Origin of the sequence: Streptomyces sp. AHA2 (genome assembly GCF_036857595.1) — a bacterium.
Classification (GTDB): domain Bacteria; phylum Actinomycetota; class Actinomycetes; order Streptomycetales; family Streptomycetaceae; genus Streptomyces.
In genome coordinates, this window is the sequence record NZ_JAUQWJ010000004.1 from 57,672 (window position 1) to 113,832 (window position 56,161).

Genomic DNA, 56,161 nt, shown 5'->3' on the forward strand with positions numbered 1-56,161 from the left:
GCACCCGAAACACGACCGAGACTCCGCACCGTACGGAGACTTGCCGAAGGGATGATTTCCGATGACCTCCCCCCTCCGCCTCGCCCTCGCCGCCACCACCGGTGCCTGCGCCCTCGCGCTCGGCGCCGCCGCGCCCGCCCTGGCCGCCGACGACTCCGGCAAGGCCATGGTGTCCGTCTTCCACGGCATCCCCGATCTGACGGTGGACGTGTACGCCAACGGCGACGAACTGCTCAGCGACTTCGAGCCCGGCACCGTGACGGACCCGCAGTCCCTCGACGCCGGCACCTACGACATCAAGATCTTCGAAGCGGGCGAGGGGCCGGACGGCACCCCCGCCCTGGAGAAGACGGTGGAGGTGCCCGAGGGCGGCAGCGCCACGGTCGCCGCCCACCTCTCCGCCGACGGCCGGCCCGAGCTGACGGCTTTCACCGACGACGTCTCGCGGGTCGACCCGGGCAAGTCCCGCCTCACGGTCCGCCACGTCGCGGCGGCACCGGCCGTCGACGTCCGGGCCGGCGGGCAGACCGTCTTCAGCGACCTGACCAACCCGAAGGAGGGCACCGCCGGGGTCGACGCGGGCACGATCAACGCCGACGTGGTGCTCGCCGGCACCGACACGGTGGCCATCGGCCCGGCCGACCTGAACCTCGCGGAGGGCACGAGCAACGTCGTCTACGCCTGGGGCAGCGCGGAGGACAAGGACCTGGCGCTGGCGACCCAGACGTTCAGCGGCATGGAGTCCGGCCCGCGCGGTGTTCCCGCCGGCGGGAGCGGGGCCGCCGCGGCCCCGAACTCCACCGACCTGTCGGCCGGCTGGGCCGTCGCGGGCGGGGCGGCCGTCCTGACGGGCGCGCTGGTGGTCCGCCGGATCGCCGGCCGGCGTGGCTGACCACGCGCGCCGGCTGACGGGACCGATCGTGGCGGCTGCCGCCGTGGCAGCCGTCCTCGGCTTTCCGCCGGAGCCGAGCGGTTCCCCGGCGGGTGCCACGGCGGGTCGGGACTTCGGGAAGACCACTCCGCCGGACCCGCACAACCCGGCGGAGGTGAACGGCGACACCCCCGTGAAGGGGAACGACCCGGCGAACCCGCACTCCCCGCCCTCGGCGGCACCGGCTCCCCCGCCCGAACGCGTCCTCGTACCCGGTCTCGGCCTCGACGCCCGGGTCGGCCCGGTGGGAGTGACGGACGAGGGCGACATGGCCGTCCCCGAGGACCCGTCCCAGGCCGGCTGGTACCGCTACGGCCCCGCGCCGGGCAGCGACCGGGGTTCGGCCGTGCTCGTCGGTCACGTCGACGACCACACCGGGGCGATCGGCGAGTTCGCCGCGCTCCGCGACGTGCGTCCCGGGGACCGCGTCGAGGTGCGCCGGGCGACGGCGGAGCCGGTGCGTCACCGCGTCGTCGCGCGCCGGACCGTCCCGAAGGACGAGCTGCCCGCCTCGGTGTTCCGCCGTTCCGGCGCTCCCGTCCTCACCCTCGTCACCTGCGCGCCGCCGTTCGACCCCGGGCGGGGCGGCTACCTGTCCAACCTCGTCGTCACGGCGGAGCCCGTCGGGTCCGGGAGGGCGCAGTGACCCACGTAGACCCCGCTCACCTGGTGGAACTGGCCCTGGGGCACGCCACCGCGGGTGAGGAGGACGCCGGTGCGCTGCGGCACATCCGGCAGTGCGGGCGCTGCCGGGACGAACTGCGGACGATGACCCGCGTGGTGACCGCCGCGCGCACGGCCCAGCTGGTCGACCTCCCGGCCGCGCCCCCGGAACGCGTCTGGCGGCGCATCACCCACGGCCTGTCCCCCGAGCCCCCGGCCCCTCGGGCCCCCGGCGCCCACACGAAGCGGGACAGACTCCTCCTCACGGCCCTCACCGCCACGGCCCTGGCCGCGGCCCTCACGGCCGCCCACCGCGCCGGCCGGCTGCGCAGGAGAACCGGGTAGGGCCGGGACCCCTACCTGCAGCCGAGCCCCGCATGCCGCCCGAGGGGCCGGGCTGCGCTTGTCAGCGGCGCCGCCGGCATCATGATCTCCCGGTCAGGACACCGCGAAAAGGGCCGGCTCGGGACGAGCCGGCCCCTTCTGCGCCGCCGGTCCGCCGGACCTGCGACCTGTGTCACGTCACCCGGTCACACGTTGAAGCGGAACTCCACCACGTCGCCGTCCTGCATGACGTAGTCCTTGCCCTCCATGCGGGCCTTGCCCTTGGCGCGGGCCTCCGCGACCGAGCCGGTCTCCACCAGGTCGTCGAAGGAGATGACCTCCGCCTTGATGAAGCCCTTCTGGAAGTCCGTGTGGATGACGCCGGCCGCCTCGGGGGCCGTGGCGCCCTTCTTGATGGTCCAGGCGCGGGACTCCTTGGGACCGGCCGTGAGGTAGGTCTGCAGGCCGAGCGTGCGGAAGCCGACGTGCGCCAGGGTCGCCAGGCCGGGCTCCTCCTGGCCGACGGACTGCAGCAGCTCCAGCGCCTCGTCCTCGTCGAGCTCGGCGAGGTCCGCCTCCAGCTTGGCGTTGAGGAAGATCGCCTCGGCGGGGGCGACCAGGGCCCGCTGCTCGTTCTTGAAGTCCTCGTCGGTCAGCTCGTCCTCGTCGACGTTGAAGACGTAGAGGAACGGCTTGGTCGTGAGCAGGTGCAGGTCGTGCAGGAGCTCGGCGCGCTCGGTGCCCTGGACGATGCCCCGGGAGAAGAGGGTGTCGCCCTTCTCCAGGATCTCCTTGGCCTCCTCGACGGCCTTGACCTTCGGCGCGACGTCCTTCTTGATCCGCGACTCCTTCTGCAGGCGCGGCAGGACCTTCTCGATGGTCTGCAGGTCCGCGAGGATCAGCTCGGTGTTGATCGTCTCGATGTCGTCCTTGGGCGAGACCTTGCCGTCGACGTGGACGACGTTCTCGTCCTTGAAGGCCCGGATGACCTGGCAGATCGCGTCGGACTCGCGGATGTTCGCGAGGAACTTGTTGCCCAGGCCCTCGCCCTCGCTGGCGCCGCGCACGATGCCCGCGATGTCGACGAAGTCGACGGTCGCCGGGAGCACCCGCTGCGAGTCGAAGATCTCCGCCAGCTTCGTCAGGCGGGGGTCGGGGACGCCGACCACGCCGACGTTGGGCTCGATCGTGGCGAACGGGTAGTTGGCCGCCAGCACGTCGTTCTTGGTCAGGGCGTTGAACAGGGTCGACTTGCCGACATTCGGCAGACCGACGATTCCGATCGTGAGCGACACGTTGCGACTTCCCGTGAGTGGAGAGGGCAGGGGGCCTGAGGAGCGGCCGATCCACCAGTCTACGACGTGCCCACCACGGCCCCGGCGACGTATCGAACGCGTGCCCAGGCCGGGGTCCACGGCGTGTCAGACAGCCTATTCGGCATATAGAACGACCTAAGTTGGTGCGGTGGAGCGATACAGGACGCGACCTGCCCAGTACGGAACGCGACGCGACCGGCCGCGGCCGCCCCTGCCGCCGCAGGTGAAGCGCGGTGCGGACGGCCGTGCCACGCGCCCGGCCCGGCCGCCGGGCCAGCAGCGGCGCCCGGCCCCGGTGCGAAGGCCGGCCCCCGCCCCCGCTCCGGCGGCGCGACGCCTGCCGAACCCCCGGCTGACCGGGCTGGGCAGCGGGCTGTTCTGCGCGGCGGTGATGTTCCTGCTGGGCGCGCTGTGCTCGGCGCTGTTCGGGGCGTCGCTGACGGTGTACGGGGTGCTGTTCCTGCCGGTGTGCGTACTGACCGCGCTGTGGGTGCGGCCCGGGGACCTGATGACGGCGCCCATCGTGGTGCCGATCGCGTTCGCCGTGGGACTGCTGCCGGTGGCCGACGGCGACGGCGGGGTCGGCGGCAGGCTGATGGGCCTGGTGACGGCGCTCGCCACGCAGGCCGGCTGGCTCTACGGCGGGACGCTGGTCGCCGGGGTCATGGTGATCGTCCGCCGGATCCGGCTGGTGCACCGGCGGCGCACGGCAGGGGCCCGTCAGCCTGCCTGACGGGCCCCTGCCCTCATGTACCGCCGTCGGGGTCTGCCTCGCCCGGTGCCCTCGGCGACCCTGCCTAGAGTTCCGCCACTCGCATCGCCGCGCCCACGATCCCCGCGTTGTTCTGCAGCTGCGCCGGGACGATCTCCGCCTTGACGCCCTCGATGTGGGGCAGGAACTTGTGGGCCTTGCGGCTGACGCCGCCGCCGATGATGAACAGCTCCGGCGAGAACAGCATCTCCACGTGCGCGAGGTACTTGCTCACCCGGTGCGCCGCCCAGTGCTCCCACGTCATGTCGTGGTCCTCGCGCACCTTGCTGGAGGCCCGCTTCTCCGCGTCGTGCCCGTCCAGCTCCAGATGCCCCAGCTCGGTGTTGGGCACCAGGGCGCCGTCGACGAAGAGCGCGCTGCCGATGCCCGTGCCGAACGTGAGCAGGATGACCGTGCCCGTACGGCCGCGGCCCGCGCCGAAGTGCATCTCGGCGACGCCCGCCGCGTCCGCGTCGTTCAGCACCGTCACCGGAAGCCCGCCCAGCCGCTCGCCGAGCAGCGCGCGGGCGTCGGTGTCGATCCAGCTGTGGTCGACGTTGGCCGCCGTACGGATGGTCGCCCCGTCGGTGACCACGCCCGGGAACGTGACGCCGACCGGCCCCGACCAGCCGAAGTGGTCGACGACCTGTTTGACGCCGTCGGCCACCGCTTCCGGGGTCGCCGGGTGGGGGGTGAGGACCTTGTGGCGCTCCTGCGCCAGGTCGCCCTTGTCGAGATCCACCGGGGCACCCTTGATCCCGGATCCGCCGATGTCCACACCGAAGATCTGCATGACACCCACGTTACGACGTACGGCTGACGGTCACGGGCCGGACGGGGATCACCGTCCGGCCCTCGACACGATCACTCCCCGGAACGTTCACCGGTCCCGGCGCCGCCCCGCTCGGCGACCAGCGCGGCCGCCTCCTCGCGCAGATCGCGGCGCAGCTCCTTGGGCAGGGAGAAGGTGATGGACTCCTCGGCCGCCTTGACGATCTCGACGTCCTCGAAACCGCGCTGCGCGAGCCACTCCAGGACCTGCTCGACCAGGACCTCCGGCACGGAGGCGCCCGAGGTGACGCCGACGGTGGAGACGCCCTGGAGCCAGGCCTCGTCGATCTCGTCGGCGAAGTCCACGAGGTGGGCGTCGCGGGCGCCGGCGATCTTGGCGACCTCGACCAGGCGCTTGGAGTTTGAGGAGTTGCGCGAGCCGACCACGATGACCAGGTCGGACTCGGCGCCCATCTGCTTCACGGCGAGCTGGCGGTTCTGCGTGGCGTAGCAGATGTCGTCGCTGGGCGGGGAGATGAGCTGCGGGAACTTCTCCTTGAGGGCGTCGACGGTCTCCATGGTCTCGTCGACGGACAGCGTGGTCTGGGAGAGCCAGACGACCTTGGACGGGTCGCGGACCTCGACCTTGGCGACGTCGCCCGGGCCGTCGACGAGCTGGATGTGGTCGGGAGCCTCGCCGGAGGTGCCGATGACCTCCTCGTGGCCCTCGTGGCCGATCAGCAGGATGTCGTAGTCCTCGCCGGCGAACCGGACGGCTTCCTTGTGGACCTTGGTGACCAGGGGGCAGGTGGCGTCGATGGTGGCGAGGCGGCCCTGCTTGGCCTCCTCGTGGACGACGGGGGCCACGCCGTGCGCCGAGAACATCACGATGTTGCCCGGGGGGACCTCCTCCGTGCGCTCGACGAAGATCGCGCCCTTCTTCTCCAGGGTCTGCACGACGTACTTGTTGTGGACGATCTCGTGCCGCACGTAGACCGGAGCGCCGTACTGCTCCAGCGCTTTCTCGACGGCGATCACGGCGCGGTCCACGCCCGCGCAGTAGCCACGGGGGGCGGCGAGCAGGACACGGCGGCCAGGCGAAGCAGACATGCGTCCCATCGTAAGGCCGCGTTCGGCGGGTCAGGGATCGCGGCCGTCCGCAGTCCCCGGGAAGACTGAACGAGCGCACGGGAAGGGCGGTGACTCGAACGGAGGGCGGGCCAGGATGGCGGAGACCGGCACGCAGGCGCCCGTCCCGGGCGGGGAGCACGCGCTGCGGCGCAGCCTGGGCTTCCGGGACCTGGTGGTCTACGGGCTGCTGTTCATCGCGCCGATGGCCCCGGTCGGCGTGTTCGGCACGCTGGACGCCACAAGGCCGTCGGTGCGGCGTTCGCGGCGCTGGCCGGGCAGGCCGCGGCGGGCCGGCTGCTGTTCGCGATGGGGCGCGACGGGCGGCTGCCGCGCGTGCTGTCGCGCACGGACGCCGGTGTGCCGCGCGTGGCGCTGCTGTGCGCGGCGGTGATCACGCTGGTGGCGGCGGTGTGGGCGGCACGCCGCGACGACGGCATGGACCAGCTGGTCTCCGTCGTCGACGTCGGCGCCCTGACGGCGTTCACGTTGCTGCACGCGAGCGTGGTGGGCTGGTTCGCGGTCAGGCGCCGGGGCGGCCCGGTGAGCTGGTGGCGCCATGTACTGGTCCCGGTGGCGGGCGCGGCGATCACCGTCGCGGTCATCGTGGAGGCGTCGGGCACCGCCCAGGCGGTCGGCGCGGTGTGGCTGGCGATCGGCCTGGTGGTGCTCGCGGTGCAGGGCGGCCGGCGGGCGGTGACGCCGCCACCGCCGTGACCGAGGGCCACCGGGCGAACGGCCCGCTACGCGCGGCACACCGCTCCACCGGTGTGCCAGAGGGGCCGACCACCGGCGAGCTCGGAGCGGCCGGACCACCGGCGAGCGCAGAACGGCCGAACGACCGGCGGGCGCGGAGCGGCCGGACCACCGGCGAGCGCGGAACGGCCGAACGACCGGCGGGCGCGGAGCGGCCGGACCACCGGTGTGCCCACAGCGGCCGGGCCACCGGCGAGCGCGGAGCGGCTGGGGCCACGGCTGAGCCCGGAATGACCGGCCACCGCCGAGCGCGGAGCGGCTGGGCCACCGCCGAGCACGAAGAGGCGGCCGCCGGGTGCAGAACGGCCGGACCACCGAAGCGCCTCAGACGGCCGACCGCCGCCGAGCGCAGAGCGGCCGGACCACCACCGAGCACGAAGAGGCGGCCGCCGGGTGCAGAACGGCCGGACCACCGAAGCGCCTAAGACGGCCGACCGCCGCCGGATGCCGAACGGCCGGACCCCCCGAGCGCCCAGAACGGCCGACCACCGCCGGGTGCAGAACGGCCGACCACCACCGAGCACGAAGCGGCCGGACCACCACCGAGCCCACAGCGGCCGGGACGCCGCCGGGCGCAGGGCGGCTGGGCGCTGTTGTCGGTGGGGCCCACTACGCTCGCCGCATGGCAGTGAACACGACTCCGGAATCCCCGCTGCCCGTCGGTGAGGTGTCGCGGCTCATCGGGGGGTGGATCGACCGGCTCGGCGCCGTGTGGGTCGAGGGGCAGATCACTCAGTTGTCGCGGCGGCCGGGTGCCGGCGTGGTGTTCCTGACCCTGCGCGACCCCTCGCACGACATCTCGGTCGGTGTGACCTGCTACCGGCAGGTGTTCGACTCGGTCGCGGACGTGGTGAGCGAGGGCGCCCGGGTGGTCGTCCTCGCCAAGCCCGAGTGGTACGCCCCGCGCGGGCAGCTGTCGCTGCGGGCGACCGAGATACGGCCCGTGGGTGTCGGTGAGCTGCTCGCGCGGCTGGAGCAGCTGAAGAAGTCCCTCGCGCGGGAGGGCCTGTTCGCGCGGGAGCGCAAGAAGCCGCTGCCGTTCCTGCCGCAGCTGATCGGGCTGGTCTGCGGCCGGGCCTCGGCCGCGGAGCGGGACGTGCTGGAGAACGCCCGGCACCGCTGGCCCGCCGTGCGCTTCGAGGTGCGCAACGTGGCCGTGCAGGGCGTGCACGCCGTGCCCCAGGTCGTGCAGGCCGTGAAGGAGCTCGACGCGCTCGACGACGTGGACGTGATCATCGTCGCCCGGGGTGGTGGCAGCGTGGAGGACCTGCTGCCGTTCTCCGACGAGCAGCTGGTGCGCACGGTCGCCCAGTGCCGTACGCCCGTGGTGTCGGCCATCGGGCACGAGCCGGACAACCCGCTGCTGGACCATGTGGCCGACCTGCGCGCCTCCACCCCGACCGACGCCGCCAAGAAGGTCGTGCCGGACGTGGGCGAGGAGTTCGAGCGGGTGCGGCAGCTGCGCGACCGGGCGCGGCGGTGCGTGCACGCGCTGCTCGACCGGGAGGAGCGCGGCCTGGCCCACGCCCTGGCCCGGCCGTCGATCCAGGACCCGCACCGCATGATCGACGAGCGCGCCGACCAGATCGAGGACCTGCTCGGCCGAACCCGCCGCTGCCTGCGCCACCAGCTCGACCGGGCGGAGTCGGAGCTGACGCACACACACGCGCGCGTGGTGGCCCTCTCCCCGGCCGCGACCCTCAAGCGCGGCTACGCCGTGCTCCAGCGGGAGGACGGGCACGCGGTGCGCGACCCCGGCGAGGTGGAGCCCGGCCAGACCCTGCGTGCCCGGGTCTCCGAGGGTGAGTTCTCCGTACGAGTGGACACATAGGGTGGGTGGATGACCAGCGAGGTGGAACAGGCGCCGGGCGTGAGCGAGGCGCTCGGGTACGAGCAGGCGCGGGACGAGCTGATCGAGGTCGTCCGCCGGCTGGAGGCGGGCGGCACGACGCTGGAGGAGTCCCTGGCGCTGTGGGAGCGCGGCGAGGAGCTGGCCAGGGTGTGCCGGCGCTGGCTGGCGGGGGCGCGGGCGCGGCTGGACGCGGCGCTGGCGGAGGAGGCCGCGGCCGGCGAGGACGGCGAGTAGCGGGAATCCGGGTTCTTCCCGACCGTGACCCACGGCACCCTCAATTTAGTTGAACGTTGAACTTCATCGACGTATTGTCGGAGACGTCAGCCGGTCCGGCCCCGCCGGGCCCGACGTACGTCCCGAGAAGGTTTTCCATGTCTCTGGTTCTTGACCCCGCCGCCCAGGACCTCCTGTTCCGCGAGGCCCGCACCGCCAACGCGTTCACCGACGAGCCGGTGACCGACGAGCAGGTGAAGGCGATCTACGACCTGGTCAAGTACGGCCCGACCGCCTTCAACCAGACCCCGCTGCGCATCACCCTGGTCCGCTCCCGCGAGGCCCGCGACCGCCTGGTGGCGCACATGTCCGAGGGCAACCGGGCCAAGACCGCGGCCGCTCCGCTGGTGGCGATCCTCGCCGCGGACAACGAGTTCCACGAGGAGCTCCCGCAGCTCTTCCCGGCCTTCCCGCAGGCCAAGGACGCCTTCTTCGCCGAGCGCCCCGTCCGCGAGGGCTCCGCCGCGATGAACGCCGCCCTCCAGGCCGCGTACTTCATCGTCGGCGTCCGCGCCGCCGGTCTCGCCGCCGGCCCGATGACGGGCTTCGACTTCGAGGGCGTGCGCAAGGAGTTCCTGGACGACGACCACACCCCGCTGATGGTCGTCAACATCGGCCGCCCGGGTCCGGACGCCTGGTACCCGCGCTCCCCGCGCCTGGAGTACGACGAGGTCGTCACCACGGTCTGACCGTGCACACGACGAAGGCCCCCGGTGCGTACCGGGGGCCTTCGTCGTGTGCACGCAGGGCACGCACGACCGCTCGCCCGTCCGTGCGCGACCGGCTCGCACGTCCGCGCGGCTACTCCGTCTCCAGCGCCTCGGCCATGCGCGTCAGCTGTCCGAAGCCCGCGGTGCCCGTCACGACCGTCGTCGAGCCCTCGGTGCCCTCCAGCACCAGCGCGTCGTACCGGCCGCCCTCGTAGCGGGTCCACGTCCTGCCGTCGATCGTCTGGGTCCTGCCGGTCTCGCGCGCCCCCTGGGTCGCCTCGTCCAGGAAGACGGGCCGTCGCTGGGTGGACTGCTCGACCGCCACGTACTCCCCCTCGGGGTCGTGGAACCCCAGGTGCCAGGCGTCGAACTCGTCGCCCCGGAACCGGACGGAGGTGGCCTTCCACGCGTCGGACAGGCCCTCCGGCGCGGCGACGGGGTAGGAGGCGGCGCGGCGCGCCGTGAGCAGCTCGACCCGGTAGTCGACGCGCTTCACGTCGGGTGCGCTCTCGTCGTGCGGGATGAAGAGGTAGACGAAGCCCGCCACGAGGACGATGACCCCGAGGGAGAGGATCATGTCCCGCGCCGTCTTCTGCTTGCCGTTCGTACCTGCCACGCCCCCTATCGTCGCAGGTGCCCACCGCGCTCATCCGTGGGGGCCCCTGCTCATTCTGTGCGCCCGGATATAGAGTCGGGCGAACAACACCCTCATCCGGCCGTCGTCGTACAGAAAGGTGCGCTCCGATGACCGAGCATCATCACTTGCCGTCCGAACTCGATGTGCCCTCCGAGGCCCCCGACCGCAACCTCGCCCTGGAACTGGTCCGGGTGACCGAGGCGGCGGCGATGGCCGCGGGCCGCTGGGTGGGGCGCGGTGACAAGAACGGCGCCGACGGTGCCGCAGTGCGTGCCATGCGGACACTCGTCTCCACCGTCTCGATGAACGGCGTCGTCGTCATCGGTGAGGGCGAGAAGGACGAGGCGCCCATGCTGTTCAACGGCGAGCGCGTCGGCGACGGCACCGGGCCCGAGTGCGACATCGCCGTCGACCCGATCGACGGCACGACGCTGACGGCCAAGGGCATGACGAACGCGATCGCGGTGCTGGCCGCCGCCGAGCGCGGGTCGATGTTCGACCCGTCGGCCGTGTTCTACATGGACAAGCTCGTCACCGGACCGGAGGCCGCCGACTTCGTCGACATCGACGCCCCGGTGTCGGTGAACATCCGCCGGGTCGCCAAGGCCAAGCGCTCCACGCCCGAGGACGTGACCGTCGTCATCCTGGACCGGCCGCGGCACGAGGGCATCATCAAGGAGATCCGGGATACCGGCGCGCGCATCAAGCTGATCTCCGACGGCGACGTGGCCGGCTCGATCCTGGCGCTGCGGGAGGGCACCGGCGTCGATCTGCTGCTCGGCATCGGCGGCACCCCCGAGGGCATCATCTCGGCCTGTGCGGTGAAGTGCCTGGGCGGCACCATCCAGGGCAAGCTGTGGCCCAAGGACGACGAGGAGCGGCAGCGGGCGATCGACGCGGGGCACGACCTCGACCGGGTGCTGACGACCGAGGATCTCGTCACCGGTGAGAACGTGTTCTTCGTGGCGACCGGCATCACGGACGGCGAGCTGCTGCGCGGCGTCCGCTACCGCGCCGAGACGGCGACGACCGATTCGATCGTGATGCGGTCGCGCTCGGGCACGGTCCGCAGGATCGATTCGGAGCACCGGCTGTCCAAGCTCCGGGCGTACAGCGCGATCGACTTCGACAAGGGCAAGTAGCGCCGTCCCGCAGCGAAAGGAGAGGGCGTCCCCGGTGCGGTGGGGACGCCCTCTTCCGTGCGGTGCGCGGTCAGCCCGCGGCGGCTATCCGGTTCGCCGCGCGGGCGGTCTTCTTCAGCTCCATGTCGCGGCGGCGGCGCCGGGCCAGGACCACGCGGCGCTCCGCGGCGGTCAGACCGCCCCAGACGCCGTAGGGCTCGGGCTGGAGCAGGGCGTGCTCGCGGCACTCGACCATGACGGGACAGCGGGCGCAGACCCGCTTGGCCGCCTCCTCCCGGGACAGCCGGGCGGCGGTGGGCTCCTTGGAGGGGGCGAAGAACAGGCCGGCCTCGTCCCGCCGGCACACCGCCTCGGTGTGCCACGGGGCGTCCTGGTCCCTGTCTCGCGCTGGCACCCGCGGGGCCGGAACGGCAGCTACCTGCAGAGACGAATGCGGCGGTTGCAGCACGGTCTACTCCTGACGACGGCTTCGCGAGCGAGAGACGATGCAGCAAGCCCTACCCGCTGTACGCGCGCCTATGCACTGAGTTCCCAAGGGCTGCACCCGCCCCGTCCGGCGGGGCCGCGCGGGCACCGCCGACCCGGGCCGGCCGGGCCTGCGCGCCCGGGCCGATTCGCGATCGTCAATGACCCAGGTGCCTGCGCAAACTCCTGTCGACCTTGCGCTGCACCCGGTCCAGGATGTCCGCGACGAGCTTGCCGCGGCGGGGCCGGGCCTCGACGCTGCCCAGGACGGCCCAGCCGTCGACGTAGACGATGGGGGCCTCCGGGTCGCCCGAGTCGAGGGTGGCCACCTCGAAGCTGCCGAGGACACCGCCGCCCATGCCGCGCAGCGACACATTCTCCGGGACCCTGATGTCGACGCTGCCGAACACCGCCCACGACTTGATGACGACCTGCTGGTGGTCGTAGAGCGCCTCGCTGAGGTCGATCTCGACGCTGCCGAAGATCGCGTACGCGTGGATGCGGCGGCCCGCCCGCCAGCGGCCCTTGCGGACGGCGCTGCTGAAGACCGCGACCACGTTGTCGTCCGGCTCCACCGGGATGGCGCCGGCGGTGGGGCGGTGGGGCGCCGCGGCGTGGACCGCCCCGGGACCGTGGCCGTGAGCCGCGGGCAGGTCCCGGACGAAGACCTCCAGCTCGCCCACCGTCTTGGCGCGCAGCACCCCCTCGACGCGCTCGGCGTGCTCGTCCGCGGTGAGGCGGCCCTCGGCCAGGGCGTCGTGCAGGATGTCGGCGATGCGGTCGCGCTCGGCGTCGGAGGCGCGCAACTCGGAGGCGGCGGGCACGCCCTGCGGCCGGGGGCCGGGCTGTTGGAGGTCCTGCTTCTGAAGGTCCACGGCAGCAGCGTACCGAAACACGATAGATCGCGACACCCCTCCGCGGCATCCCCTCGGCCTCGGCCGGATGTGACGAACTGAGCCTTACCTCACAAGCTCGCCGTCAGCGGCAGGTTCTACGCTGGTTGGCGCTCGCCAAAGGAGGCGGGCCGCCGTCCGTCGAGTGAGGAATGGGCTGAGATGCCTGAGTTCGCGTACACCGATCTGCTCCCCCAGGGAGAGGACACCACGCCCTACCGGCTGGTGACCTCCGAGGGCGTCTCCACGGTCGAGGGGCCGGACGGGCGCACCTTCCTGCAGGTGGAGCCGGAGGCGCTGCGCAAGCTCGCCGAGGAGGCGATCCACGACATCCAGCACTACCTGCGCCCGGCCCACCTCGCGCAGCTGCGCCGGATCATCGACGACCCCGAGGCGTCCGCCAACGACAAGTTCGTCGCGCTGGACCTGCTGAAGAACGCCAACATCGCCGCGGCGGGCGTGCTGCCCATGTGCCAGGACACCGGCACGGCGATCGTCATGGGCAAGCGCGGCCAGAACGTGCTGACGCGCGGCCGCGACGAGGAGGCCCTCAGCCGCGGCATCTACGACGCCTACCGGAACCTGAACCTGCGCTACTCGCAGATGGCTCCGCTCACCATGTGGGAGGAGAAGAACACCGGCTCCAACCTCCCCGCCCAGATCGAGCTGTACGCGACCGACGGCGGCGCCTACAAGTTCCTGTTCATGGCCAAGGGCGGCGGCTCGGCCAACAAGTCCTTCCTGTACCAGGAGACGAAGGCCGTCCTGAACGAGTCCTCCATGATGAAGTTCCTGGAGGAGAAGATCCGCTCGCTGGGCACGGCGGCCTGCCCGCCCTACCACCTGGCGATCGTGGTCGGCGGCACGAGCGCCGAGTACGCGCTGAAGACGGCGAAGTACGCCTCCGCGCACTACCTGGACGAGATCCCCGCCGAGGGCTCGGAGCTGGGGCACGGCTTCCGCGACAAGGAGCTGGAGCAGAAGGTCTTCGAGCTGACGCAGAGGATCGGCATCGGCGCGCAGTTCGGCGGCAAGTACTTCTGCCACGACGTGCGCGTGGTGCGCCTGCCCCGGCACGGCGCGTCCTGCCCGGTGGCCATCGCGGTGTCCTGCTCCGCCGACCGCCAGGCCGTCGCGAAGATCACCGCCGAGGGCGTGTTCCTGGAGCAGCTGGAGACGGACCCGGCGCGGTTCCTGCCGGAGACCACCGACGAGCAGCTCGACGACAGCGGCGACGTCGTGAAGATCGACCTCAACCAGCCGATGGAGACGATCCTCGCGGAGCTCACCAAGTACCCGGTGAAGACCCGCCTGTCCCTGACCGGTCCCCTGGTCGTGGCGCGCGACATCGCGCACGCCAAGATCAAGGAGCGGCTGGACGCGGGCGAGGGGATGCCGCAGTACCTCAAGGACCACCCGGTGTACTACGCCGGCCCCGCCAAGACGCCCGAGGGCTACGCGTCGGGCTCGTTCGGCCCGACGACGGCCGGCCGGATGGACTCCTACGTGGAGCAGTTCCAGGCGGCGGGCGGCTCCAAGGTGATGCTCGCCAAGGGCAACCGCAGCAAGCAGGTCACCGACGCGTGCCACGCCCACGGCGGCTTCTACCTCGGTTCCATCGGCGGCCCGGCCGCGCGCCTGGCCCAGGACTGCATCAAGAAGGTCGAGGTCGTCGAGTACGAGGAGCTCGGCATGGAGGCGGTCTGGAGGATCGAGGTCGAGGACTTCCCGGCGTTCATCGTCGTGGACGACAAGGGCAACGACTTCTTCCAGGACCCGGCCCCGGCCCCCACCTTCACCTCCATTCCGGTACGCGGTCCCGGACTCGCCTGACGAGGGCGGTGACGATTCGCCTCCACGGGGAACAGTGGTCGCGGCGCTGACGCTGTGACACGTGGAGGTGATCGTCGATGACCGACGAGCAGGACAGGACCGAGTACCGCACCGAGCACGACTCCATGGGCGAGGTGCGGGTGCCCGCCCACGCCAAGTGGCGGGCACAGACCCAGCGGGCCGTGGAGAACTTCCCGGTCTCCGGGCAGCGCATCGAGCGCGCGCACATCGAGGCGCTGGCCCGGATCAAGGGGGCCGCGGCCAAGGTCAACGCGGAGCTGGGGGTCCTGGACGAGGACGTCGCCGGGGCGATCCAGGAGGCGGCCCGGGAGGTCGCCGAGGGGAAATGGGACGAGCACTTCCCGGTCGACGTCTTCCAGACCGGGTCGGGCACCTCGTCCAACATGAACACCAACGAGGTCATCGCCACGCTGGCGAGCGAGCGGCTGGGCCGGGGCGTGCACCCGAACGACCACGTCAACGCCTCCCAGTCGTCCAACGACGTCTTCCCCTCCTCCATCCACATCGCGGCCACCGCCGCCGTGACGCGCGACCTGATCCCGGCCCTGGAGCACCTCGCCGCCGCCCTGGAGCGCAAGGCGGAGGAGTTCGCCGACGTCGTGAAGTCGGGCCGGACCCACCTGATGGACGCCACGCCCGTGACGCTGGGCCAGGAGTTCGGCGGGTACGCCGCCCAGGTGCGCTACGGCGTCGAGCGGCTGCACGCCTCCCTCCCCCGGCTCGCCGAACTGCCGCTGGGCGGCACGGCCGTCGGCACCGGCATCAACACCCCTCCCGGCTTCTCCGCCGCCGTGATCGAGGAGGTCGCCCGCAGCACCGGGCTGCCGCTGACCGAGGCCCGCGACCACTTCGAGGCGCAGGGCGCCCGGGACGGCATCGTCGAGACCAGCGGGCAGCTGCGGACCATCGCGGTCGGGCTGACGAAGATCGCCAACGACCTGCGCTGGATGTCCTCCGGGCCGCGCACCGGCCTCGCCGAGATCGCGCTGCCCGACCTCCAGCCCGGCTCGTCGATCATGCCCGGGAAGGTGAACCCGGTCATCCCCGAGGCCGTGCTGATGGTGTGCGCCCAGGTCGTCGGGAACGACGCCACCGTCGCCACCGCCGGCGCCGCCGGCAACTTCGAGCTCAACGTGATGCTGCCGGTCATCGCCAAGAACGTGCTGGAGTCCGTCCGGCTGCTCGCCAACGTCTCCCGGCTGCTGGCCGACCGCACCGTGGACGGCATCACCGCCGACCGCGAACGGGCCCGCGAGTACGCCGAGTCCTCCCCCTCCGTGGTCACCCCGCTCAACAAGTACATCGGGTACGAGGAGGCCGCGAAGGTCGCCAAGAAGGCCCTGGCCGAGCGGAAGACCATCCGTCAGGTCGTGCTGGACGGCGGGTACGTGGAGCGCGGGGACCTGACCGCGGAGCAGCTCGACGAGGCGCTGGACGTGCTGCGGATGACGCGGCCGTGACCCGGACGGCGGACGTGCGCCCGGCGCGTGAACCGGGACACGCGCCGCAGCGTCGTATGCCTACGGCACCTAATATCTGTGCATGGCGGACGGTGAGGCGATGAGACGCGTGGAAACGGGTGGTGCGGCGGGCTTCTGGGCGCCGGGGGACCGGATCCTGTGGCGGTACCGGGAGAACGCGGGCCCGCACGTCCACATCGCCCGCCCCGTCACCGTGGTGCGGGACGACGCCGACCTGCTCGCCGTGTGGCTGGCGCCCGGCACCGAGTGCGTGAAGCCGGTGCTGGCCGACGGCACCCCCGTCCACCTGGAGCCGCTGCGGACCCGCTACACCAAACCCCGCACCGTGCTGCGCGACCGCTGGTTCGGCACCGGCGTGCTGAAGCTGGCCCGCCCCGGCGAGCCCTGGTCGGTGTGGCTGTTCTGGGAACCGGGCTGGAAGTTCAAGAACTGGTACGTGAACCTGGAGGAGCCGCTGGCCCGTTGGGCGGGCGGCGTGGACTCCGAGGACCATTTTCTGGACATCTCCGTCCACCCGGACCGCAGTTGGCACTGGCGCGACGAGGACGAGTTCGCCCAGGCCCGGCGGGACGGGCTGATGGACGACCGGCAGGCCGAGCGGGTGCGGACGGCGGGGCGGGCGGCGGTGGAGGTGATCCGCGCCTGGGGGCCGCCGTTCTCGGAAGGCTGGCAGCACTGGCGCCCGGACCCGTCCTGGCCGGTACCGTCACTGCCGGACGACTGGGATCGTACGCCCGCGCACGTGTCCTCATGAGACCCTTGATGCGCCCCCGGGCGAGAAACGTAGGATCGTCCTCCGCAAGGGCGCGGGCGACAACTACCGGAACACGCGCTGAGCTTGACCGATCGTCACCGAGGGGCGGCAGGACGTGAGCGAGGGGTACGAGGGCACCACCGGCGGCACCTGGGCCGCGGGCCCCGCGAACCGCGGGCGGCTCGCCGCCGGCACACGAACAACCTCTGACCGCACGGGAATTCCGTTCCTGGGGCACGTATTCCGGGTATCGGAGTTTCGGCGGGACCACCTGCACCTGTGGCGTGCAGCCCCGGACGGACGGATTCGACACGCGTGACGGAGCAGCCGACCTCCTTCGAACGCCCCCAGCCGGGCGTCGACCCCGCGGACCCCCGCGGGGCGCTCGTGCACACCCCGGCACCGGCGCGCGCGCCCGGCGCGGGGACGTTACCGGTACAGGGCCGCCCCGGCGGCGACGCCACCGTCCCGGTCTCGACGGCGCAGCTCACGCCGGGCACGTCGGACCCGGACACCTCCACGCCGTTCGGCAAGGGCAAGGACACCGTGAGCGACCCCGCATCCGAGCACTCCCAGCCGGGTGCCGAGCAGACCGCCGAGCGCGACACCCCCCGGCCCCGGCCCGCCCCCGAGGGCATCCCGCTCCAGCCGGCCGACGAGCAGGACCGGCCGCTGCCCGACCCCGGGGCGCAGGAGCGCCGCAGCGGCCAGGCCCTGCCGCCCGGCCGCCCCACGCCGATGCGGCGGGACGGCGACCGGCTGCGGTTCGTCGGGGCCGCCACCCGGCGGATCGCCCGCGGCATCGACCTCGACGAGATCGTGATGGGACTGTGCCGGGCCACCGTGCCCACCTTCTCCGACGCGATCCTGGTCTACCTGCGCGACCCGCTCCCCGTCGGCGACGAGCGGCCCACCGGCCCGCTGGTGCTCCGGCTGCGCCGCACCGACCGGATACCGGCCGAGCGCGACACGGAGAACGGCTTCCTGCCCGCCGCCCAGCCCGAGCCGAGCGAGCTGGACTCGGTCGGCGCCGAGCTGTGCGAGGTGCGGCCCGGCAGCGCACTGGCCGAGGTGCTGCGCGGGGTGCGCCCGGTGTTCACCGATGCCCCCGCCGCCCGCGCGGCCCTGCCGGAACTGCTCGGCGAGGGCGGCGAGGTCGCCCTGCCCGACGGGCAGCGCGCGATCCTGGCGCCCCTGCGGGGCCGGCGCCGGGTGATCGGGGCCGCCCTGTTCCTGCGCCGCCCGGAGCGCATCCCCTTCGAGCCGGACGACCTGCTCGTGGCCGCCCAGCTGGCCACGCACAGCGCCCTGGGCATCGACAAGGCGGTGCTGTACGGGCGCGAGGCGTACATCGCGGACGAGCTGCAGCGCACCATGCTGCCCGAGACGCTGCCCCGCCCGACGGGGGTGCGGCTCGCCTCGCGCTATCTGCCCGCCGCGGAGACCGCCCGGGTCGGCGGCGACTGGTACGACGCGATCCCGCTGCCGGGCAGCCGCGTCGCCCTGGTCGTCGGTGACGTGATGGGCCACTCCATGACCTCGGCGGCGATCATGGGCCAGCTGCGCACGACGGCCCAGACCCTCGCCGGCCTCGACCTGCCGCCGCAGGAGGTCCTGCACCACCTCGACGAACAGGCCCAGCGCCTGGGCGTGGACCGCATGGCGACCTGCCTCTACGCCGTCTACGACCCGGTCGCGCACCGCATCACCATCGCCAACGCCGGCCATCCGCCGCCCGTCCTGCTCCACCTGGGCGGCCGCGCCGAGGTGCTGCGCGTGCCCGCCGGAGCCCCGATCGGCGTCGGCGGCGTCGACTTCGAGGCGGTGGAGCTGGACGCGCCCGCCGGCGCGACCCTGCTGCTGTACACCGACGGCCTGGTCGAGTCCCGCCTGCGCGACGTGTGGACCGGCATCGAGCAGCTGCGCGAGAAGCTCGCCGCGGTCGCGCAACTCACCGGGCCGGACCACCCGCCGCCCCTGGAGGCACTGTGCGACGAGGTGCTCGACATGCTCGGCCCGGGCGACCGGGACGACGACATCGCGCTGCTCGCCGCCCGTTTCGACGGGATCGCGCCCAGTGACGTGGCCTACTGGTTCCTGGAGCCGGAGGACGCCGCCCCCGGCCGGGCCCGGCGCCTGGCCCGGCGCGCGTTGCAGCGCTGGGGCCTGGAGGAGCTGAGCGACTCGGTGGAGCTGCTGGTCAGCGAGGTCGTGACGAACGCCGTGCGGTACGCGTCCCGTCCTGTCACCCTGCGGCTGCTGCGCACGGACGTGCTGCGCTGCGAGGTGGGGGACGACGTCCCGCAGTTGCCCCGGCTGCGCCAGGCCCGCGCGACGGACGAGGGCGGCCGCGGCCTGTACCTGGTGAACAGGATGGCCCGGCGCTGGGGCGCGACCCGGCTCAGCACCGGCAAGGTGGTCTGGTTCGAGCTGAACCGGGGCTGACCCGCCGCACGGACACGGCGAAGGGCGCCCGGCCTGTGCCGGGCGCCCTTCGCCGTCCTGCGCGTCGCCGTCCTACTCGTCGCCGTCCTACTCGTCGTCGTCCGGCCGGAGCGGCTCGAACGGGTCGCCGCCGTCGCCCGGCGGGGTCGTCGACGGGCTCGTGGGCGGGGTGGTCGTCGGCGCCGAGGTCGACGGGCTCGGGGGCGGCGAGGTGCTCGGCTCCTCGCTCGTCGGCGGCGGGGAGGACGACGGCTCCTCGGTCGTCGGCTCCTGCGTCGGCTCCTGGGTGGGCTCCTGCGTGGCCGACGGCGTCCACGTCGGCTCCACGGCCGCACCCTGCAGCGTCCGCAGGTCGAACTGGGTCGTCCGCCCCATCACGCCGAAGGTGTACGCGGCCCAGATCTGCGCCGGGAAACCGCCGCCGTTGACGCGGGGCTGTCCGCCGGCCTTGTACATCGGGACCTGCTTGTACGGGGGCTTGTCGTCCTCGCCGAACAGACCGACCGAGGTGACCAGGTTCGGCGTGTAGCCGGTGAACCAGGCCGACTTGTTGTTGTCGGAGGTTCCCGTCTTGCCCGCGACCTGCTGGCCGTCGCGCCGGGGGTTGTCCCGTACGGACCGCTGTGCGGTGCCGTCGTCGACGACCCCGGTGAGCACGGAGGTGACCGTGTCGGCGGCCTCGCGGCTGATGACCTGCTCGCCGACCGGGTCGGGCATCCTCACCGTCCGGCTCAGGTGCCGGGCCGACTTCAGCACGGACGGGGTGACCTTCCTGCCGTGGTTGTCGAGGGTGGCGTAGACCCCGGCCATCTGCAGGGGGCTGGCGCCCATGCTGCCCAGGGTCTGGGCGGGCACGGCCTCCATGTTCTCGGTGTCCATGCCGAGTTCGCCCGCGACCTTGACCACCTCGGGCATGCCGACGTCGACACCCATCTGCGCGAAGACGGAGTTGACGGACTTGTTCATGGCCGTCTGGACGGTGATCGGGCCGTAGTCCACGTCGTCCTCGTTCTCCGGCGCGAAGCCGACCTTGCTGCCGCCGGCGACCACCGGGCGCTTGCTGGTGCCGTCGTAGACGGTGCCGGCGGTGATCGGCTTGCCGTCCTGCGTCGTCGCGCCCTTCTCCAGGGCCGCGGCCAGGATGACCGGCTTGAAGGTGGAGGCGGGCTGGTAGTCGGCGCGGGTGGCGTTGTTCACGTAGTGCTTGAAGTAGTCCTTGCCGCCGTACATCGCGACCACGGCGCCCGTCTTGGGGTTCACCGACACGGCACCGGCCTGGACGTCCGCGTCGACCTTGCGCTTGGCCGGGTCGAGCTTGCTGTTCAGCTGCTGCTGGACGGACTCCTCCAGGGCGGCCTGCTTCTTCTTGTCGATGTTCAGCGTGAGGGTCCAGCCGCCGGCGTTGACCAGCGCCTCGGCCTCCTTGGCGCTGTCGGCGGCGCCCTCGGCGACGAGCTGCTTCTCCAGGGCCGCGTTGGCCGCGTTGACCAGGTAGCCCTTCTGGCCCTCCATGCCCGGGGCGGGCTTGGGGTCCTTCGGCACGGGGAACGTCATGCCCTCGCGCTCGGAGCGGTCGAGCCAGCCCTCCTCGACCATGTTGTCCAGGACGTAGTTCCAGCGGGCCTTCACCAGCTTCCTGCCGGCCGGGGAGGCGACCGCCCAGTCGTACTGGCTCGGGGCCTGGAGCAGCGCGGCGAGGTAGGCGCCCTGCGCGACCGAGAGCTTCTCGGCGTCGGTGCGGTAGTAGGCCTGGGCGGCGGCCTGGATCCCGTAGGCGCCCCGGCCGTAGTAGCTGGTGTTGATGTAGCCGGCGAGGATGTAGTCCTTGGACTTCTCCCGGTCCAGCTTCAGGGAGATGACCAGCTCCTTGAGCTTGCGGGAGACGGTCTGTTCCTGCGTCAGGTAGTAGTTCTTGACGTACTGCTGGGTGATCGTCGAGCCGCCCTGCGCGCCCCGCCCGGCCACCGTGTTGAACAGGCCGCGCGCGGTGCCCTTGAAGTCGACGCCGGCGTCCTTGTAGAAGGTCTTGTTCTCGGCCGCCACGAAGGTCAGCCGCACGCCCCTGGGGACCCGGGACAGATCGACGTTCTCCCGGTTGACCTTGCCGTCGCGGGCCATGATCGTGCCGTCGCTGTACTTGTAGATGTTGCTCTGGCGCTTGGCGTCGGCGTTCCCCTCGGGGATGTCGATCACCATGTACAGCACGATGAAGGCCCCCATGCCGAGCAGGCACAGGCCGAGGAAGGTCCCGAGGATCTTCTTCCAGGTGAAGAGCGCGCGTATGCCGCTCTTGCCGGCCGCGCCCGACGAACGGCGGCGCCTGGGCGCCGCCCGGCGCCCACCGCGCTGTCGGGCGCGTCTTTCTTCCGCTCGTCCCATGGGTCCGATCCGCTCCGCTTCGTTCATGTGTGCACGTATGTCACACAGGTTCGCCGCTCAGGTCAGCTCAGAAAGCTAACACCGGGAGATATGAGAAAGGGCTGCCGATCCGGCCCCAACCGGACGTGACAATCAGCACCCATCCCACCGGAACCGACGTACGAGACCTGTACGGGGTTGCCACGAGCAGTTAAAGTGATATCACTTAGCTAGACAGAAGCTATGCAGCCGCGGCGTGCGGGAGGCGGCTTCTCGACGAACGGGGGTTCACCCATGTCCACCCATGACACCCAGGTCACGGCCGATGTGCCCGAGATGCCCGCACCCCGCGTGCGGGAGTTCGCCGCGCACAGCATCGGCGGCGGGCTCGCCCTGCTGCTGGGACTGCTCGGGCTGCTGGCCGGCGCCGGGCTGATCGCGGTCGCCACCGCCGTGGGCTCGTCCGGCGCGCAGGCCGCGCTGATCGTCGCGGGCATCCTGGTGGCGCTCGCCGCCTTCCTCGCGATGTGCGGGCTGAACATGGTCGCGCCGGGCGAGGCGCGGGTCGTGCAGCTCTTCGGCCGCTACCGGGGCACGATCCGCCAGGACGGGTTGCGCTGGGTGAACCCCTTCACCTCGCGCACCAAGATCTCGACGCGGGTGCGCAACCACGAGACCGCGGTGCTGAAGGTCAACGACGCCTACGGCAACCCGATCGAGCTCGCCGCGGTCGTGGTGTGGCGCGTCGAGGACACCGCCCAGGCCACGTTCGAGGTCGACGACTACGTCGAGTTCGTCTCCACCCAGACCGAGGCGGCCGTGCGGCACATCGCCATCGAGTACCCCTACGACGCCCACGAGGAGGACGGCCTCTCACTGCGCGGCAACGCCGAGGAGATCACCGAGAAGCTCGCCGTCGAACTGCACGCACGCGTGGAGGCGGCCGGCGTGCAGATCATCGAGTCCCGCTTCACGCACCTCGCGTACGCGCCCGAGATCGCCTCGGCGATGCTCCAGCGCCAGCAGGCCGGAGCGGTGGTCGCGGCCCGGCGGCAGATCGTGGACGGGGCCGTGGGGATGGTCGAGGCCGCCATCGCCCGCATCACCGAGCGGGACATCGTGGAGCTGGACTCCGAGCGCAAGGCGGCCATGGTGTCCAACCTCATGGTCGTGCTGTGCGGCGACCGCGCCGCACAGCCGGTCCTCAACACCGGGTCCCTCTACCAGTGACCGTCCCCGACGAGGGCCCGGGTTCGCGGCGCCGGCCGCAGCAGCAGCGCAAGCAGGTGCTGCTGCGGCTGGACCCGGCGGTGTACGAGGCGCTGGCGCGGTGGGCCGGGGACGAGCTGCGGTCGGCCAACGCGCAGATCGAGTTCCTGCTGCGCAGGGCGCTTGCCGAGGCGGGACGGCTGCCCCGCGAGACGGGGCCGCTGCCCCGGCGCGGCCGGCCGCCCGGAAGCTCGGGCGGACCTGCGGGCGATCCGCCGGCCGGGCCGCCGGGGACCTGAGCCGCTCCGGGGGTCGTCGTCCGCACGCACGCCGGCCGCCGGCTGTTGCGGAACCGTGACAACGACCCCCGACCTGCGCTCCCGCACCCCCCGCGAGGGACTGCGCACTCGGCGTATACATCGTGCGTATACACACCGTGTACAGTCCTTTCCATGTCCATCGGTCACACCCTCCTGGGGCTCCTGGAGTCCGGCCCGCGCCACGGTTACGACCTGAAGCGGGCCTTCGACGAGAAGTTCGGTCACGACCGGCCGCTGCACTACGGCCAGGTCTACTCGACGATGTCCCGCCTGCTGAAGAACGGGCTCGTCCAGGTCGACGGCATCGAGGCCGGCGGCGGCCCCGAGCGCAAGCGCTACGCCATCACCGAGGCCGGCATCACGGACGTCGAGCGCTGGCTCGCCACCCCCGAGAAGCCCGAGCCGTACCTCCAGTCGACCCTCTACACCAAGGTCGTCCTCGCGCTGCTCACCCGGCGCGACGCCGCCGACATCCTGGACACCCAGCGCTCGGAGCACCTGCGCAGCATGCGGATCCTCACCGACCGCAAGCGCAAGGGCGACCTGGCCGACCAGCTCATCTGCGACCACGCGCTGTTCCACCTGGAGGCGGACCTGCGCTGGCTGGAGCTGACCGCGGCGCGCCTGGACAAGCTCCGTGAGGCGGTGGCCCGATGACCGCTCCCGCCGGCTCGCTCCTCACCGCGCAGGACCTGCGCAAGGCCTACGGCCCGACGACGGCGCTGGACGGCGCCGAGTTCTCCATCCACCCGGGCGAGGTCGTGGCCGTCATGGGCCCCTCCGGTTCGGGCAAGTCGACGCTGCTGCACTGCCTCGCCGGGATCGTCACGCCCGACTCGGGCTCGATCCTCTACAACGGGCGCGAGGTGACCTCCATGAGCGACGCCGAGCGCAGTGCTCTGCGCCGCTCGGAGTTCGGCTTCGTCTTCCAGTTCGGGCAGCTGGTGCCGGAACTGACCTGCGTGGAGAACGTCGCCCTGCCCCTGCGGCTGAACGGTGCGTCCCGCAAGGAGGCCGAGCGCGCCGCGCTGGCCTGGATGGAGCGGCTGGAGGTGGACGACCTGCGCAAGAAGCGGCCGGGCGAGGTCTCCGGCGGCCAGGGGCAGCGGGTCGCCGTCGCCCGCGCCCTGGTCACCGATCCGCGGGTCGTCTTCGCCGACGAGCCGACCGGCGCGCTGGACAGCTTCAACGGGGAGCGCGTGATGGAACTGCTCACCGACGCGGCCCGGTCCGCCAACGCGGCCGTGGTACTGGTCACGCACGAGGCCCGGGTGGCCGCGTACTCCGACCGTGAGATCGTCGTGCGCGACGGCAGGTCACGGGACATGGAGCGGGTCGGATGAGCCTCGGGCAGTGGGGCCGCGACCTGGCGATGGGGACGCGGTTCGCCTTCGCCGGCGGGCGCGAGGGCTGGGTCCGGGCGGTGCTCACGGCCGTCGGTGTCGGGCTCGGGGTGGCACTGCTGCTGCTGACCACCGCCCTCCCCGGCGCGCTCGCGGAGCGGGAGCGGCGCGAGGAGGCCCGCAGCGACCACACCTACAGCCAGCCGGAGATACCGAAGGCCGACGACACCCTGATCGTCGTCGACGCGAACACCACCTTCCGGGACCAGGACGTGCGCGGGCGGCTGCTGGAGGCGGAGGGGCGGAAGGCCCCGCTGCCCCCCGGCGTCGCACGGTTCCCGGCTCCGGGCGAGATGGTCGTCTCCCCGGCGCTGAAGGAGCTGCTCGCCTCCGACGGTGGCGAGCTGCTGCGCGAACGGCTGCGCTACCGCGTCGCCGGCACCATCGGCGAGCAGGGGCTCATCGGCTCCCGGGAACTGGCCTACTACGCGGGCGGCGAGGGGCTCGCGCAGCGCATCGAGGGCTCCGCGAACGGGGCCCGGATCGACAGCTTCGGCGACGACGGCCCGGCGCAGTCGGACCCGTGGGACCCGGTACTGCTCCTGCTGGTCCTGGTCGTCTTCGTGGTGCTGCTGATGCCCGTCGCGGTGTTCATCGCCGCGGCCGTGCGGTTCGGCGGCGAGCGGCGTGACCGCAGGCTGGCGGCGCTGCGGCTGGTGGGCTCCGACAGCCGGGCGACCCGGCGCATCGCCGCGGGTGAGGCGCTCGCCGGTTCCCTGCTGGGCCTGGTCCTGGGCACCGGCTTCTTCCTGGCCGGACGCCGGCTGGCCTCCTCCTTCGAGGTGTTCGGCGTCAGCGTCTTCCCGAGTTACCTGAACCCGTCCCCGCTGCTGGCCGTGCTGGTGGCGCTGGCGGTTCCCGCCGCCGCGGTGCTGGTGACCGTCCTCGCCCTGCGCGGGGTCGTCATCGAGCCGCTGGGCGTGGTGCGCGCGGCCCGGCCCGCCCGGCGCCGGCTGTGGTGGCGGTTGCTGCTGCCGCTGGGCGGACTCGGGCTGCTCGCCCCGATGATGGGGCAGGGCGACGACGGCGGGCAGTTCAACCAGTACCTGGTCGTCGGCGGTGTGATGCTGCTGCTGGTCGGCGTCACGGCCCTGCTGCCGTGGGTGGTGGAGACGGTCGTCTCCCGGCTCGGAGCGGGCGGCGTCGCCTGGCAACTGGCCGTCCGAAGGCTGCAGTTGAGCAGCGGTGCGGCGGCCCGCATGGTCAACGGCATCGCGGTGGCGGTGGCGGGGGCGATCGCGCTGCAGATGCTGTTCGCCGGGGTGGAGGGCACCTACACCAAGGCGTCGCAGTACGACGTCACCCGGGCCCAGATGAGCGTGGACGTCCCGGACGGCGCCGACACCGGGGCCACGGTCCGGCAGTACCGCGACACCGAGGGCGTGCGCAAGGTCACCGCGCTGTCCGAGGTGCACCTCGCCGACCGGCGCACCGGGGACGCCTCCTACGTCCAGGTCACCGTCGCCGACTGCGCCTCGCTGCGCGAGGTGGCCACCCTGTCCTCCTGCCGCGACGGCGACGTCTTCGCGCTCCGGGGCGCGGAGGACGCCGGGGAGAGCGAGAAGCTCACCCGTCCCGGCACGACCCTGTGGAACGACCCCACCGACACCACCCGCTCCGGTGACCCGTTCTCCTGGACCGTGCCGCGGGACATCCGGCCGGCCGAGTCCCGCGAGGATCCCACGGGCTTCGAACGCGGCGGCGTCCTGCTCACTCCCGGCGCCCTGCCCGGGAAGCTCAAGGCGTACGCCTCCTCCCGGCTCTTCCTGAGCCTGGACCCGGCGGTGCCCGACGCCCACGACCACGTGCGCAACACGGCGGCACGACTGGATCCGACGTCGGACCCGATGACCTGGCACAGCGTCGAGCGCAACGAGCGCTACGCCACGATCCGCACCGGCCTGTCCGTCGGCGCCGCCGCGGTGCTGGCGCTGATCGGGGCGAGTCTGCTGGTCTCTCAGCTGGAGCAGCTGCGCGAGCGCCGCAAGCTGCTGTCGGCGCTGGTCGCCTTCGGCACCCGGCGCCGCACCCTCGGCCTGTCGGTGCTGTGGCAGTCGGCCGTCCCGATCGGGCTGGGCCTGCTGCTCGCCGCGACGGTGGGCATCGCCCTGGGGGCCGTCCTGCTGCGGATGACGGCCACGTCGGTCAGCGTGGACTGGGCGAGCGTGCTGTCGATGACCGGCATCGGGGCGGGCGTGGTGCTGGTGGTGACGCTGCTGAGCCTGCCGCCGCTGCTGAAGATGACGCGACCGGAGGGCTTGCGCACCGAGTAGCCGCCCGGACGCGCCGTCAGGCGCCCTGCTCCAGGACCCGTACGGGCAGCGGCCGCAGCGCCTGCCGCAGGGCGGCCGCCAGCTCCTCGTACTCGGCGCCGCGCGCGGCCCCCGTCCGCATCGCCAGGGCGACCCGGCGGGTGGGGGCCGGGTCGGCGAAGTACCCGGTCAGGAGCTGGCTGCTGCGCGATATCTCCACCTTCAGGGCGGTGCGCGGCAGCAGCGTCACCCCGAGGCCGCCGGCCACCAGCTGCACCAGCGTGGACAGTCCGGCGGCCGTCGTGGTGACGGGGGCGTCCTCGCGGCCGGCCTCCCGGCAGATGTCCAGGGCCTGGTCGCGCAGGCAGTGTCCCTCGTCGAGCAGCAGCAGGTTCAGCTCGCGCAGCGCCTCGCGCGGAATGCCCTCGCGTCCGCCGAGCCGGTGGTCGAGGGGGGTGACGAGTACGAAGTCCTCGTCGAACAAGGGCAGTTCGGTCACGCCCGGCACGCCCAGGGGCACGGCGAGCAGCAGCAGGTCCAGCCGCCCGCCGGCGAGGCCGTCCAGCAGGTTGGCGGTCTGCTCCTCGTGCACCTGCAGGTCGAGGTCCGGGTAGCGCTCGTGGACCAGGCGCAGCACGGTGGGCAGCAGATAGGGCGCCACCGTCGGGATGACCCCGAGCCGCAGCACCCCGGTGAAGGGGGCGCGGACCGCCTCGGCCTCCTCCATGAGCGCCTCCACCTCCCCCAGCACGGCCTTGGCCCGTACGGCGATCCGCTCGCCCTCGGGCGAGAGCAGCACCTTGCGCGTCGTACGCTCGAGGAGCGTCACTCCGAGTGTCTCCTCCAGGGCCGACACGGCACCGGAGAGAGCGGGCTGGCTCATCCCTATCGCGGCGGCGGCGTCCCGGAAGTGCAGGTGCTCGGCGACGGCCGCGAAGGCCCGTAGCTGGGCCAGGCTCGGCTGCCTGCGCTTACTACCCACAGTCACTGATAACTACCTCCGATCAACCCGACCGAGTGTAGCTATTTCCCTAATCAATCGACGCTGTGCCAACATCAACACCGTCCAACCCATGGGAAACGCCCGCAATCCGGGAGTTTCTTCGCTGCAAGGAGAGCGCGTGCTCACTGTCGGTGACAAGTTCCCCGAGTTCGACCTGACCGCCTGCGTCTCGCTGGAGAAGGGCAAGGAGTTCCAGCAGATCAACCACAAGACCTACGAGGGTCAGTGGAAGGTCATCTTCGCGTGGCCCAAGGACTTCACCTTCGTGTGCCCGACCGAGATCGCCGCCTTCGGCAAGCTGAACGACGAGTTCGCCGACCGCGACGCCCAGGTCCTCGGCTTCTCCGGCGACTCCGAGTTCGTCCACCACGCCTGGCGCAAGGACCACGACGACCTGCGCGACCTGCCCTTCCCGATGATGGCCGACTCCAAGCACGAGCTGATGCGCGAGCTGGGCATCGAGGGCGAGGACGGCTTCGCCAAGCGCGCGGTGTTCATCGTGGACCAGAACAACGAGATCCAGTTCTCCATGGTGACCGCGGGCTCCGTCGGCCGTAACCCCAAGGAGGTCCTGCGGGTCCTGGACGCCCTGCAGACGGACGAGCTGTGCCCCTGCAACTGGTCCAAGGGCGACGAGACCCTGGACCCGGTCGCGCTGCTCGCCGGAGAGTGATCTGACATGTCCCTCGACGCACTGAAGTCCGCCATACCGGACTACGCCAAGGACCTGAAGCTCAACCTGGGCTCGGTCATCGGCAACTCCGACCTCCCGGCCCAGCAGCTGTGGGGCACGGTCCTGTCGACGGCGATCGCCTCGCGCTCCCCGATCGTGCTGCGCGAGCTGGAGCCGGAGGCCAAGGCCAACCTGTCGCCGGAGGCGTACACGGCCGCCAAGGCCGCGGCCGCGGTGATGGCGATGAACAACGTCTTCTACCGCACGCGCCACCTGCTGTCGGACCACGAGTACGGCAGCCTGCGCGCGGGCCTGCGGATGAACGTCATCGGCAACCCGGGTGTCGACAAGGTCGACTTCGAGCTGTGGTCCTTCGCCGTCTCGGCCATCAACGGCTGCGGCATGTGCCTGGACTCGCACGAGCAGGTGCTGCGCAAGGCCGGCCTGGACCGCGAGGTCATCCAGGAGGCGTTCAAGATCGCTTCCGTGATCCAGGCGGTCGGCGTCACGCTGGACGCCGAAGCGGTCCTGTCCGAGTAACCCCCGGCGGCCGCACAGCGGCAGGGCCCCGTCCACCGACCGGTGGGCGGGGCCCTGTCGTCGCCACTACTGCGCGGGCGTCTCGCCGGCGGGCGGCGGCGGCTCCGCGCTCACCGCGGTGGCCCCACGCGGCGGGACCGCCTGTCGCAGCGCCGACTCCCGCGAGAAGGACCGCAGATACCCCGCGACCGTGTTCGTCACGGCCACCAGCGGCACCGCCACCACCGCGCCGCCGATCCCGGCCACCATGCCACCGCAGGCGACCGCCAGCACCACGGCGAGCGGATGCACCCGCACGGCCCGTCCCAGGATGAACGGCTGGAGGATGTGCCCCTCGATCTGCTGGACCGCCAGCACCACCACCAGCGTCATGACGGCCGTGAACACACCCTGCGTGACCAGCGCGACGACCACCGCCAGTGCCCCGGACACCACCGCGCCCACCAGCGGGATGAACGCGAACAGGAAGATGAACACGGCCAGTGGCACGGCCATCGGCACGTCGAGGAAGTAGATGCCGAGTCCGATGAAGATGGCGTCGATCAGGGCGACGATGACCGTGCCCCGCACGTACGCCGTCAGCGTCCGCCAGGCCGCCGGGCCCGCCCCGGCCACGCCCGGGCGCGCCGCCGCCGGCACCAGCTTCAGCGTCCACTGCCAGATCCGCTTGCCGTCGTAGAGCAGGAACAGGGTGCAGAAGACGGCCAGCAGGATCCCGGTCAGCGCCTCGACGACGACCGTGACGCCCTCCAGCCCGGCCGAGGTGATCTGGTCGGTGTTGGCGCCGACCGCCTCGCGCAGGTTCGCGGCGATCTCGTTGATCTGCTTGTCGGTGACGTGGAAGGGGCTGTTCAGCAGCCAGTTCCGCAACTCGTCGATGCCGTCCTGGATCTGGCTGGACAGGTCGTCGATGTTCTCCATCACCTGCCAGGTCACGAACCAGCCGATGAGGCCCATCACGACGAAGCCGAGGATCGCGGTGAGGGCGGTGGCCGGACCGCGCGGCACCCCGTGCCGGCGCAGCCGGGCCACGGTCGGCTGGAGCATGGCCGTGATGAGCAGGGCGATGACGAACGACAGCACCACGAGCTGGACGGCGCTGATGACCCGCATCAGCACCCAGAGGGTGCCGGCGAGGACGAGCAGCCGCCAGCCGGCCTCCGCGGCGACGCGCACGCCCCAGGGCACGGCGAGCGCCGGGTCGGGCCGGGGTGCGACGTCGGGGGCGTAGTCCGGGGGCGGCGGGACGTGTTCGTAGGCCCGGGAGCGGGACTCGGCGTCCTCGCGCTCCCGTTCGGCCTCGGCGCGGCGCTCGTTGTACCGCTCGCTGATCTCGGTCAGCCCGGCACCGACCCGGCCGAGCCACCCTGGCACTCGCGACATGATCCGTCCTCTTCCCCCGTCTGTCCGCACCACTCCCCGGGGAGTCGTCCGCGTCCGACCGTACATGGCGCGAGCCCCGCACCGGACGACGGTGCGGGGCTCGCGCGCAGGATCGGTTCGGCCCGGGGGCCGGCCGGCTCAGTACCAGTGGTTGGCCTGCCAGAACGACCAGGCGTCACAGGGACTGCCGTAGCGCTCGTTCATGTAGTTCAGGCCCCACTTGATCTGGGTGGCCGGGTTGGTCCGCCAGTCGGCACCGGCGGACGCCATCTTGGTACCGGGCAGCGCCTGGAACATGCCGTAGGCGCCGGAGGAGGGGTTGACCGCCTTGTAGTTCCAGTCGGACTCGTGGTCCACGATGTTGCTGAAGCACTGGAACTGGCCCGCCGGCACCATCTGCCGCGCCATCGCCTGGATCTGGGCGATGGTGTAGGAGCTGGCGACGGGGAAGTCTGAGATGTCCTTGGAGCGGCTCGCGGCCTTCTTGGTCTCCTCCGCGCGCTCCTTGGCGGCCTTCTCGGCCTCGGCTGCCTTCTCGGCGGCCTTCTTCTTGGCGATGGCCGTCTCGGCGGCGGCCTTGCGGGCGGCCTCCTCGGCGTCCTTCTTGGCGCTCGCGTCCGCGGCGATGGCCTGCACGTCGGCCTGCTGCGTCAGGGACGCGGTCTGCACCTGGGCCTGCTGGCCCGCGGGGATGTCCGCGAGCAGCGTGGTGCCGCTTGCCGTCGCTTCGGCGTCGCTGTTCTGCGCGGTGCTGCCCGAGGCAACGCCGACGACGCTTCCGACAGCGGTGACCGCGGTGGCCGAGGCCACTGCGAATCCCCGGACCGAGATCCGGCTCACACGGTTTCCTTCCAGCGTCGCCCGCTTCGGTGACCCTCGCGGACGCAATCGTGCCCCTGACACTGGCCTCCCCAACTGCGGGTCACGGAAGGCGCGGGCCCGGTGGGCAACTCCCGCGAGGGGAGTGCCGCGTGGTGCTCGGGCGGCATACGACATCGCTATGGAGTTGACGTGGTGCCGTACCTCCCCCGCTACCGAAGTGCGGGGGTACCCCCAGGGGTACAGGTGTGTCGTATGCGGGGCCTGACAGGAGTGAGACTCTGCCGTAACCCGACGGGGCAAGGCAATTCTGCGTTGCGTGTGAAAGCTCACATCTCGTTTGGCGCGGGCAATACCCAGGAACGGCCACACGCCGAGGCGCCGCCCGGCTAGGCTCTTCGCCTTTCCGGACGGCGCCGACTACTGCGCGATCGCCCCTGTCCGGGGCGTTCGGGTCAGACTTGACCGTCTTCGAGCATTTCGGTCACAAGGGCGGCGATCTGTGACCTCTCGGACCGGGTGAGGGTCACGTGCGCGAAGAGCGGATGACCCTTCAGTTTCTCCACGACGGCGACGACACCGTCGTAGCGGCCGACCCTCAGGTTGTCCCGCTGGGCCACGTCGTGGGTGAGGACCACCCGTGAATTGGCCCCGATCCGGGACAGCACGGTGAGAAGAACGTTCCTCTCCAGCGACTGGGCCTCGTCCACGATGACGAAGGCGTCGTGCAGGGAACGGCCGCGGATGTGGGTGAGCGGCAGCACCTCCAGCATGCCGCGCGCGGTGACCTCCTCGATGACCTCGCGGCTGGTGACGGCCGACAGCGTGTCGAACACCGCCTGCGCCCAGGGGCTCATCTTCTCGGCCTCGGAGCCGGGCAGGTAGCCGAGCTCCTGCCCGCCCACCGCGTACAGCGGACGGAAGACCATCACCTTCTGGTGCTGGCGCCGCTCCAGCACGGCCTCCAGGCCCGCGCACAGCGCGAGCGCCGACTTGCCGGTGCCGGCCCGGCCGCCCATGGACACGATCCCCACGTCCGGATCGAGCAGCAGGTCCAGCGCGATCCGCTGCTCGGCGCTGCGGCCCTTGATGCCGAACACCTCGCGGTCGCCGCGCACGACCCGGACATCGCCGCCCGGGGTGACCCGGCCCAGTGCCTTGCCACGTTCGGACTGGATCACCAGGCCCGTGTGCACGGGCAGTTCGGCGGCCTCCGGGACGTGGACACGCCCCTCCTCGAAGAGGACGTCCACCTGCTCGCCGGACAGGGTCAGTTCGGACATGCCGGTCCAGCCGGAGGCGTCCGTGATGGCGAGTTCCGCGCGGTACTCCTCGGCGAGGAGGCCGACGGAGGAGGCCTTGATCCTGAGCGGGAGGTCCTTGGACACGACGGTGACGTCGAACCCCTCGGCCTGCAGATTGCGGGCGACCGCGAGGATGCGGGAGTCGTTGTCCCCCAGCCGGTAGCCGCTGGGCAGCACGCTGGGGTCCGAGTGGTTGAGCTCGACACGGACGGTCCCGCCGAGATCCCCGATCGGGATGGGGGCGTCGAGGCGACCGTGCCGGACGCGGAACTCGTCGAGCAGGCGCAGGGCCTGCCGGGCGAAGTAGCCGAGTTCGGGGTGGTGCCGCTTGGCCTCCAGCTCCGTCACCACGACGACGGGGAGCACGACCTCGTGCTCGTCGAAGCGGCTCAGGGCGTTCGGGTCGGCCAGCAGGACGCTGGTGTCGAGAACATAGGTGCGCCGGTCGGGCTTGTGGCGCTTTGTGCTGGTCACCACGGAAGGACGTACCCCCTCGGATGAGGTCGGGGAGCGACGGTATGGAGCTGGACCGGTCGTCGGCCGCCCTGCGCGGGCCGAGAACCGGCCCTCCGCCTCTTCGTCCGTGCTGTGACCGCACGATCGGGCTGGTGCAAAGGGCCTCCCGGGCGGACGGCCCCGTGCCGCCCGCTGAGATCCGACACCCGTGGTTCGGGCGTCGACCTGACTGGGTTATGCCCTCGAACGAGCGTCGCCATGCCACGGCATATGACGGCGCACCGGTGAACTCCGCGTGACGTCCGTCCGCCGCGGGGTACCCGGACCTGCTCGGACCTGCTCCTCAGCCGCCGTAGCGCCGGTGCCGGGCCGCGTAGTCGCGCATGGCGCGCAGGAAGTCGACCTTGCGGAAGGCAGGCCAGAACACGTCACAGAAGTAGTACTCGGAGTGCGCCGTCTGCCAGAGCATGAATCCGGACAGCCGCTGCTCGCCGCTGGTGCGGATGACGAGGTCGGGGTCGGGCTGGTCGCCGGTGTAGAGGTGACGCCCGATCATGTCGATGTCGACGGCCTCGGCGAGCTGCTCGATCGAGGTGCCCTTGTCCTGGGCGTCGAGCAGCATCGAGCGCACGGCGTCGGCGATCTCCTGCCGGCCGCCGTAGCCGATGGCGACGTTGACCACTATCCCCTGCACGTGGTCGGTGGCCTCCTCGGCCTCCTTGAGGACCGTCTGCATGCCGGAGGGCAGCAGGTCGGGCGTGCCCACGTGATGCACGCGCCAGCGGCCGTCGGCGGCCAGGGTGCGCACGACGTCCTCGATGATGCCGAGGAGCGGGACGAGTTCCTCCTGCGGCCGGTCGAAGTTGTCCGTGGACAGCAGCCAGAGGGTGACGACCTCGACGTCGGTCTCGGAGCACCAGCCGAGGAACTCCTCGATCTTCCCGGCTCCGGCCCGGTGGCCGTCGACGGTGCTGGAACCGGCGGCCTTCGCCCAGCGCCGGTTGCCGTCCATGATGACGCCGATGTGCTTGGGCACCTGAGCGTGGTCCAGGTGGCCTTCCACCCGGCGCGCGTACAGCCTGACCAGCAGGCCGCGCAGCTTGTCGCGCAGGTTCACGTGATCGTCAGCCCCTCCGTGCGGATCGGACGGGCCGCTGCGTGCGGCCCGGTCGAGGCCGCGGGCGGTCCCCGCCCATGCGGCAATCCCCGGGGGCGAAGCCTACCCCCGGCACGGCTCCCGGCGGCCAACGGGTGCGGAAGGAACGATTCCGGCCGCTGCTTCGAGCCGCTCCCCGGAGGCAAGAAAAACGGGCCGGTCCGTGGGGGGGAGACGGACCGGCCCGAGGGGGGGGGTTCCACCATAACCCTTTGTAAGTGATGCTGCGTGCATCGGCGTGCCACAACTACTCTCCGGAGCCGCCCGGCGACCCGCCGGTGTTCACGGAGGGTCAGGTTCCGGGTCCACCCCTGGCCGGAAAGCGGCCTGCACGCAGGGGGAATGCGGCGCGCATGGGCGGGATCCGGTGGATCGGCGTCATCCCGGGTCGCTCTCGGACAACCCGCCCGGGTGTCCCCCCGACGGGTGAACCGGCCGTCGGCACCGGCTTGACCCGGATCAGCGCGCCCAGGACGGCACCGACGGGCCGCGGAGGGGGTGCGGGCACCGCGCAGCCCCCTCCACTGCGCGGTACCGTCCCGCGCAGCTTTGCTCACGCGAATCACCTTGGTCCGAACTTACGGGACGGGTGACACGGAGGCGAGCCGCGAGCGATAACGATGTGAAAACCCCCGTCGGACGATGCGCACGTGGAGTGTGGGAGAAGTGACTCCGTCCCGCGGCCGGCGGACAGCCGACCGTGGTCGTCCTGGGACGGATCCCGTCCTCATTGCCGGTGGCGTCGCCCATGACGACGAACGGGACCACCACGGGGGACGCGGTGTGCGCGCGGCGGGCCGAGCGGCGGTTCCTGGCCAATTCCGCGGGGACGGACGTCCCGGCCGCCTTGGTGGGCCACCGCTATGCGGAGAGCCCGGGGCACGGGTACGCCGAGCTGTCGGTGGCCCCGGACGGCGGCCGGGGTGGCGCGCCGGAGGTACGGGCCGCGCTGGGTGGTGGCCTCGGCCCCGCGCCTGATCACGCGCCGGACGCGGGATCTGCCGGCGTGCGGGCGACGAAGAGGTGCCGGGTGCTGTGGGCGACGAAGGGCCCGTCGGTTCGGATCCGCTCGTGCAGGGCCCGCAGCCGCGGTTCGTACGCCTCGACGGTGAAGCCGGGGACCATCCACACCACCTTGCGCAGGAAGTGCACGACCGCCCCGATGTCGTGGAACTCCATCCGCAGCCGCTCCGCCCGCAGCTCGGCCACCTCGAGCCCGGCGGCCTCGGCGGCGGCGCGCTCGTGGTCGGGCCGGCGGCCGTCGCGCACCTCCTGCGGCTGAGGGCCCAGGAAGTGCTCGACGAGTTCGAAGACGCTGCCCGGTCCCACGTGCTGGGCGAAGTACGTGCCCCCGGGGCTCAGCACCCGGGCGATCTCGTGCCACTGGGGGCGCACGGGGTGCCGGCTCAGCACGAGGTCGAAGGCGCCGTCGGCGAAGGGCAGCGGATCGTCCTCGGCGGCGGCGACGACGGCGACGCCGCGGGGGCGCAACAGGGCGGTGGCCTTGGCCACGTTGGGCGGCCAGCCCTCGGTGGCGACGGTGAGCGGCGGCCGCCGCCCGGCCCGGGAGAGGGCGAAGTCCAGCACCTCACCGCCACCGGTCTGCACGTCGAGCGCGGCCTGCGCGCGCTCCAGCCGTCCGGCCGCCGACACGGCGTAGCCCCAGGAGGGCCGCGCCTCCGTCGCCCGCCCGTCGAACCAGGAGAAGTCCCATCCCTCGGTCGGGGCGGCGACGGCCTCGTCGACGAGCTCTTCGAAGGTGGGGGGTGTCCGAGGGGGCGGGGGTGTCGGGGATGCCATGGGCAGATGGTGGCAGGGGGCGGGGAACGGTGTCCTGTTGTTTTCCGGCTGCCCGCGCCCCCTGGACGCCCCGCCCCTCGGCCCTTCAGGCCTCTTCGAGGACGAGCACGACGTGTTCGTCCGCGCCGTACCGGACCGTGCCCGTGCGGCGGAAGCCGTGCTTCTCCAGCAGGCGCACGGAGCCGGTGTTCCCGCTGTGCGGGTCGGCGTACAGCGGGCGGCTGGTCTCGAGCTCCAGGAAGAGGGCGAGTGCGCGGGTGCCGGCGCCGCGTCCCCAGTACGCCCGTCCCAGCCAGTACCCGAGGAAGCGGCGGTCCCCCTCCCACCAGGCGACGATGCTGCCCGCGACCTCACCGCCCACGGTCACCGTCTGCACGCGGTTCGTGTCGTCGCCGAGGACCCTGGTCCTCCAGTGCCGCAGGAACGCCTCACGCGGCCGGGGCGTGAACCGCGACCGGCGCGCCGCTTCCTCGTCGTGCTCGTACGCCAGGAAGAACTCCAGGTCGGCGTCCACCACGTCGCGCAGGCGGACGTCGTCGTCCACGAAGTCGTCGCTCATGCCGGGAGTGTGGCAGCAGCCACCGACAACGGCCGGTGACGTGGGCCGTGCCCGGCCCTCACGGCACGAGGGGGCGCACCTCCTGCGCGGTGAACCGGACGAACCCCTCCGGATCGGGCTCGTCCCCCGTCGGCTGCAGGACGACGGTGTCGGCGCCGGCCTCGGCCAGCCGCTCGACGGCCGCCGCCACCGCCTCGGCGTCTCCCGCGACACCCAGGCCGGGCACGGACCCGACACCCTCGGCGGCCAGCTCGGCGCGCAGCCGGTCGTCCGCGCCGGGCCCGGTGGCGGTGAGGAGGTTCACGACCACCCGGTGCGGTCCGGCCGCGCGCCCCGCCGCCGCCCGTCCCTCCTCGACGAGCCGCCGTGCCTCCCGTACGCCGTCGGCGTTCGTGTTGGCCGTGAGGATGGTGCCGTCGGCGGCCTCGCCGGTGAGCCGCAGCGACCGCGGTCCGGTGGCGCCGGCCAGCACGCCGCCGCCCGCCCGGCGCTCCGGCGGCCAGTCCAGCACGACGTCGTGGAGCCTGACGTACCGCCCCTCGGTCGTCAGCCGCTCCCCGTCCAGCAGAGCGCGCAGGGCGGTCAGGTACTCCCGCAGCAGGGTCACCGGCGATTGGACCCGGGCGCCCACCTGCCCCATCCAGTCCTGCACGCCGTGCCCGACACCGGCGATCGCCCGCCCCGGGAACATCCGGTGCAGGGAGGCGATCTCCATGGCGGTGAGGGCCACGTTCCGCAGCGGCACGGGCAGCAGGCCGACCCCCACCCGTAGGCGCTCGGTCCAGGCGAGGGCTGCGGCGGCGGTGGAGATCCCGCCCTCCCTGAAGCAGTCCTCCCACAGCCAGAGTTCCTCGAGCCCGGTGCTCTCCGCGACGTCGCAGACGGACCGCAGCCGCTCGGGGGCCAGTTGGGGACGGAAGACGGCACCAAGTGTGGTCATGGAGGCCTTCCTACCCGGCCCGGCGACCGCTCGACAAGACGCGCCGGCCCGCCGCCGCCTGGGCCCGTGGGCCCATGTGCGACCGGGCGGCGGGGGATACGTTCGGGCCGGCAGGACTCCGGGGAGAGGCGCCGGAGCGGAACGGACGGTCGGAGGGGCGGCACGGATGGGGCGGCGCTGGCGGGACGGACGCGGGGAACTGATCGTGCACGGGAGCGGGGACCGGGGCGAAGGCGCCGGCGGGGCGTCGGCCGTGCGGATCCCCCTGGAGATCGCGACGTCCTACCGGGCGCGCACCAGGGGTCTGCTGGGGCGGGACTCGGTCACGGGGGCGCTGCTGCTGTCCCCCGCCAACAGCGTGCACACCTTCCGGATGCGGATCCCGATCGACGTCGCCTATCTCGACCGGAACCTGCGGGTGGTCGCCGTACGCACCATGCGGCCGGGGCGGCTGGGGATGCCCCGCCTGAGAGCACGGCACGTGGTGGAGGCGGCTGCCGGGGTGATGGACGAGTGGGGGCTGCGGGAGGGGGCCCGGGTGGAGGTGGTGGCCACCGGGGGTTAGCTCCCGTGGGCCTGCTGCCGCCCTCCGCTCATCGCCATGGCGTCCGGCGGGGCGGGCGGTACCACCACCAGCCCGCCCGCTCACCCCGTTCCCCGCCCACCGCCGAGGCGGCTTCCGCTGCCGTACCGGCGGCGAACGACCGGTCCAGCACCGCCACCGCCTCCCGGAGAGCGTCGGCGTACGGCTCGCCCAGCTCGCCGATGTGCCGCTCCAGCGCGTCCCGGGCCCGAAGGTCCCGGTGGAACAAGTCCTCTCGGTACTTCCCGGAGGGCGCCCAATCGGAGTGCAGCCGGCGGACCAGTCGTTCCCACACGCGCAGGTCGTAGCGGACATGGGCTTCGACGCCGTCGGCCTCGCCCTCCGGGAGGGTGGCGAGGAAGGCGTCGCAGACGGGGGTGTCGATCCGCTCCCGGTCGAGGATCTCCGGGAGGACCTCCACCCTCGCCCCGGGCAGGTCCGGGATCTCCTCCTCCGCGGCCTCCACCCGGTAGGCCGTGTCGTCAGGGCCCACGTCGACCGGTTCCAGTCGGCACCTGACCGCGCGACCGTCCGGTACGGCCACCCAGTAGGCGCTCGGCAGGTCGACGTCCGAGGGGTGCAGGACGGAACCGCCCGTCCGCGCGGCGAGGCCGCGCGCCAGTTCGCCCTCCGTGAGGCCGGCCGCGGTGCCGTCCCGCACCGTGACGTCCAGTTCGAGGGCGAGGTCGCCGGGCGGCAGCGGGCGCCAGGTGCAGAGCACGGGGACGTCCCAGTCACGCGCTTCCTGGTCGCCGTCGGCGTCGGCGGCGTCGACCGCCGCGGGCGGGACCCCGAGCAGCTCCGCGAGGGCCCGGCGCAGGTCGTCCGAGGTCAGCGGCGCCACGGTGAAGAGGTTCGCGATCACCGGTACGTCCCGTCGTAGACGGCCTTCGCCTTCGCGACCTTGTCGGGGTTGTCGACGAACTTGGGGTCGCGCTGCAGTTGCCGCGACGTGCCGGCGTCGCCCTTGTTGCGTGCGATCTCCTTGAGCGCCGCGTACTCGATGCGGTCCATCTGCACGAGGCCCGGGCCGGACTTCGGGAAGACCGTACCGTTGCCCTCGACCTCGTATGCCCGGCCGTTGATCTCGTAGGTGTTGCCATCGGCCGACAGCGTGGCGCGGCCGTTCGCGATTCCCTCGATGTCGGCACGGACGAGGTCCTCGTTGCCCCTGAGGATCACCGTGTTGCGCTCCTTCACCTGTCCGCCGGACGCTCCGCCGACAGTGTGGCGCTTGTTCGGGAACTTGAGGACCTTGCCGCGCGCCGGGCCGGGGATGTCGTCCCCGGCCTGCCAGTCGTTGACCGGCCGGGTGGCCCGTTCGGCCTCGTCGGCAGCCTTGTCCGCCTCGTCCGCCTGCCGGCGGGCCTCCCGTGCCTGCCGCTCGGCCTCCTCGTCGCAGCCGTCCTCCGCGAGGACGACGTACGGGGCGGCTGCCCGGGAAGCGGCCAGGACGGTGGTGCCGGTGCCGGGGCCACCGCCGAACGGAGCCCTGCGGGGCGGGGCTGCGATGGGGCAGCCCGACTCGCGGGCCTTGCGCTCGGCCTCGTCCGCCGCCTCGTCGGCTTCCTCGGCCGCCCTGCGTGCGCCCGCCGCGTCACCGGCCTTGGCGGCCTTGCGGGCGTCCCCGGCCGCGCCGACGGCCTTGTCGGTGAGCCTGCCCAGGTCGCCCAGCTTCCCGAGTTCGCCCAGCTTGCCGGCTTTGCCGACGATCTTGGCCTCGCCGTAGCCGGGGATGAAGAGGGAACCGACGTTCCAGATGACCGTGGTGACGGCGCGGGTCTCGTTGCCCTGGTTCCACTGGTCGCGGACGTCCTCCCCGACGAACATGTCGTCGAGGATCTTCCCGCCCGAGTTCACGGTCGCGCCGCCCCAGTCGGTGAGCGCGTCGAGGTGGTCGCCCTCGGCCCACTTGTCACCGGCGTCCTCGCTGTCCTGCGACCACTGGTCGGCGATGACACCGCCGTAGTCCTTCAGGCCCTTGAGGGAGTCGAGCGGGTTGGCGACGGTGTCCGAGACGCCCTTGATCTCACCACCGATGCCGTCGACGAACAGGCCCTCGCCGACTTGCTTCACCTGGTCGCCGGCACAGCCGAAGAACGCCCCGACGCCGGAGAGGCAACCGTCGTCGTCCTTCTCGTCGCCGGGTCGTGCGGGGGTCGTCTCGCCGTGGTCCTCCGCGCCCGAGTCGCCGTCCTGTCCTTTGTCCTGGCTTTCGTCCTGGCTTTCGTCCTGGCTCTTGTCACCGCCCTCGCCCCGGCCTTCGCCACCGCCGGTGCCGGTGCCGGGGTTGCCGCCGCCTTCGGGGTCGTGTCCTCCGTCGGCTTCGGGGGCCGTTGCGCCGCGCTCGTCGTCCGTCCTGCCGTGGGCGGTCGTGGGGTCCGTGCCGTCGCCGGGTGCCGGGTCTGCCGGGCAGGCGGTGCCGGTGACCTTGCAGACGGCCGACTGCAGGCCGCGGTATGTCTGCGGACCCAGCCCGCTCACGAGGAGGGCCGTGATGATCGCCGCGACGACCGCGACGAGACCGGCGTACTCCACCGCCGTCTGGCCCTCGTCGCGGCGCCGGCGAATCATCCGGGGCAGGGAGAAGGAGCGGCGTTCGGCGCGGTGGCTGTCCGGAAGCCGGTACCAGGCGCGGCTGTCCGGGCGGGTGAGGAAGTAGAGGATCAGGGCGGGCAGGAAGAGCTGGGTGAAGCCCCGGGGTGAACCCGCGGTGATGCTCGTCGCCGCGCCGACGAGCAGCCAGACCTGTACGGCGATGAGGGCGAGGCGGGTTGCGCCCCCGCCCTGCCAGGTGCGGCGGGCCAGCCACCAGCCGAGGGTGCCGGGGGCCGCCGCGTAGGCGGTGAGGGCCAGGAGGTGCCCGTCGACGGCGTCGTACGAGTCCGCGGTGAGCAGCAGGCCCAGGCCGCCGAGCAGGGTGATCGCGAAGAGGGTGTGGAGGAGGACCAGGGCGGCCGCGAGTGCGGGCGGCATGGGCCGCCGGCCACCGCCGGGCCCGGGCGGTTGCGCGGGTGCGCCCGGTACCGAGTCCGTCGGTCCGCCGGTCCAGGCCATCGCCGCCGCCCCCTCCCTGGTCTACGACATGCCCGAGGCTAGGGAGGGAGGGGCTGGGCGGGATGGGCCCGTGGCCCCAGATCGGGACCCAGGGCGACGGGTTGGGGATGCGGTGCGGTGCGGCTCGCACGGCCGAGGGCGAAGCCGCCCTCGAACTGCTCGCCGCACCTGCCCCGTCCGTCGCCCTCTCAGCTCTCCGAGCGGGGGAACGAGACCTCGACCCTGCGGTTCTTCTTGCGGCCGGACTCCGTGGAGTTGTCGGCGATCGGGTACTGCTCGCCGTAGCCGCGGACCTCGTAGGTGACGCCGGCGCTGGTCAGTTCCTGGTCCAGGACGTTCTGCACGGCGTCGGCGCGTTTGCGGGACAGGACGTCGCCGTGGGCGGAGGAACCGAGGTTGTCGGTGAAGCCGAAGACCCGGATCTTCGTCGCGTTCTGGGCCTTGATCTCCTCGGCGATCGTGGAGATCCGGGCCTTGGCCTGGGCGCTGAGTCGGGCGCTGTCCTTGCCGAAGAGGACTTCGGCCTGCAGGGCGAACTTGACGTCGGAGTTGGTGTCCTCACGGCGTTCGTCGCCGCTCTGGTCCTCCACGACCTGTTTGATGTCGAGGACTTTGGGCTCGGCGAGGGTGGAACCCTCGGGCAGCTTGAGGTCGGGGTCGGCGGGGTCGACCTCCACGGGAGCGGAAGCCGAGGCTTCCGTGCCGGGCGGTACGCCGGGTGTCTGGTCTGCATGGGCCGAGACGGCGCCGTAGACGTTCGTGACGACCATGAGGGTGGCGGCGGTGAGGACCAGGGCGAGACGTGGCGTCGCCGGCCGGCTGCGCGTGGGAATCATGGCAAGCCTCACCCGGAGATCTTGATGGAGCCGCTGGAGAACGTGGGGATCTGCAGGGTGACGTCCGTGGTGCTCGCCGGGGGAGCGGGAAACTGCACGAACACGGGGATTGTCTGACCGGATTCGATCGTCGTCAGTCCTGAGGTCGTCAGAGGTCGCCCCTCAGTGTCCCGTAGTACGTAGTAGCGCTTTTTACCCCTCGCATCCACGAGTGTCGCGCCACCGAGCGACGTGCCGTGCTTGAGGATTTCCGTCTCGTCACCACGAAGCTCAGCGGGGATGACCAGTGAGCCGGAACCGTCATTCTTGAACTGACCGTTCAGCGTGAGGAATCCACCTGTGTCCCGTTCAGCAGACGTGATCTGAAGAAGCAAGCCGTCCCTGCCCCTGAGTTCCGCAAGTGGTGCTTGTGCGTCCCCCTCTTGAGCACTTGGCGCTGAGCCGCGGTTCTCGGAAGCCGACGCGGATGCCTTCGGCTTCTTGTCGTCTCCACCTCCCCCGCCGCAGCCGACCGCACCCACGGCCAGCCCCACTGCCACGGTCAGTGCGACCGTCCTCGTGCGGGCTTTCGCAGTGAACCGCATGCTCATCTTTCCGCTTCCTTCGTCACTCGTCGTTCGCTTCTCAGTCGGCCAGGTGGACGTCGAAAAGGTCGTTCGGCTCCGGAAGGTCGGTGAGATCATCCGGTTTCAGGTCCCAGAAGTTGCCGTCTCGGCAAGTGAGGCGTGGGAGGACGTCGTCCTGAGCGTCCTCCGCAGGGAGCTTGAACTGGCAGAGAGGCTCGATGACGGCCTTTGCACTGGCCCGCGACCTCTTCTGGGCCGTGGCAGGGACGATCGATTCCCCCATGGTCTTCCGGGTCTGCACATCGACCTGGTATCCCAAGGGCCATCCGGTCTGGACGCAACCGTCGACGTCGGCTTCGTTGTGAGCGGCAAGTTGAGTCGCTCGGAAGCATGGGTCGTTGACCAGTTGCACATCGCCACGGAAGATGTCGTCCCACTTCACCGGGTCGAGAACGGCCCTGACCCACTCCTCGGCGAGCTGGTCCCGCGCATTCTGAGCAGCCGCAAGTGCAGCCGCATCAGCCGCAGTTTGGGCTCCCCCTCGGTTGACCGTGGCTTGACCGACTGCGAAGTAGGCGAGCGCAAGGAAGAGCAGGCCCCCCACCACCGTGATGTAGATGGGGAAGGCCTGCCCGGCATCGCCGTGCGTGCGGAGTCGGGTCAATTCCCGACCCTGTTGATCAGGTTCGTGATCTTGTTGAGGATCGTCGAGCCGATGCTGGTCCCCGTGATCGCCAGCACGATGGCCACCACCACCGCGATGATGCCCAGGTACTCGACCGCCGTCTGACCCTTGTCGGCGGCGCGGCGCTGCAGCGCCTCCGCCGTCGTGTTCTTCCAGCCGTTCACGCGGACCTTGGTCGCGACGGCGGTCTTCAGCATCAGGTCGCTCATGGTGTTCCCCTCCGGATTCGGCTGTGCCGCTTTCGGCACGAGGAAGGTACGGCCGAACCGGTCCTCCGCCGCAGGGCCCCTGGGCCCAATTCCGGGCCCAATCGCTCGGGCCCGTCCCGGTCTTTCCCCACGCCGTCACCGAAGGTCACCCCCGTCCCCGCTGTGAACCCGGTGCCGTGCCGATCCACTTCGCGGCGGCCTCGGAACGGCTCGTGCTGTGGAGCTTGGCGAAGATCCGGTTGATGTGGTTCTTCACGGTCTTCTCGCTGATGAAGCAGGTGGCGGCGATCTGCTGGTTGTTCATCCCGGACGCGATGAGGTCCATGATCTCCGCCTCCCTCGCACTCAGCTGGAACCGCGACCTGTCGACAGCGGCCGGATGGCCACTCGACCACCCAGACGACGACTGTCCCACATGCGGTTGCATTCGCGAAAGGTTTTCTGATGAAACGGCCGGACCGGCGACGCCATCGAGCCCGAATTGCGCCGCCGTCCGCCCGCGTTGAGAGTCGTCATGCGGCGACGCGCCGGGCGAAACTCCGTATGCGGTCGCACTCCCCGTCTGCCCCAGACCCTCGGGGAGCGGCCCTGATGGCGGCTGCTGGGTCCGGCGGAACTGGGTCAGGAGGGCGCCTGCCGCCGTGGGGGTGAAGTGGGCCCTGCCCTCCTTGATGTCCCGGACGGCCTGCACCAGTTGGTCGGCGGTGAACTCCCCGTGCACCAGGTAGCCACCCGCACCCCGCCGCAGGGCCTCCTGGACGATCTCCGACTCCCTGCTGTACGTCAGCATCACGACCGGGGCGATGCCCACCAGGTACGGGAGGGCCGAGATGCCGTCGACGCCGGGCATGCGGACGTCGAGGAGGACCACGTCCGGGCGGTGCTGCCGGGCCGCCTCGTAGGCCTGGCTGCCGTCGGCCGCCTCGGCCACCACCTCGATGTCCTCGCGGCCGGAGAGCAGCGCGGTGAGGCCCGCGCGGACGACGGGGTTGTCGTCCGCGACGACGACCCGGAGGCGGCGGATCGGCGGTACCGGCTGCGGGAGACCGGCGAAGGGGTTCGGCGGCGGTGGCGGCGGCTGGAGTGCGCCGGGGCGGTGGTGGGGCGGCTGGTCCGGCATCGGTGCCTCCTCTCGGGTCGTGGGGGTCATGCGGCGGGGGTGGTCAAGGCGGCCAGGGGGAGTTCCAGACGGACCTCCGTGCCCCGGGGGTGGGAGCCGCGGCCGACGCGGATGCGGGCGCCGACCGACGCCGCGCGCTCGACCATGCCGACGAGGCCGAAGTGACCGGCTCGGCGCAGTTGTTCGAGGGTGGTGCCCGGCGGAAGGCCCCGGCCGTCGTCGTGGACGCTGATGCGGAGCAGGCCACCGTGGACGCCTGCGCGGACGTCCACACGGGTGGGTTCGGCGTGGCGGTGGGCGTTCTCCATGGCCTCCGAGGCGATGGTGAGAAGTTGCCGCGCGACGGCGGGCGGGACCGGCGGGACGGCGTGGTCACCGGTGGGCCGGTACACGGCGGGCAGGCCGGTGCGGGCACTGAAGTCACGCGTGCGCGCCGCCAGTTCCACCAGGACGTCGGTCGCCTGGGACGGGTCGGACTCGCGGCGCAGGTCGGCCAGCAGCTCACGGGACTCCGCCGCGGCCCGGCGGGCCGAACGGGCCACGAGCGCGGCCTGCTGCCGGACCAGTGCCACGTCCATGCGGTCGGCACCGGCCGAGCCGGTCAGGCCGTCGGCGGCGAGCGCCACGCCGTGCAGGGTCTTGGCGACCGAGTCGTGCATCTCGCGGGCGAGACGGGCTCGTTCGGCGCTGACCGCCTCCGTGACGGCCAGGCGCGCCTGGACCGTCGTCAGGGCCTGGGTGGCGGCGCCGAAGCGGAGCATGAGGTTGCGGAGGCTGGAGCCGACGGCCCCCGCGATCACGCACAGGCCCGGCAGGAGGGCCGACTCGGCGATGCCGGGCGCGGGGTCCTCCTGTGCCGCGTGGATGAGGAGCAGCAGGAGCGCCTGGAGCGAGGCGAAGACGGCCGCGCCCCGCCAGCCGTAGACGAGGCCGGCCAGCAGCGGGGTGCAGACGCTGACGTAGGCCAGGGTGCTGGTGGGGCCGGCCGCGATGAGGAGCAGGGCGCCGAAGAGGGTGTCCGCCGCGAGGAGCGTGGGGTGCCGCAGGAGGAGCGGGCCGAAGCGCTCCCAGTCCCGGAAGAGGACGTAGGAGGTCATGAAAGTGACGACCACGGCCGCGCCGACGAGGCGGGTGGGGAGGCCGTCGTGGGCGTTGACGAGGGCCGTGGGGGTGGCCAGGGCGATCATGGCCAGACGGAAGCCGAACACCTGGCGGCACATGGCCTGGAGGGCGTTGACCTGGATGTCGATGGCCGGGCCGGTGGCGGCGGCCGCGGCCTCGTTCGGAGAGGCCTCTCCGGGCGCCGGACCCGGATGGCCGCCACCGGCCGAGGACAGGGATGACGCGGGTGCGGGGGGCGGCTCGGCCGCAGGGGCCGGCGCCGGCGCGGCGTTCGCCGCTTGCGCGGAAGTCGGCCCTGCTGCGGCGTTCACCCCTGGCGCGGAAGTCGCCGTTACCGCGGAAACCCCCGCTTCGGCGGAAGCCCGCCCTGCTGCAACACCCACCCCCGGTGCGAAAGCCCCCGCTTCCGCGGAAACCCCCGCCGCGGCCGAAGCCCGCCCTGCTGTGGCATCCGCCCCTGGTGCGGAAGTCGCCGCCCGGGTGGCAGCCCCTGCTCGGGCGGAAGTCACCGCTTCCGCGGAAACCCCCGCGTCGGCGGAAGCCCGCCCTGCTGCAACACCCACCCCCGGTGCGAAAGTCCCCGCTTCCGCGGAAACCCCCGCCGCGGCCGAAGCCCGCCCTGCTGCAACACCCACCCCCGGTGCGAAAGCCCGCCCTGCTGCGGCATTCGCCCCTGGTGCTGAAGTCGCCGCCCGGGTGGCAGCCCCTGCTCGGGCGGAAGCCCCCGCTTCCGCGGGAACCCCCGCTTCGGCGGAAGTCGGCCCCGGTGGCGCGGCGGTGGCCCCGCGGCCCGCGGCGCCGCCGGCACCACCCCCGCCCGCGATCCGCAGCGTCGGCTCGCCGCCCAGGGGGCCGGCCGACTCCCACCCCGGCGGCAGGGCCGGGGTCACCGAGGTCACCGGGACGTCGGGGGCGCCGGTGCGGACGTAGGCCGGGAGGACCGTGCCGGCCGGTGGCGTGGTGATCTCGGGGGTGCGGTCCGCGCGGCGGCGTCGTCGGCCCAGCAGGCCGTGGCGTTCCCCTGTCATCGACATGCTGTCGCCTCCTCCCCTACTTCCCCGTCACCGAGCCGAAGTCCGTGCCCGAGCCGAGGATCAGGCCCGCGCCCAGCAGCAGCATCGTGGCCGGGACCATGAAGGTCGTGATCATCATCGTGGCCTTGGGTACGGCCCGGGCCGCCTTGCGGCGGGCGTTCTGGGCGTCCGTGCGGCGCATGTCCTTGGCGAGCGCCACCAGCGTGTCGACGATCGGCGCGCCCAGTTCCTCGCCCTGCTGCAGCGCCGTCACGAACATGGCGACCTGCTCGGAGTCGTTGCGGCGGCGCAGTTCCGCGAAGGCCTGGCGGCGGCTCATGCCGAGGTCCATCTGACGCAGGGTGATGCGCAGTTCGTCGGCCCAGGGCCCCTCGTACTTGGCGGCGACCCGGTCCAGTGCCTGGCGGAAGCCGAGACCCGCGCTCACCACGACCGCGAGGACGTCGAGGAAGTCCGGCAGGGTCCGTTCGATGACGTCCTTGCGGATGCGGATGGCCGACCAGATGCCCACCTCGGTCCAGAACGCCCCGAAGGCCAGCAGCAGCAGGGCGACCAGCAACTGGCCGCGCATGAGGAACACCAGGAAGCCGATACCGCCGAGGGCGCCGTACACCGCGCGGCGGGCCGCGTAGCGGTCGATCGTCAGGCCGCCCGGGTTGCCCGCGAGGTCGATCTTGCGCCGGTACCTGGCGACCTGCTTGGGGCCCATCAGGCGGAGCACGGCGGGTGCGTAGCGCATGCCCATGCGGTCGACGAGGGAGTCGACGGCCCCGGTGCGGGTGGAGCCGACCTCCAGGGCCAGGGCCAGGTCGCCGGGCAGTTTCGCCTCGGCCCGGTACATGCGGATCCCGGCGAAGACGCCCCAGACGCCGAGGCCCATCAGCAGGGCGAGAAGCAGTCCCATGGTTGCCTCCTGGCTCAGACGTCGATGCGGGACAGGCGGCGGATGAGGACGAAGCCGACGGCGTACAGGGAGAAGGCGATGATGACCGCCGCCTGGCCGAACGGGGAGCCGGTCATGCGGTCCAGGGCGCCGTCCTTCACCCCGTTCATCAGGAAGAGCGAGCCGACGCCGAGGACGGGGACCGCGTACGACGTCATGTTGACCTGGGAGAGCTGGGTGCGGACCTCGCGCCGGGTCTCCTTGCGCTCCTCCAGCGTCTCGGTGAGGTTGCGCAGGGCGCTGACCACCTGGCCGCCCGCCCGGTTCGACAGCACCAGGGTGGTGACCAGGACGACCAGTTCGCGGGACGGGAGGCGGTCGGCCAGTTCGTCGAGGGCGTCGTCCAGGGACGCGCCGACCGCGAGCTGCGCGGCGACCTTGCCGAGTTCCTCGCCCGCCGGGGCCTCCATCTCCTCCGCCGCCATGCCGATCGCGGTGCGCAGGGCGAGGCCCGCCTGGGTGGCGTTGGCGAGGATCCGGGCCATCTCCGGGAGCTGGTTGATGAACTTCTCGATGCGTTTCTGGCGCTGCCAGTTGAGGAACTGGACCGCCACACCGATGCCCAGGAGCCCCGCCAGCGGGCCGAAGAAGGGGGCCAGGGCCGCCTGGCCGATCAGCCACAGGCCGGCGACCGTGGCGAGCATGTAGACGAAGAACTCGCCCGGTGTGACGTCCAGGCCGGTCGCCGCCAGGCGCAGTTCGAGCTTCTTGCCGATCCTGGTGCGCCGCAGCCGGCGGTCGATCCCGCGGAAGTTGCGGCGCCGGCCCGTCACGGGACTCCGGCCGGTGGCGGACAGGCGGTCGACCAGCGCCTGCCGCTGGGCCCTGCCGGTGGCGTACGAGTGCAGGCCGACGACCGCGAGGACGCACGTCAACAGGGTGACGCCGGTGGTGAGCGTGATGAGCGTGTGCAGTTCCATCGGTCGGTCCTACCTGGCTTCTCGGGTGGCGAGTTCGTCCGCCGAGCGGGCGATGCCGAAGGCCTGCGGGACGGGCTGGCTCGCCATGTAGAGGCGGTCCGCTGTGCGGCGCGGGAGGGCGAAGTACTCGAAGGCGCCGTAGACGCGGCCGTCGGCCGTCATCGGCTGCGCGTGGAAGCGGGCGACCGTGACCAGGCGGTACGGGTCGCTGCCGTGGCTGTCCATCAGCGCGATCTCGGTGATGCGGCGGGCCCCGTCGGCGAACCGGGTGAGCTGCACGATGACGTCGACGGCGCTGTTGATCTGGTCGTGCAGCGCCACGAAGGGGATCTCCACGTCCGACATGGACGCCAGGGTCTGCAGCCGCATCAGCGCGTCCTCGGCGCTGTTGGCGTGGACGGTGGCGAGGGAGCCGTCGTGGCCGGTGGACATCGCCTGGAGCATGTCCAGGGACTCGCCGCCGCGGACCTCACCGACGACGATCCGGTCGGGGCGCATGCGCAGGGAGTTGCGCACGAGGTCGCGGATGGTGACCTGGCCCTTGCCCTCCACGTTCGGGGGCCGCGACTCCAGGCGGATCACATGGGGCTGCTGGAGCTGCAGTTCGGCGGAGTCCTCGATGGTGATGATGCGCTCGCCCTCGGGGATGAGTCCGGACAGGGCGTTCAGCAGCGTCGTCTTGCCGGTGCCCGTGGCGCCCGAGACGATGATGTTGAACTTCGCCTGCACCAGCCCCGCGAGCAGGTACAGCATGTGCTCGTCCAGCGAGCCGAGGCCGATCAGCTCCTGGAGGGTGAAGGAGCGCGGGAAGCGGCGGATGGTGAGGGTGGCGCCGGTCAGGGACAGCGGCGGGATGATGACGTTGACGCGTTCCCCGGAGGGCAGCCGGGCGTCGACCATCGGGTTGGACTCGTCCACGCGGCGGTTGACGGTGGACACGATCCGCTCGATGGTCTGCATGAGCTGGTCGTTGGAGGCGAAGCGCAGCGGCAGTTGCTCGACCCGGCCGCCGCGCTCCACGAAGATCGCGTCCGGGCCGTTGACCATGATCTCGGTGATGGAGGCGTCCTCCAGCAGCGGCTCCAGGATGCCGAGACCCAGGGCCTCGTCGACCACCCTGCGGATCAGCTGCGAGCGCTCCACCGTCGACAGGACCGGGCCCTCGCGGCTGATGATGTGCCCGAGCACCCGCTCCAGCCGGGCCCTGCGCTCGGCGGCGGCCAGGGAACTCATCTCCGCGAGGTCGATCTCCTCCAGGAGCTTGGCCCGGTAGGAGGCGACCATGTGGCCGTCCTCGCCCCGGTTGCCGTTCTCCTCGGGGGTGTTGATGCGTGCTCGCAGGCTCATGAGTGCGGTGCTCCTGGTTCGTCGTTCAGTGGTCGAGCGGCATCGTGGCGCGCTTGACGGCCGGATCGAGCCTCCAGCCCGGCACGAGGGACGGGATCTCCACGGTGGCGGTGACGGTGACCTCCTTCGCCCCGTAGGACGGCGGGCACCCGGTGACCGTCAGCCAGCCGCTCACCGCCGCCCGGCAGTCCGCCTCCGCCGGTCCGCCCAGCGACGCGCTGCGCGCCCCCGCCCGGGCCGCCGTGCCGGCCTGCTGGGCCGTGTACGCGATCAGGCCGAGCTGCACGGCAGCCAGGGCGACGATCAGCAGGATCGGCAGGAAGCCGATGTACTCGATGGCGACTTGGCCGCGGTCGCGGCGCTCGGGGTCACGGGGCACCTGTCTCCTCCTCCACCGCTCCGGCGTGTCCGCGGATGCGGATCGGGACCGACAGCGCGCCCGGGAAGAGGACCGGGACGTCCAGGGCCACGTCGGCCGTGACGTAGCCGGAGCCGGAGCAGTCGACCTCCGCTCCGGCGCGCCACGCCTGCGACAGGTGCCTGAGCCCGGCCTCCTGGCAGGCGGCGCTGCGCGCCCCGCCCGGTGCCGCCGCCGTGCCCTCGCGCACCGCCTCGTCCGCGGCGTTGCCCGCGAGGACGAAGGTGTAGCCCACGAGGACGGCCTGCCACAGCGCGATCAGCGTCACGATGATCGTCGGTGTCATGCCCAGGAACTCGATGGTCACCTGGCCCTCGTCTCGTCTCCGTAAGGCCATGCTCATCCCTCCCTCCGCCGCTTGAAGCTCACCGCGCCCCGGTCGCCGCCCCGCAGTCCCCGGCCCGTCTTCTGCGCGCCGTCCGGGACCTTGACCAGGCCCAGTTCCCCGGCCAGGCCCCACAGGGCCTGCTTGACCGAGCTCTTGCTCTCCAGTTCGTGGATGCGGCCCGCGTCCACGACGCTCTGCAGTTCCTTGAAGTTCGCGGGGACCGCCGTGGCGGCGACGGTCGTGCCGGTGATCTTCTGGATCAGCTGCGGCTGGATCTCCGTGTGCCGGGAGTGCCGGTTGACCACGACGGTCGTCTCCTCGGCCTTGCGGATCTGCAGCCGGTCCCACATCCGCACCGCCCGCTTGGCCCCCCGTACGCAGACCACGTCCGGCGTGGTGACGAGCAGGGCCCGGTCGGCCATCTCCACGGCGGCCGCGCCCGCGCCGCCGAGCTGGGCGCCGCAGTCGATGACGACGACCTCGTAGCGGGAGCGCAGGGCGCTGACGATCTGGCGGGCGGCGCGGTCGGTGACGTCCTCGCCGCGTTCGCCCTCGGCCGGGGCGAGCAGCAGGACCAGGCCGGTGTCGTGGCGGAAGACGGCGTCGGCCAGGACGCGCGGGGAGATGTCGTTGATGGCGGCGAGGTCGACGACCGAGCGGCGGAACTGGACGTCGAGGTAGGAGGCGACGTCGCCGGTCTGGAGGTCCATGTCGACCAGGGCGGTGCTGCGGCCGGAGGCCTGGGCGGCCAGGGCCAGCTGGATGGCGGTGAGGGTGGTCCCGACGCCGCCCTTGGCGCCGCTGACGGTGACGACGGTGCCGCCCACGCCGGTGAACACGTCCCCGCCGGCGCCGAGGTGGCGGCGCACTCCGGTGGACCACTGGGCGACGGCCTGGACGCGGCTGGCGAGTTCCTCGTAGCTGAGGGGCAGGGCGACCAGGCCGCGGGCGCCGTAGTCCATGGCGGCCTGGAAGAGGCCGGGGCTCGCGTCGGAGGTGACGAGGATGACGCCGACGGCCGGGAAGCGCAGGGCCACCTCGCGGATCAGCTCGAGTGCGGGGACCGGGCCGATGCGCTCGTGGACGACGACGACCTCGGGCAGCTCGTCGACGGACTCGGCGGCCAGCCGGGCCAGGGTGTCGATGAGCTGGGTGGAGTCGACCACCGGGGCGACCGGTTCGGCGTCCGGGAGCTGGCTGAGCAGCGTCGTGAGGGACCGGACGGCGTCCGCGTCGCCGACTGCCGGGAGGATCCTCGTGGGCATGCGCGGTCACTTGTCCTTCGCGAGTTCGTACGTCCGGTCCTGCTCGGGGACGGTGGTGTCGCTGCCGGGAGCGACGAGGGCGAGGCGCACGCGCTTGGCGAACGACTCGGCGTAGGTGATGCGCTGGGCGTCCCGGGCGGACAGCGCGAAGGTGATCGGGACGGCGTCGGTGGGCTGCTGGGTGCGGTTGCCCTCGTCGGGCCTCAGCGCGGTCAGCTCGCCGACGTCGAGGACCTTGGCGTTGGTGACGATGATCTTCGACTGGTCGGGGTCGCCCTCGCGCTGTCCCTCGAAGGTGGCGTAGACGTTGACCGAGGCGCCGGGCGTGATCTTGCCGGCGACGCCGGTCGCCGCGTCGATCATGATGGCGACCTCCTGCTGACCGGGCTGGAGGGCCGGCTGGCGGACGATCATGTCGGACTGGAGCAGGGAGCCCTCGCGCAGCGTCGTGACGGCGATCTTGCCCTGTATCTCGCGCAGGTCGGTGACCGCGTTGTCCGAGAGCCACCGCTCGGGCATCGTGACCTTCTCGAACTGGCCCGTGCTGAGGGTGGTGTAGGGCGGCACGTCGGACTTGAGCCGGTAGGCGGTGACCTCGGGTCCGACCTTGGACTCGACGTCGCTGATGACGGACAGCACGCCGGTGAAGGCGCCCAGGGCGCAGACGACCGACAGGAGCAGGAGAATCACGCCGCGGCGCTGACGGGAGTTCATGAACCGTACAACCTCGTTGGGGATATCGGTCGAGCGGGATCGGAGCAGTGCTGACGAGCGGTGCCAGGGCTCACCCGACGGCCGTTCGGCTCTCGAGCTGCTTCGGGGGTGGGCTGTCGTACACGGGCGGGGTGGCCGAGCAGAAGACGCAGCGGTCGCCGATGACGTCGATGCCGCACCAGTGACAGCGGCTTTGCCGTACCGAGGTGACGAGCTGGTAGAGGACGGACAGGTCGGGCAGGTAGCTGCAGAACTCGATCAGCTTGCCGGTGCCCCACCAGCCGGATGACTCCGCCGGGAGCGGGACCTCGCGCAGTCCCTGCACCTTCCAGGAGGGCGCGAGGGTGGCGTTGACCCAGTCGGACTGGAGCTGGCCCTTGGCGACCAGCATCCAGGTGCCGAACTCGGGTCCGGGCAGGGCGGCTTCGGGGGTGATGCGCACCAGGTGCGGTTCGGGGTGGGCGAGGACGCCGAACTGGCTGCCGGGCATCCACGACTTGGCGTGGGACTTCAGGCCGACGGGGACCCGGTCGAGCCGGGCGACGGAGTTGAGCAGCGCCCCGGCGTGGACGTAGTGCACGAGCAGCCGTCCGGCCGAGGCGAGGACGCCGGGGCTGAGGTCGCAGGACGCGAGCTGACGCAACTGACGTGCCAGGACGGCCAGCCCGAGGGGCGGCAGGTCCGGCTGGAAGAGCGCCACCCGGTCGGTCTCCATGAGGGCGCGCAGGGTGTGCAGCCGGCGCCGCACGGCGGTGGGCGCGGCCGGTGAGCAGACCACGATCACGTGCCCGTGGTGCTCGACGAGGGCCTGGAGGTCGGCCAAGGCCTGTTCCAGGGGGCGTTCGGCGACGTCCCGGAGCACGGCGGCGGGCAGGGTGCGGTCGTCCTGCGGCGGCAGCGCCATGTCGGCGCTGGTCACGGCAATGGCAGTTGGCACGCGCAGCTCCCCGTCTTCCCCATGCCCGTCGGTACGCCGGGTGTCACTCCGGCGCGCCGTGTCGACTTCACTGCGTGACTACCTCAGCACTGTAACCACGGCTCTGTGACCGGAGAACAGCGTTTGTGTAGCTGAGGAGCAACTGTCGTTGCACAAGACGCGTCATAACGGGGCAGGTTGAGCATCTTGCCGATCGACGGCGGTGCCCGGGGCCGCGTCCGGGCGGTGGGTCCAGGGGGCCCCGAGTTGACGGTGGGCCTTCGTTTGGGCCCTGAGGCCCACGCCCCGGGCGGGGGTGCGTACCTACGCTCGCGGTCCACACAGAGGTGGTTCGCCGCGAGGAGGGGTGCCGTATGGCCGGCGGGGGTGGCATACGGGCGCACGGACGCAGAGCGGTCTTCGACGACCGCGGGGCGACCGGCACCGAGTACCTGGGGATGGTCGTCGTGAGCGCGGCCATCGTGCTGGCGGTGTCGGCCACCGGGGTCGGGCAACTGGTCTACGACAGGATCGCCGCGCAGGTCTGCCGGGTCGCCGGGGGCGGTGACTGCGGCGCGGGCGGCACCGGCCCGGGCAAGCCGCTGACCGACGCCGACTTCGAGCCGGCGCTGTGCCAGGTCTCCTCGGTCACCGACAAGGCGGGCTCCAAGGCGAAGATCCTGTTCTGGGAGATCGGCAAGGAGTACGGCTTCCAGGAGCAGCGCCTGAAGGCGAAGACGGACGTGAACGGGGACGGCAAGGTCGACGACGGCGACCAACTGGTCTACCTCACCTTCACGGACGCCGCCTCGGTCGCCGCCAAGAAGGACTTCAAGCCGGGCATGAAGGTGGGCCGGTTCGGCGCCGACAAGGTGGAGCTGGGGCTCGGCGTCAAGGTGACCAACGGCGACACCTGGGTGTTCCAGAGCCCGGAGGAGGCCGAGCGGTTCCGCGACGACGTGGAGAAGCTGCAGATGTACGAGATGCGCCGGACCATGCCGGGCGGCGCGGAGGCGAGCGTCGGCGACAGCATCCTCTACCTCTTCGGCACCGGTCCCCTCAAGGACGAGGAGGACACCCGCAACCGGATCGAGGAGCACCTCGGCGACAACCGGAAGATCACCTACGGCAAGGTCGGCCTGGAGGCCTCGGCCTCGGCGGGCCTGAAGATCTCCGCGGGCGACGAGAAGAAGCTGAGCGCCGCCCTCGGCGGGTCCTTCAAGTACGCCCCGGAGGTGACCTGGACGGACAACGCCTACAAGAACACCAAGTCCTACACCTACTCCTCGTCCATCGAGTACGGCTCCAAGGTGAGCTGGGAGGCGGGCCCGCTCAGCGGCGAGCACACCGCCGACACGACGCAGACGGGCACCATCACGGTCACCTACGACAAGAAGACCGGCAAGCTGGTCCGCGTCGACATGACCCGCACGGTGGAGGAGGGCGGCCAGAAGGACGGCGCCAAGGCGGGCGGGGACGACGGCAAGCAGGGCGGCGACAAGCGCGGCGGGAACGCCGGGGCGAAGGGGACCGACTCGCAGACCGGCATCGAGATCGTCACCAGCACCCTCACCTTCGACCCCGGGCCGGCCGGCGACCGGGACCGGGCGGTCGCCGAGCAGTGGCTGGACAGCGGCAACGAGCAGATCGCCACGCCGTTCCGGTACATGTTCTCCGGCCACGCGCCCACCGCACGCCCGGGCGCGGACGACCCGTTCGGGCAGCTGATGTTCGACCGGGGCGTGTCGAGCCGGATGACGTACACGGGCGACGTGAACGCCGCCGAGTACGGTTTCGAGTTGAACTTGGGGCTCAGTCTGGGCATGACGATCAGCACGGAGAAGAAGGCGGAGACCCTGACCGGCGCCGAGTTCCTCGGGGCGCCCGAGGGGGACGGCCGCTCCTACCTCCCCTACAGCTACTGCGCGAACTGACGACAGGGAGCACCAGCCGATGACAACCCGCCGGGCCTGCCTGGCCGCCGCCCTGCTGACGACCGCCCTGACCCTGACCGGGTGCGGGGAGCCGGACCCGGGCGCGGGCTCCGTGCCCGAGGGCTGGGGCACGCTGAGGACCAAGGGCGTCGACGTGTCCTACCCCGCGGGCTGGCGCGAGCAGAGCGCCGCCGAACGGGGACGGCACAACGCGGCGGCCGCGGTGCGCACTCAGGGGAGCAGGAAGGTCGCGGTCGTCACCGTGCAACGGGGCTTCACCGAGGCGGGTTCGGCCGAGCAGGCCGCGATCGCGGCCGAGGCGGGCATCCAGCTGGGCGCGGAGGTCCGGGGCCAGGAGGACGTCGACCTGGCCGGGACGGACGACGCCAAGCGGATCGACTTCTCCTTCGCGGCCACGGGCGAGGACGGCGGGCCCGCCGAGGGGACGCCGGTGGACGGGGTGATCCTCACCGGTCTGGACTCGTCCGGCACGACGTTCGCCGTGCGGATCGACGCGAGCCGGGGCAGCCTGCCCGACGGCGATCTGGACCGGATCGTCGACTCGGTGGAGGTGCACTGACCGTGGAGGTGCCGGGCGCCGGATACGTGGTTCTCGCGTTGCTCGTCGCGCTGTTCGGGGCACTGGCGATCCGGTACGCGCGGCGGCTGGTGACGGTGGTCCGGGTGCTGCGGCGCGGTGTCCGGGCGGAGGGCAGGTGCGTCCGGGTGGAGGGCGAGCCCTACGGCCGCTCCGACGCCCGGCGGCACGTCTTCGCCTTCCGTACGGCCGACGGCGGCCGTGTCGAGTTCGAGGACCTGGCGTCCTGGTCGACGGTGGAGGGC

At 72.0% G+C, this 56,161-nt stretch carries 54 protein-coding genes and 1 pseudogene (1 of these 55 running past the window's edge); 24 read left to right on the top strand and 31 right to left on the bottom strand.

Translation table 11 applies throughout. From position 1 onward, the window contains the following. Positions 1–61: 61 nt before the first annotated feature. The 3 genes from Q5694_RS10720 to Q5694_RS10730 are packed head-to-tail and all read left to right on the top strand — an operon-like array spanning position 62 to position 1,939. Positions 62–892, top strand: coding sequence for a DUF4397 domain-containing protein (locus Q5694_RS10720; protein ID WP_333932381.1), 831 nt, complete (start codon positions 62–64; stop codon positions 890–892). Next, positions 885–1,577, top strand: coding sequence for a class F sortase (locus Q5694_RS10725; protein ID WP_333932382.1), 693 nt, complete (start codon positions 885–887; stop codon positions 1,575–1,577). Before Q5694_RS10720 ends, Q5694_RS10725 begins: the two co-directional genes overlap by 8 nt. Further along, positions 1,574–1,939: a hypothetical protein gene (locus Q5694_RS10730; RefSeq protein ID WP_333932383.1), complete on the top strand. Its 366-nt coding sequence runs from the start codon at positions 1,574–1,576 to the stop codon at positions 1,937–1,939. The genes Q5694_RS10725 and Q5694_RS10730 overlap by 4 nt, the downstream gene beginning before the upstream one ends. A gap of 185 nt (positions 1,940–2,124) precedes the next feature. Here Q5694_RS10730 and ychF read toward each other — a convergent pair whose 3' ends face one another. After that, on the bottom strand, positions 2,125–3,213 hold the full coding sequence (gene ychF / locus Q5694_RS10735) for a redox-regulated ATPase YchF (RefSeq protein ID WP_333932384.1): 1,089 nt from the start codon (positions 3,211–3,213) through the stop codon (positions 2,125–2,127). Between the two features lie 169 nt (positions 3,214–3,382). Here ychF and Q5694_RS10740 point away from each other — a divergent pair, with 169 nt between their 5' ends. Next, on the top strand, positions 3,383–3,967 hold the full coding sequence (locus Q5694_RS10740) for a DUF6542 domain-containing protein (protein WP_333932385.1): 585 nt from the start codon (positions 3,383–3,385) through the stop codon (positions 3,965–3,967). Positions 3,968–4,031: 64 nt separating this feature from the next. Here Q5694_RS10740 and ppgK read toward each other — a convergent pair whose 3' ends face one another. Together ppgK and Q5694_RS10750 are read right to left on the bottom strand one after the other, a co-directional pair. Beyond that, a complete protein-coding gene (ppgK, locus tag Q5694_RS10745) occupies positions 4,032–4,778 on the bottom strand; it encodes a polyphosphate--glucose phosphotransferase (protein ID WP_333932387.1) in 747 nt (248 codons plus the stop codon). A 71-nt stretch (positions 4,779–4,849) separates the two neighbouring features. Continuing rightward, the gene (locus tag Q5694_RS10750) at positions 4,850–5,875 is read right to left on the bottom strand and encodes a 4-hydroxy-3-methylbut-2-enyl diphosphate reductase (RefSeq protein WP_333932388.1); all 1,026 of its coding nucleotides are present in this window, start codon (positions 5,873–5,875) and stop codon (positions 4,850–4,852) included. 252 nt (positions 5,876–6,127) lie between these two features. Here Q5694_RS10750 and Q5694_RS10755 point away from each other — a divergent pair. The 4 genes and pseudogenes from Q5694_RS10755 to Q5694_RS10770 form a co-directional block, all read left to right on the top strand. After that, positions 6,128–6,601, top strand: a pseudogene (locus tag Q5694_RS10755) (amino acid permease); the annotation flags it as partial. Positions 6,602–7,262: 661 nt separating this feature from the next. After that, on the top strand, positions 7,263–8,471 hold the full coding sequence (gene xseA, locus Q5694_RS10760) for an exodeoxyribonuclease VII large subunit (RefSeq protein WP_333932389.1): 1,209 nt from the start codon (positions 7,263–7,265) through the stop codon (positions 8,469–8,471). A gap of 9 nt (positions 8,472–8,480) precedes the next feature. Further along, the gene (locus Q5694_RS10765) at positions 8,481–8,726 is read left to right on the top strand and encodes an exodeoxyribonuclease VII small subunit (RefSeq protein WP_333932390.1); all 246 of its coding nucleotides are present in this window, start codon (positions 8,481–8,483) and stop codon (positions 8,724–8,726) included. A 137-nt stretch (positions 8,727–8,863) separates the two neighbouring features. After that, positions 8,864–9,454 carry a malonic semialdehyde reductase gene (locus Q5694_RS10770; RefSeq protein ID WP_333932391.1) on the top strand — a complete coding sequence of 197 codons (591 nt, stop codon included), beginning with the start codon at positions 8,864–8,866 and terminating at the stop codon, positions 9,452–9,454. A 112-nt stretch (positions 9,455–9,566) separates the two neighbouring features. Here the strand turns inward: Q5694_RS10770 and Q5694_RS10775 are convergent, their stop codons facing one another. Beyond that, positions 9,567–10,091 (bottom strand): DUF4245 domain-containing protein, encoded by a 525-nt coding sequence (locus Q5694_RS10775; RefSeq protein ID WP_333932392.1) that lies wholly within the window; start codon positions 10,089–10,091, stop codon positions 9,567–9,569. 128 nt (positions 10,092–10,219) lie between these two features. Here Q5694_RS10775 and glpX point away from each other — a divergent pair, with 128 nt between their 5' ends. After that, complete coding sequence (gene glpX, locus Q5694_RS10780; RefSeq protein WP_333932393.1) at positions 10,220–11,254, top strand: class II fructose-bisphosphatase; 1,035 nt, start codon at positions 10,220–10,222, stop codon at positions 11,252–11,254. Between the two features lie 70 nt (positions 11,255–11,324). Here glpX and Q5694_RS10785 read toward each other — a convergent pair whose 3' ends face one another. Next, positions 11,325–11,702, bottom strand: coding sequence for a WhiB family transcriptional regulator (locus Q5694_RS10785; RefSeq protein WP_333932394.1), 378 nt, complete (start codon positions 11,700–11,702; stop codon positions 11,325–11,327). A gap of 175 nt (positions 11,703–11,877) precedes the next feature. Beyond that, positions 11,878–12,594, bottom strand: a complete 717-nt coding sequence (locus Q5694_RS10790; protein ID WP_443040847.1) for a DUF1707 SHOCT-like domain-containing protein — start codon at positions 12,592–12,594, stop codon at positions 11,878–11,880. Positions 12,595–12,774: 180 nt separating this feature from the next. Between Q5694_RS10790 and Q5694_RS10795 the strand changes: the two genes are divergently transcribed. From Q5694_RS10795 to Q5694_RS10810, 4 genes are all read left to right on the top strand, one after another. Beyond that, positions 12,775–14,445 (top strand): fumarate hydratase, encoded by a 1,671-nt coding sequence (locus Q5694_RS10795; protein ID WP_333932395.1) that lies wholly within the window; start codon positions 12,775–12,777, stop codon positions 14,443–14,445. A 77-nt stretch (positions 14,446–14,522) separates the two neighbouring features. Beyond that, positions 14,523–15,926, top strand: a complete 1,404-nt coding sequence (locus Q5694_RS10800; RefSeq protein WP_333932396.1) for a class II fumarate hydratase — start codon at positions 14,523–14,525, stop codon at positions 15,924–15,926. Positions 15,927–16,008: 82 nt separating this feature from the next. Beyond that, positions 16,009–16,701 carry a cytidylyl-2-hydroxypropylphosphonate hydrolase gene (gene fomD, locus Q5694_RS10805; protein ID WP_333932397.1) on the top strand — a complete coding sequence of 231 codons (693 nt, stop codon included), beginning with the start codon at positions 16,009–16,011 and terminating at the stop codon, positions 16,699–16,701. A gap of 315 nt (positions 16,702–17,016) precedes the next feature. Continuing rightward, positions 17,017–19,146, top strand: coding sequence for a SpoIIE family protein phosphatase (locus Q5694_RS10810; protein ID WP_333932398.1), 2,130 nt, complete (start codon positions 17,017–17,019; stop codon positions 19,144–19,146). A gap of 87 nt (positions 19,147–19,233) precedes the next feature. Here the strand turns inward: Q5694_RS10810 and Q5694_RS10815 are convergent, their stop codons facing one another. Beyond that, the gene (locus Q5694_RS10815) at positions 19,234–21,525 is read right to left on the bottom strand and encodes a transglycosylase domain-containing protein (RefSeq protein WP_333932399.1); all 2,292 of its coding nucleotides are present in this window, start codon (positions 21,523–21,525) and stop codon (positions 19,234–19,236) included. Positions 21,526–21,798: 273 nt separating this feature from the next. Here Q5694_RS10815 and Q5694_RS10820 point away from each other — a divergent pair, with 273 nt between their 5' ends. From Q5694_RS10820 to Q5694_RS10840, 5 genes are all read left to right on the top strand, one after another. Beyond that, on the top strand, positions 21,799–22,734 hold the full coding sequence (locus tag Q5694_RS10820; RefSeq protein WP_333932401.1) for an SPFH domain-containing protein: 936 nt from the start codon (positions 21,799–21,801) through the stop codon (positions 22,732–22,734). After that, positions 22,731–23,012 carry a hypothetical protein gene (locus tag Q5694_RS10825; RefSeq protein ID WP_333932402.1) on the top strand — a complete coding sequence of 94 codons (282 nt, stop codon included), beginning with the start codon at positions 22,731–22,733 and terminating at the stop codon, positions 23,010–23,012. The genes Q5694_RS10820 and Q5694_RS10825 overlap by 4 nt, the downstream gene beginning before the upstream one ends. A gap of 153 nt (positions 23,013–23,165) precedes the next feature. Further along, positions 23,166–23,690: a PadR family transcriptional regulator gene (locus Q5694_RS10830; RefSeq protein WP_333932403.1), complete on the top strand. Its 525-nt coding sequence runs from the start codon at positions 23,166–23,168 to the stop codon at positions 23,688–23,690. Next, complete coding sequence (locus Q5694_RS10835; RefSeq protein ID WP_333932404.1) at positions 23,687–24,376, top strand: ABC transporter ATP-binding protein; 690 nt, start codon at positions 23,687–23,689, stop codon at positions 24,374–24,376. Before Q5694_RS10830 ends, Q5694_RS10835 begins: the two co-directional genes overlap by 4 nt. Further along, positions 24,373–26,709 (top strand): ABC transporter permease, encoded by a 2,337-nt coding sequence (locus tag Q5694_RS10840; protein WP_333932406.1) that lies wholly within the window; start codon positions 24,373–24,375, stop codon positions 26,707–26,709. The genes Q5694_RS10835 and Q5694_RS10840 overlap by 4 nt, the downstream gene beginning before the upstream one ends. Positions 26,710–26,725: 16 nt before the next feature. Here Q5694_RS10840 and Q5694_RS10845 read toward each other — a convergent pair whose 3' ends face one another. Beyond that, positions 26,726–27,670: a LysR substrate-binding domain-containing protein gene (locus Q5694_RS10845; RefSeq protein WP_333932925.1), complete on the bottom strand. Its 945-nt coding sequence runs from the start codon at positions 27,668–27,670 to the stop codon at positions 26,726–26,728. 139 nt (positions 27,671–27,809) lie between these two features. Here Q5694_RS10845 and Q5694_RS10850 point away from each other — a divergent pair, with 139 nt between their 5' ends. After that, positions 27,810–28,364 (top strand): peroxiredoxin, encoded by a 555-nt coding sequence (locus tag Q5694_RS10850; RefSeq protein ID WP_333932407.1) that lies wholly within the window; start codon positions 27,810–27,812, stop codon positions 28,362–28,364. Positions 28,365–28,370: 6 nt separating this feature from the next. Next, positions 28,371–28,904: an alkyl hydroperoxide reductase gene (locus tag Q5694_RS10855; protein WP_333932409.1), complete on the top strand. Its 534-nt coding sequence runs from the start codon at positions 28,371–28,373 to the stop codon at positions 28,902–28,904. 66 nt (positions 28,905–28,970) lie between these two features. Here the strand turns inward: Q5694_RS10855 and Q5694_RS10860 are convergent, their stop codons facing one another. The 7 genes from Q5694_RS10860 to Q5694_RS10890 form a co-directional block, all read right to left on the bottom strand. After that, positions 28,971–30,287 (bottom strand): AI-2E family transporter, encoded by a 1,317-nt coding sequence (locus Q5694_RS10860; RefSeq protein WP_333932411.1) that lies wholly within the window; start codon positions 30,285–30,287, stop codon positions 28,971–28,973. Between the two features lie 138 nt (positions 30,288–30,425). Beyond that, entirely contained in the window at positions 30,426–31,127 is a 702-nt protein-coding gene (locus Q5694_RS10865; protein ID WP_333932412.1) for a transglycosylase SLT domain-containing protein, read from the bottom strand. Positions 31,128–31,561: 434 nt separating this feature from the next. After that, entirely contained in the window at positions 31,562–32,887 is a 1,326-nt protein-coding gene (locus Q5694_RS10870; RefSeq protein WP_333932413.1) for a PhoH family protein, read from the bottom strand. Between the two features lie 322 nt (positions 32,888–33,209). Next, positions 33,210–33,983 (bottom strand): isoprenyl transferase, encoded by a 774-nt coding sequence (locus Q5694_RS10875; RefSeq protein ID WP_333932414.1) that lies wholly within the window; start codon positions 33,981–33,983, stop codon positions 33,210–33,212. A gap of 1,017 nt (positions 33,984–35,000) precedes the next feature. Then, positions 35,001–35,822, bottom strand: a complete 822-nt coding sequence (locus Q5694_RS10880) for a class I SAM-dependent methyltransferase (protein WP_333932416.1) — start codon at positions 35,820–35,822, stop codon at positions 35,001–35,003. 85 nt (positions 35,823–35,907) lie between these two features. Next, positions 35,908–36,381, bottom strand: a complete 474-nt coding sequence (locus tag Q5694_RS10885) for a GNAT family N-acetyltransferase (RefSeq protein WP_333932418.1) — start codon at positions 36,379–36,381, stop codon at positions 35,908–35,910. A gap of 58 nt (positions 36,382–36,439) precedes the next feature. Then, positions 36,440–37,321: an LLM class flavin-dependent oxidoreductase gene (locus tag Q5694_RS10890; protein WP_333932420.1), complete on the bottom strand. Its 882-nt coding sequence runs from the start codon at positions 37,319–37,321 to the stop codon at positions 36,440–36,442. A gap of 166 nt (positions 37,322–37,487) precedes the next feature. Between Q5694_RS10890 and Q5694_RS10895 the strand changes: the two genes are divergently transcribed. Continuing rightward, entirely contained in the window at positions 37,488–37,886 is a 399-nt protein-coding gene (locus tag Q5694_RS10895; RefSeq protein WP_333932421.1) for a DUF192 domain-containing protein, read from the top strand. 28 nt (positions 37,887–37,914) lie between these two features. On the opposite strand, the gene Q5694_RS10900 is transcribed toward Q5694_RS10895, so the two are convergent. From Q5694_RS10900 to Q5694_RS10975, 16 genes are all read right to left on the bottom strand, one after another. Beyond that, positions 37,915–38,769 carry a hypothetical protein gene (locus Q5694_RS10900; RefSeq protein ID WP_333932422.1) on the bottom strand — a complete coding sequence of 285 codons (855 nt, stop codon included), beginning with the start codon at positions 38,767–38,769 and terminating at the stop codon, positions 37,915–37,917. Continuing rightward, the gene (locus tag Q5694_RS10905; protein WP_333932423.1) at positions 38,766–40,880 is read right to left on the bottom strand and encodes a Flp family type IVb pilin; all 2,115 of its coding nucleotides are present in this window, start codon (positions 40,878–40,880) and stop codon (positions 38,766–38,768) included. The genes Q5694_RS10900 and Q5694_RS10905 overlap by 4 nt, the downstream gene beginning before the upstream one ends. A gap of 269 nt (positions 40,881–41,149) precedes the next feature. After that, a complete protein-coding gene (locus Q5694_RS10910; protein ID WP_333932424.1) occupies positions 41,150–41,797 on the bottom strand; it encodes an OmpA family protein in 648 nt (215 codons plus the stop codon). A gap of 8 nt (positions 41,798–41,805) precedes the next feature. Beyond that, positions 41,806–42,387, bottom strand: coding sequence for a hypothetical protein (locus tag Q5694_RS10915; protein ID WP_333932425.1), 582 nt, complete (start codon positions 42,385–42,387; stop codon positions 41,806–41,808). Positions 42,388–42,421: 34 nt separating this feature from the next. After that, complete coding sequence (locus tag Q5694_RS10920) at positions 42,422–43,027, bottom strand: pilus assembly protein TadG-related protein (protein ID WP_333932426.1); 606 nt, start codon at positions 43,025–43,027, stop codon at positions 42,422–42,424. Then, positions 43,024–43,257, bottom strand: a complete 234-nt coding sequence (locus Q5694_RS10925) for a Flp family type IVb pilin (protein WP_333932427.1) — start codon at positions 43,255–43,257, stop codon at positions 43,024–43,026. Before Q5694_RS10925 ends, Q5694_RS10920 begins: the two co-directional genes overlap by 4 nt. A 145-nt stretch (positions 43,258–43,402) precedes the next feature. Further along, positions 43,403–44,377 carry a response regulator transcription factor gene (locus tag Q5694_RS10930; protein WP_333932428.1) on the bottom strand — a complete coding sequence of 325 codons (975 nt, stop codon included), beginning with the start codon at positions 44,375–44,377 and terminating at the stop codon, positions 43,403–43,405. A gap of 26 nt (positions 44,378–44,403) precedes the next feature. Continuing rightward, complete coding sequence (locus Q5694_RS10935; RefSeq protein WP_443040860.1) at positions 44,404–45,597, bottom strand: sensor histidine kinase; 1,194 nt, start codon at positions 45,595–45,597, stop codon at positions 44,404–44,406. A gap of 952 nt (positions 45,598–46,549) precedes the next feature. Next, entirely contained in the window at positions 46,550–47,437 is an 888-nt protein-coding gene (locus Q5694_RS10940) for a DUF5936 domain-containing protein (protein ID WP_333932432.1), read from the bottom strand. A 14-nt stretch (positions 47,438–47,451) separates the two neighbouring features. Next, positions 47,452–48,396 carry a type II secretion system F family protein gene (locus Q5694_RS10945; RefSeq protein WP_333932434.1) on the bottom strand — a complete coding sequence of 315 codons (945 nt, stop codon included), beginning with the start codon at positions 48,394–48,396 and terminating at the stop codon, positions 47,452–47,454. 9 nt (positions 48,397–48,405) lie between these two features. Continuing rightward, positions 48,406–49,743: a CpaF family protein gene (locus Q5694_RS10950; protein WP_333932435.1), complete on the bottom strand. Its 1,338-nt coding sequence runs from the start codon at positions 49,741–49,743 to the stop codon at positions 48,406–48,408. A gap of 25 nt (positions 49,744–49,768) precedes the next feature. Next, positions 49,769–50,122 (bottom strand): TadE/TadG family type IV pilus assembly protein, encoded by a 354-nt coding sequence (locus Q5694_RS10955; RefSeq protein WP_333932437.1) that lies wholly within the window; start codon positions 50,120–50,122, stop codon positions 49,769–49,771. Then, positions 50,112–50,504, bottom strand: coding sequence for a pilus assembly protein (locus Q5694_RS10960; RefSeq protein WP_333932438.1), 393 nt, complete (start codon positions 50,502–50,504; stop codon positions 50,112–50,114). The genes Q5694_RS10955 and Q5694_RS10960 overlap by 11 nt, the downstream gene beginning before the upstream one ends. Continuing rightward, complete coding sequence (locus tag Q5694_RS10965; RefSeq protein ID WP_333932439.1) at positions 50,501–51,754, bottom strand: AAA family ATPase; 1,254 nt, start codon at positions 51,752–51,754, stop codon at positions 50,501–50,503. The genes Q5694_RS10960 and Q5694_RS10965 overlap by 4 nt, the downstream gene beginning before the upstream one ends. 6 nt (positions 51,755–51,760) lie before the next feature. Continuing rightward, a complete protein-coding gene (gene cpaB, locus Q5694_RS10970; RefSeq protein ID WP_333932440.1) occupies positions 51,761–52,468 on the bottom strand; it encodes a Flp pilus assembly protein CpaB in 708 nt (235 codons plus the stop codon). Between the two features lie 70 nt (positions 52,469–52,538). Further along, complete coding sequence (locus Q5694_RS10975; protein WP_333932926.1) at positions 52,539–53,372, bottom strand: hypothetical protein; 834 nt, start codon at positions 53,370–53,372, stop codon at positions 52,539–52,541. A 386-nt stretch (positions 53,373–53,758) separates the two neighbouring features. Between Q5694_RS10975 and Q5694_RS10980 the strand changes: the two genes are divergently transcribed. The 3 genes in view from Q5694_RS10980 to Q5694_RS10990 are tightly spaced (at most 19 nt apart) and all read left to right on the top strand, a layout consistent with a single transcriptional unit that may run on beyond the window. Next, positions 53,759–55,318 (top strand): hypothetical protein, encoded by a 1,560-nt coding sequence (locus Q5694_RS10980; RefSeq protein WP_333932441.1) that lies wholly within the window; start codon positions 53,759–53,761, stop codon positions 55,316–55,318. Between the two features lie 19 nt (positions 55,319–55,337). Beyond that, positions 55,338–55,898: a hypothetical protein gene (locus tag Q5694_RS10985; RefSeq protein ID WP_333932442.1), complete on the top strand. Its 561-nt coding sequence runs from the start codon at positions 55,338–55,340 to the stop codon at positions 55,896–55,898. Between the two features lie 2 nt (positions 55,899–55,900). After that, on the top strand, positions 55,901–56,161 hold the 5' portion of the coding sequence (locus Q5694_RS10990) for a DUF3592 domain-containing protein (RefSeq protein ID WP_333932443.1). 174 nt of this gene lie beyond the right edge of the window; the window shows 261 of its 435 coding nt (coding positions 1–261); the start codon lies at positions 55,901–55,903; the stop codon falls past the right edge of the window.

Coding starts and splice junctions, on each gene's coding strand:
- Q5694_RS10720 (WP_333932381.1), top strand. CDS start 62: ATGACCTCCCCCCTCCGCCTCGCCCTCGCCGCCACCACCGGTGCCTGC.
- ppgK (WP_333932387.1), bottom strand. CDS start 4,778: ATGCAGATCTTCGGTGTGGACATCGGCGGATCCGGGATCAAGGGTGCC.
- Q5694_RS10750 (WP_333932388.1), bottom strand. CDS start 5,875: ATGGGACGCATGTCTGCTTCGCCTGGCCGCCGTGTCCTGCTCGCCGCC.
- xseA (WP_333932389.1), top strand. CDS start 7,263: ATGGCAGTGAACACGACTCCGGAATCCCCGCTGCCCGTCGGTGAGGTG.
- Q5694_RS10765 (WP_333932390.1), top strand. CDS start 8,481: ATGACCAGCGAGGTGGAACAGGCGCCGGGCGTGAGCGAGGCGCTCGGG.
- Q5694_RS10770 (WP_333932391.1), top strand. CDS start 8,864: ATGTCTCTGGTTCTTGACCCCGCCGCCCAGGACCTCCTGTTCCGCGAG.
- glpX (WP_333932393.1), top strand. CDS start 10,220: ATGACCGAGCATCATCACTTGCCGTCCGAACTCGATGTGCCCTCCGAG.
- Q5694_RS10795 (WP_333932395.1), top strand. CDS start 12,775: ATGCCTGAGTTCGCGTACACCGATCTGCTCCCCCAGGGAGAGGACACC.
- Q5694_RS10800 (WP_333932396.1), top strand. CDS start 14,523: ATGACCGACGAGCAGGACAGGACCGAGTACCGCACCGAGCACGACTCC.
- fomD (WP_333932397.1), top strand. CDS start 16,009: ATGGCGGACGGTGAGGCGATGAGACGCGTGGAAACGGGTGGTGCGGCG.
- Q5694_RS10815 (WP_333932399.1), bottom strand. CDS start 21,525: ATGGGACGAGCGGAAGAAAGACGCGCCCGACAGCGCGGTGGGCGCCGG.
- Q5694_RS10820 (WP_333932401.1), top strand. CDS start 21,799: ATGTCCACCCATGACACCCAGGTCACGGCCGATGTGCCCGAGATGCCC.
- Q5694_RS10830 (WP_333932403.1), top strand. CDS start 23,166: ATGTCCATCGGTCACACCCTCCTGGGGCTCCTGGAGTCCGGCCCGCGC.
- Q5694_RS10835 (WP_333932404.1), top strand. CDS start 23,687: ATGACCGCTCCCGCCGGCTCGCTCCTCACCGCGCAGGACCTGCGCAAG.
- Q5694_RS10840 (WP_333932406.1), top strand. CDS start 24,373: ATGAGCCTCGGGCAGTGGGGCCGCGACCTGGCGATGGGGACGCGGTTC.
- Q5694_RS10855 (WP_333932409.1), top strand. CDS start 28,371: ATGTCCCTCGACGCACTGAAGTCCGCCATACCGGACTACGCCAAGGAC.
- Q5694_RS10860 (WP_333932411.1), bottom strand. CDS start 30,287: ATGTCGCGAGTGCCAGGGTGGCTCGGCCGGGTCGGTGCCGGGCTGACC.
- Q5694_RS10880 (WP_333932416.1), bottom strand. CDS start 35,822: ATGGCATCCCCGACACCCCCGCCCCCTCGGACACCCCCCACCTTCGAA.
- Q5694_RS10885 (WP_333932418.1), bottom strand. CDS start 36,381: ATGAGCGACGACTTCGTGGACGACGACGTCCGCCTGCGCGACGTGGTG.
- Q5694_RS10890 (WP_333932420.1), bottom strand. CDS start 37,321: ATGACCACACTTGGTGCCGTCTTCCGTCCCCAACTGGCCCCCGAGCGG.
- Q5694_RS10895 (WP_333932421.1), top strand. CDS start 37,488: ATGGGGCGGCGCTGGCGGGACGGACGCGGGGAACTGATCGTGCACGGG.
- Q5694_RS10905 (WP_333932423.1), bottom strand. CDS start 40,880: ATGCCGCCCGCACTCGCGGCCGCCCTGGTCCTCCTCCACACCCTCTTC.
- Q5694_RS10910 (WP_333932424.1), bottom strand. CDS start 41,797: ATGATTCCCACGCGCAGCCGGCCGGCGACGCCACGTCTCGCCCTGGTC.
- Q5694_RS10915 (WP_333932425.1), bottom strand. CDS start 42,387: ATGAGCATGCGGTTCACTGCGAAAGCCCGCACGAGGACGGTCGCACTG.
- Q5694_RS10925 (WP_333932427.1), bottom strand. CDS start 43,257: ATGAGCGACCTGATGCTGAAGACCGCCGTCGCGACCAAGGTCCGCGTG.
- Q5694_RS10930 (WP_333932428.1), bottom strand. CDS start 44,377: ATGCCGGACCAGCCGCCCCACCACCGCCCCGGCGCACTCCAGCCGCCG.
- Q5694_RS10935 (WP_443040860.1), bottom strand. CDS start 45,597: ATGTGCCGCCAGGTGTTCGGCTTCCGTCTGGCCATGATCGCCCTGGCC.
- Q5694_RS10940 (WP_333932432.1), bottom strand. CDS start 47,437: ATGGGACTGCTTCTCGCCCTGCTGATGGGCCTCGGCGTCTGGGGCGTC.
- Q5694_RS10945 (WP_333932434.1), bottom strand. CDS start 48,396: ATGGAACTGCACACGCTCATCACGCTCACCACCGGCGTCACCCTGTTG.
- Q5694_RS10950 (WP_333932435.1), bottom strand. CDS start 49,743: ATGAGCCTGCGAGCACGCATCAACACCCCCGAGGAGAACGGCAACCGG.
- Q5694_RS10960 (WP_333932438.1), bottom strand. CDS start 50,504: ATGAGCATGGCCTTACGGAGACGAGACGAGGGCCAGGTGACCATCGAG.
- Q5694_RS10965 (WP_333932439.1), bottom strand. CDS start 51,754: ATGCCCACGAGGATCCTCCCGGCAGTCGGCGACGCGGACGCCGTCCGG.
- cpaB (WP_333932440.1), bottom strand. CDS start 52,468: ATGAACTCCCGTCAGCGCCGCGGCGTGATTCTCCTGCTCCTGTCGGTC.
- Q5694_RS10975 (WP_333932926.1), bottom strand. CDS start 53,372: ATGGCGCTGCCGCCGCAGGACGACCGCACCCTGCCCGCCGCCGTGCTC.
- Q5694_RS10980 (WP_333932441.1), top strand. CDS start 53,759: ATGGCCGGCGGGGGTGGCATACGGGCGCACGGACGCAGAGCGGTCTTC.
- Q5694_RS10985 (WP_333932442.1), top strand. CDS start 55,338: ATGACAACCCGCCGGGCCTGCCTGGCCGCCGCCCTGCTGACGACCGCC.